Origin of the sequence: Methylophilus sp., from assembly GCF_052173275.1 — a bacterium.
GTDB lineage: Bacteria > Pseudomonadota > Gammaproteobacteria > Burkholderiales > Methylophilaceae > Methylophilus.
Genome location: NZ_JBQMUL010000002.1, coordinates 2,929,898 through 2,986,444, shown reverse-complemented (window position 1 = coordinate 2,986,444; position 56,547 = coordinate 2,929,898). Strand labels below are relative to the sequence as shown.

58 protein-coding genes, 1 tRNA gene and 1 riboswitch (2 of these 60 only partly in view) are annotated in these 56,547 nt (G+C 51.2%); of the genes, 40 read left to right on the top strand and 19 right to left on the bottom strand.

What is annotated here, in order from left to right:
- The 4 genes in view from fabZ to rnhB are tightly spaced (at most 45 nt apart) and all read left to right on the top strand, a layout consistent with a single transcriptional unit that may run on beyond the window.
- Nucleotides 1-250 carry the 3' portion of a 3-hydroxyacyl-ACP dehydratase FabZ gene (fabZ, locus tag ACTS9Y_RS15480; protein WP_442586794.1) on the top strand. The gene continues 215 nt to the left of window position 1, outside the view, so 250 of the gene's 465 nt are visible here — the last part of the coding sequence; the start codon falls outside the window, past its left edge; the stop codon is at nt 248-250.
- Nucleotides 251-295: 45 nt separating this feature from the next.
- A complete protein-coding gene (gene lpxA / locus ACTS9Y_RS15475) occupies nt 296-1,075 on the top strand; it encodes an acyl-ACP--UDP-N-acetylglucosamine O-acyltransferase (RefSeq protein ID WP_379056263.1) in 780 nt (259 codons plus the stop codon).
- A 9-nt stretch (nt 1,076-1,084) separates the two neighbouring features.
- Nucleotides 1,085-2,251, top strand: a complete 1,167-nt coding sequence (gene lpxB / locus ACTS9Y_RS15470) for a lipid-A-disaccharide synthase (RefSeq protein WP_442586793.1) — start codon at nt 1,085-1,087, stop codon at nt 2,249-2,251.
- Complete coding sequence (rnhB, locus tag ACTS9Y_RS15465) at nt 2,248-2,826, top strand: ribonuclease HII (RefSeq protein ID WP_442586792.1); 579 nt, start codon at nt 2,248-2,250, stop codon at nt 2,824-2,826. The genes lpxB and rnhB overlap by 4 nt, the downstream gene beginning before the upstream one ends.
- 65 nt (nt 2,827-2,891) lie before the next feature.
- Here the strand turns inward: rnhB and fdxA are convergent, their stop codons facing one another.
- The 7 genes from fdxA to ACTS9Y_RS15430 form a co-directional block, all read right to left on the bottom strand.
- Nucleotides 2,892-3,215, bottom strand: coding sequence for a ferredoxin FdxA (gene fdxA, locus ACTS9Y_RS15460; RefSeq protein WP_442586791.1), 324 nt, complete (start codon nt 3,213-3,215; stop codon nt 2,892-2,894).
- Between the two features lie 107 nt (nt 3,216-3,322).
- Nucleotides 3,323-4,597, bottom strand: coding sequence for a sulfate adenylyltransferase subunit CysN (cysN, locus tag ACTS9Y_RS15455; RefSeq protein ID WP_442586790.1), 1,275 nt, complete (start codon nt 4,595-4,597; stop codon nt 3,323-3,325).
- Between the two features lie 154 nt (nt 4,598-4,751).
- Complete coding sequence (gene cysD, locus ACTS9Y_RS15450) at nt 4,752-5,681, bottom strand: sulfate adenylyltransferase subunit CysD (protein ID WP_442586789.1); 930 nt, start codon at nt 5,679-5,681, stop codon at nt 4,752-4,754.
- 51 nt (nt 5,682-5,732) lie between these two features.
- Nucleotides 5,733-6,491 (bottom strand): phosphoadenylyl-sulfate reductase, encoded by a 759-nt coding sequence (locus tag ACTS9Y_RS15445; RefSeq protein ID WP_442586788.1) that lies wholly within the window; start codon nt 6,489-6,491, stop codon nt 5,733-5,735.
- Complete coding sequence (locus tag ACTS9Y_RS15440; protein WP_442586787.1) at nt 6,488-7,105, bottom strand: DUF934 domain-containing protein; 618 nt, start codon at nt 7,103-7,105, stop codon at nt 6,488-6,490. Before ACTS9Y_RS15440 ends, ACTS9Y_RS15445 begins: the two co-directional genes overlap by 4 nt.
- Nucleotides 7,102-8,775: a nitrite/sulfite reductase gene (locus ACTS9Y_RS15435; protein WP_442586786.1), complete on the bottom strand. Its 1,674-nt coding sequence runs from the start codon at nt 8,773-8,775 to the stop codon at nt 7,102-7,104. Before ACTS9Y_RS15435 ends, ACTS9Y_RS15440 begins: the two co-directional genes overlap by 4 nt.
- Nucleotides 8,776-8,815: 40 nt before the next feature.
- The gene (locus ACTS9Y_RS15430; RefSeq protein ID WP_442586785.1) at nt 8,816-9,586 is read right to left on the bottom strand and encodes a sulfite exporter TauE/SafE family protein; all 771 of its coding nucleotides are present in this window, start codon (nt 9,584-9,586) and stop codon (nt 8,816-8,818) included.
- Between the two features lie 106 nt (nt 9,587-9,692).
- On the opposite strand from ACTS9Y_RS15430, the gene ACTS9Y_RS15425 reads away from it, so the two are divergent.
- From ACTS9Y_RS15425 to ACTS9Y_RS15390, 8 genes are all read left to right on the top strand, one after another.
- Entirely contained in the window at nt 9,693-10,619 is a 927-nt protein-coding gene (locus ACTS9Y_RS15425) for a CysB family HTH-type transcriptional regulator (protein WP_442586784.1), read from the top strand.
- A 157-nt stretch (nt 10,620-10,776) separates the two neighbouring features.
- Nucleotides 10,777-11,280: a DUF302 domain-containing protein gene (locus ACTS9Y_RS15420; protein ID WP_442586972.1), complete on the top strand. Its 504-nt coding sequence runs from the start codon at nt 10,777-10,779 to the stop codon at nt 11,278-11,280.
- Between the two features lie 105 nt (nt 11,281-11,385).
- The gene (locus tag ACTS9Y_RS15415; protein ID WP_442586783.1) at nt 11,386-12,882 is read left to right on the top strand and encodes a helicase HerA-like domain-containing protein; all 1,497 of its coding nucleotides are present in this window, start codon (nt 11,386-11,388) and stop codon (nt 12,880-12,882) included.
- A 39-nt stretch (nt 12,883-12,921) separates the two neighbouring features.
- Complete coding sequence (locus tag ACTS9Y_RS15410; protein WP_442586782.1) at nt 12,922-14,571, top strand: formate--tetrahydrofolate ligase; 1,650 nt, start codon at nt 12,922-12,924, stop codon at nt 14,569-14,571.
- Between the two features lie 70 nt (nt 14,572-14,641).
- Nucleotides 14,642-14,866 carry an AbrB/MazE/SpoVT family DNA-binding domain-containing protein gene (locus ACTS9Y_RS15405; RefSeq protein WP_442586781.1) on the top strand — a complete coding sequence of 75 codons (225 nt, stop codon included), beginning with the start codon at nt 14,642-14,644 and terminating at the stop codon, nt 14,864-14,866.
- Nucleotides 14,867-14,876: 10 nt separating this feature from the next.
- On the top strand, nt 14,877-15,266 hold the full coding sequence (locus ACTS9Y_RS15400; protein ID WP_442586780.1) for a type II toxin-antitoxin system death-on-curing family toxin: 390 nt from the start codon (nt 14,877-14,879) through the stop codon (nt 15,264-15,266).
- 21 nt (nt 15,267-15,287) lie between these two features.
- Complete coding sequence (locus ACTS9Y_RS15395) at nt 15,288-15,845, top strand: IMPACT family protein (protein WP_442586779.1); 558 nt, start codon at nt 15,288-15,290, stop codon at nt 15,843-15,845.
- 29 nt (nt 15,846-15,874) lie between these two features.
- Entirely contained in the window at nt 15,875-16,879 is a 1,005-nt protein-coding gene (locus ACTS9Y_RS15390) for an AI-2E family transporter (protein ID WP_442586778.1), read from the top strand.
- Nucleotides 16,880-16,945: 66 nt separating this feature from the next.
- On the opposite strand, the gene ACTS9Y_RS15385 is transcribed toward ACTS9Y_RS15390, so the two are convergent.
- From ACTS9Y_RS15385 to ACTS9Y_RS15375, 3 genes are read right to left on the bottom strand one after another with little or no spacing between them, the layout of a single operon-like run.
- Nucleotides 16,946-17,866: a M48 family metalloprotease gene (locus ACTS9Y_RS15385; protein ID WP_442586777.1), complete on the bottom strand. Its 921-nt coding sequence runs from the start codon at nt 17,864-17,866 to the stop codon at nt 16,946-16,948.
- Nucleotides 17,863-18,357 (bottom strand): SH3 domain-containing protein, encoded by a 495-nt coding sequence (locus tag ACTS9Y_RS15380; protein WP_442586776.1) that lies wholly within the window; start codon nt 18,355-18,357, stop codon nt 17,863-17,865. The genes ACTS9Y_RS15385 and ACTS9Y_RS15380 overlap by 4 nt, the downstream gene beginning before the upstream one ends.
- Nucleotides 18,358-18,368: 11 nt before the next feature.
- Nucleotides 18,369-20,075, bottom strand: a complete 1,707-nt coding sequence (locus ACTS9Y_RS15375; RefSeq protein WP_442586775.1) for a CHASE2 domain-containing protein — start codon at nt 20,073-20,075, stop codon at nt 18,369-18,371.
- A 459-nt stretch (nt 20,076-20,534) separates the two neighbouring features.
- Between ACTS9Y_RS15375 and ACTS9Y_RS15370 the strand changes: the two genes are divergently transcribed.
- From ACTS9Y_RS15370 to ACTS9Y_RS15335, 8 genes are all read left to right on the top strand, one after another.
- Nucleotides 20,535-21,284 carry a PEP-CTERM sorting domain-containing protein gene (locus ACTS9Y_RS15370; protein WP_442586774.1) on the top strand — a complete coding sequence of 250 codons (750 nt, stop codon included), beginning with the start codon at nt 20,535-20,537 and terminating at the stop codon, nt 21,282-21,284.
- A gap of 42 nt (nt 21,285-21,326) precedes the next feature.
- Nucleotides 21,327-22,868 (top strand): alkaline phosphatase, encoded by a 1,542-nt coding sequence (locus tag ACTS9Y_RS15365; protein WP_442586773.1) that lies wholly within the window; start codon nt 21,327-21,329, stop codon nt 22,866-22,868.
- Between the two features lie 73 nt (nt 22,869-22,941).
- Nucleotides 22,942-23,691, top strand: a complete 750-nt coding sequence (locus ACTS9Y_RS15360; protein ID WP_442586772.1) for a hypothetical protein — start codon at nt 22,942-22,944, stop codon at nt 23,689-23,691.
- A 163-nt stretch (nt 23,692-23,854) separates the two neighbouring features.
- On the top strand, nt 23,855-25,231 hold the full coding sequence (gene rmuC, locus ACTS9Y_RS15355) for a DNA recombination protein RmuC (protein ID WP_442586771.1): 1,377 nt from the start codon (nt 23,855-23,857) through the stop codon (nt 25,229-25,231).
- Entirely contained in the window at nt 25,228-25,485 is a 258-nt protein-coding gene (moaD, locus tag ACTS9Y_RS15350) for a molybdopterin converting factor subunit 1 (RefSeq protein WP_442586770.1), read from the top strand. The genes rmuC and moaD overlap by 4 nt, the downstream gene beginning before the upstream one ends.
- Nucleotides 25,486-25,487: 2 nt before the next feature.
- Entirely contained in the window at nt 25,488-25,979 is a 492-nt protein-coding gene (locus ACTS9Y_RS15345) for a molybdenum cofactor biosynthesis protein MoaE (protein WP_442586769.1), read from the top strand.
- Nucleotides 25,976-28,141 carry a Lon protease family protein gene (locus ACTS9Y_RS15340; protein ID WP_442586768.1) on the top strand — a complete coding sequence of 722 codons (2,166 nt, stop codon included), beginning with the start codon at nt 25,976-25,978 and terminating at the stop codon, nt 28,139-28,141. Before ACTS9Y_RS15345 ends, ACTS9Y_RS15340 begins: the two co-directional genes overlap by 4 nt.
- 8 nt (nt 28,142-28,149) lie before the next feature.
- The gene (locus ACTS9Y_RS15335) at nt 28,150-28,587 is read left to right on the top strand and encodes an RNA-binding S4 domain-containing protein (protein WP_442586767.1); all 438 of its coding nucleotides are present in this window, start codon (nt 28,150-28,152) and stop codon (nt 28,585-28,587) included.
- An 11-nt stretch (nt 28,588-28,598) separates the two neighbouring features.
- On the opposite strand, the gene epsA is transcribed toward ACTS9Y_RS15335, so the two are convergent.
- Nucleotides 28,599-29,378, bottom strand: coding sequence for an XrtB/PEP-CTERM-associated transcriptional regulator EpsA (gene epsA, locus ACTS9Y_RS15330; RefSeq protein ID WP_442586766.1), 780 nt, complete (start codon nt 29,376-29,378; stop codon nt 28,599-28,601).
- A 269-nt stretch (nt 29,379-29,647) separates the two neighbouring features.
- Between epsA and ACTS9Y_RS15325 the strand changes: the two genes are divergently transcribed.
- The 10 genes from ACTS9Y_RS15325 (at nt 29,648) to ACTS9Y_RS15280 (ending at nt 38,105) form a co-directional block, all read left to right on the top strand.
- Complete coding sequence (locus ACTS9Y_RS15325) at nt 29,648-29,977, top strand: hypothetical protein (protein WP_442586765.1); 330 nt, start codon at nt 29,648-29,650, stop codon at nt 29,975-29,977.
- 215 nt (nt 29,978-30,192) lie between these two features.
- Nucleotides 30,193-30,576 carry a 30S ribosomal protein S6 gene (gene rpsF, locus ACTS9Y_RS15320; RefSeq protein ID WP_442586764.1) on the top strand — a complete coding sequence of 128 codons (384 nt, stop codon included), beginning with the start codon at nt 30,193-30,195 and terminating at the stop codon, nt 30,574-30,576.
- Between the two features lie 5 nt (nt 30,577-30,581).
- Entirely contained in the window at nt 30,582-30,890 is a 309-nt protein-coding gene (gene priB, locus ACTS9Y_RS15315; RefSeq protein WP_442586763.1) for a primosomal replication protein N, read from the top strand.
- A complete protein-coding gene (gene rpsR, locus ACTS9Y_RS15310; RefSeq protein WP_024929836.1) occupies nt 30,891-31,124 on the top strand; it encodes a 30S ribosomal protein S18 in 234 nt (77 codons plus the stop codon).
- Nucleotides 31,125-31,145: 21 nt separating this feature from the next.
- Complete coding sequence (gene rplI / locus ACTS9Y_RS15305; protein ID WP_442586762.1) at nt 31,146-31,595, top strand: 50S ribosomal protein L9; 450 nt, start codon at nt 31,146-31,148, stop codon at nt 31,593-31,595.
- 1,457 nt (nt 31,596-33,052) lie between these two features.
- Entirely contained in the window at nt 33,053-34,435 is a 1,383-nt protein-coding gene (gene dnaB, locus ACTS9Y_RS15300; RefSeq protein ID WP_379028969.1) for a replicative DNA helicase, read from the top strand.
- 18 nt (nt 34,436-34,453) lie between these two features.
- A complete protein-coding gene (gene alr / locus ACTS9Y_RS15295; RefSeq protein WP_442586761.1) occupies nt 34,454-35,521 on the top strand; it encodes an alanine racemase in 1,068 nt (355 codons plus the stop codon).
- A 34-nt stretch (nt 35,522-35,555) separates the two neighbouring features.
- On the top strand, nt 35,556-35,912 hold the full coding sequence (locus ACTS9Y_RS15290; protein WP_442586760.1) for a bleomycin resistance protein: 357 nt from the start codon (nt 35,556-35,558) through the stop codon (nt 35,910-35,912).
- 74 nt (nt 35,913-35,986) lie between these two features.
- Nucleotides 35,987-37,342, top strand: a complete 1,356-nt coding sequence (gene radA, locus ACTS9Y_RS15285; RefSeq protein WP_442586759.1) for a DNA repair protein RadA — start codon at nt 35,987-35,989, stop codon at nt 37,340-37,342.
- A gap of 484 nt (nt 37,343-37,826) precedes the next feature.
- Nucleotides 37,827-38,105, top strand: coding sequence for a hypothetical protein (locus ACTS9Y_RS15280; protein ID WP_442586758.1), 279 nt, complete (start codon nt 37,827-37,829; stop codon nt 38,103-38,105).
- Between the two features lie 21 nt (nt 38,106-38,126).
- Here the strand turns inward: ACTS9Y_RS15280 and hpnE are convergent, their stop codons facing one another.
- Genes hpnE through hpnC form a run of 3 tightly spaced genes read right to left on the bottom strand, consistent with a single transcriptional unit; the run spans nt 38,127 to nt 41,140 of the window.
- Nucleotides 38,127-39,428, bottom strand: coding sequence for a hydroxysqualene dehydroxylase HpnE (hpnE, locus tag ACTS9Y_RS15275; RefSeq protein ID WP_442586757.1), 1,302 nt, complete (start codon nt 39,426-39,428; stop codon nt 38,127-38,129).
- Between the two features lie 9 nt (nt 39,429-39,437).
- The gene (gene hpnD, locus ACTS9Y_RS15270; RefSeq protein ID WP_442586756.1) at nt 39,438-40,274 is read right to left on the bottom strand and encodes a presqualene diphosphate synthase HpnD; all 837 of its coding nucleotides are present in this window, start codon (nt 40,272-40,274) and stop codon (nt 39,438-39,440) included.
- Complete coding sequence (hpnC, locus tag ACTS9Y_RS15265) at nt 40,271-41,140, bottom strand: squalene synthase HpnC (protein ID WP_442586755.1); 870 nt, start codon at nt 41,138-41,140, stop codon at nt 40,271-40,273. The genes hpnD and hpnC overlap by 4 nt, the downstream gene beginning before the upstream one ends.
- 86 nt (nt 41,141-41,226) lie before the next feature.
- Here hpnC and ACTS9Y_RS15260 point away from each other — a divergent pair, with 86 nt between their 5' ends.
- From ACTS9Y_RS15260 to pnuC, 7 genes are all read left to right on the top strand, one after another.
- Nucleotides 41,227-41,982, top strand: a complete 756-nt coding sequence (locus tag ACTS9Y_RS15260) for an S-methyl-5'-thioinosine phosphorylase (protein ID WP_442586754.1) — start codon at nt 41,227-41,229, stop codon at nt 41,980-41,982.
- A gap of 30 nt (nt 41,983-42,012) precedes the next feature.
- On the top strand, nt 42,013-42,546 hold the full coding sequence (def, locus tag ACTS9Y_RS15255) for a peptide deformylase (protein WP_442586753.1): 534 nt from the start codon (nt 42,013-42,015) through the stop codon (nt 42,544-42,546).
- Between the two features lie 24 nt (nt 42,547-42,570).
- Nucleotides 42,571-42,660: transfer RNA gene (locus ACTS9Y_RS15250), tRNA-Ser, on the top strand.
- Nucleotides 42,661-42,736: 76 nt separating this feature from the next.
- Nucleotides 42,737-43,012 carry a cupin domain-containing protein gene (locus ACTS9Y_RS15245; protein ID WP_442586752.1) on the top strand — a complete coding sequence of 92 codons (276 nt, stop codon included), beginning with the start codon at nt 42,737-42,739 and terminating at the stop codon, nt 43,010-43,012.
- A 192-nt stretch (nt 43,013-43,204) separates the two neighbouring features.
- A riboswitch (TPP riboswitch) is annotated at nt 43,205-43,308 on the top strand.
- Nucleotides 43,309-43,405: 97 nt separating this feature from the next.
- On the top strand, nt 43,406-45,505 hold the full coding sequence (locus ACTS9Y_RS15240) for a TonB-dependent receptor (protein WP_442586751.1): 2,100 nt from the start codon (nt 43,406-43,408) through the stop codon (nt 45,503-45,505).
- 48 nt (nt 45,506-45,553) lie between these two features.
- Complete coding sequence (locus tag ACTS9Y_RS15235; protein ID WP_442586750.1) at nt 45,554-45,814, top strand: YkoF family thiamine/hydroxymethylpyrimidine-binding protein; 261 nt, start codon at nt 45,554-45,556, stop codon at nt 45,812-45,814.
- A gap of 36 nt (nt 45,815-45,850) precedes the next feature.
- Nucleotides 45,851-46,462, top strand: a complete 612-nt coding sequence (gene pnuC / locus ACTS9Y_RS15230) for a nicotinamide riboside transporter PnuC (protein WP_442586749.1) — start codon at nt 45,851-45,853, stop codon at nt 46,460-46,462.
- Between the two features lie 31 nt (nt 46,463-46,493).
- On the opposite strand, the gene ACTS9Y_RS15225 is transcribed toward pnuC, so the two are convergent.
- The 3 genes from ACTS9Y_RS15225 to map all read right to left on the bottom strand — a co-directional run bounded on the left by ACTS9Y_RS15225 (nt 46,494) and on the right by map (nt 50,881).
- Nucleotides 46,494-47,378, bottom strand: coding sequence for a phosphotransferase (locus ACTS9Y_RS15225; RefSeq protein ID WP_442586748.1), 885 nt, complete (start codon nt 47,376-47,378; stop codon nt 46,494-46,496).
- A gap of 116 nt (nt 47,379-47,494) precedes the next feature.
- On the bottom strand, nt 47,495-50,071 hold the full coding sequence (locus ACTS9Y_RS15220) for a [protein-PII] uridylyltransferase (protein WP_442586747.1): 2,577 nt from the start codon (nt 50,069-50,071) through the stop codon (nt 47,495-47,497).
- Between the two features lie 15 nt (nt 50,072-50,086).
- Nucleotides 50,087-50,881: a type I methionyl aminopeptidase gene (gene map, locus ACTS9Y_RS15215; RefSeq protein ID WP_442586746.1), complete on the bottom strand. Its 795-nt coding sequence runs from the start codon at nt 50,879-50,881 to the stop codon at nt 50,087-50,089.
- A 231-nt stretch (nt 50,882-51,112) separates the two neighbouring features.
- On the opposite strand from map, the gene ACTS9Y_RS15210 reads away from it, so the two are divergent.
- Nucleotides 51,113-51,949 (top strand): HDOD domain-containing protein, encoded by an 837-nt coding sequence (locus ACTS9Y_RS15210; protein WP_442586745.1) that lies wholly within the window; start codon nt 51,113-51,115, stop codon nt 51,947-51,949.
- A gap of 3 nt (nt 51,950-51,952) precedes the next feature.
- Here ACTS9Y_RS15210 and ACTS9Y_RS15205 read toward each other — a convergent pair whose 3' ends face one another.
- Nucleotides 51,953-53,788 (bottom strand): tetratricopeptide repeat protein, encoded by a 1,836-nt coding sequence (locus ACTS9Y_RS15205; RefSeq protein ID WP_442586744.1) that lies wholly within the window; start codon nt 53,786-53,788, stop codon nt 51,953-51,955.
- A gap of 133 nt (nt 53,789-53,921) precedes the next feature.
- Between ACTS9Y_RS15205 and ACTS9Y_RS15200 the strand changes: the two genes are divergently transcribed.
- Both ACTS9Y_RS15200 and ACTS9Y_RS15195 read left to right on the top strand, forming a co-directional pair.
- Complete coding sequence (locus tag ACTS9Y_RS15200; RefSeq protein ID WP_442586743.1) at nt 53,922-54,461, top strand: peroxiredoxin; 540 nt, start codon at nt 53,922-53,924, stop codon at nt 54,459-54,461.
- Nucleotides 54,462-54,472: 11 nt separating this feature from the next.
- Nucleotides 54,473-54,967: a dihydrofolate reductase gene (locus tag ACTS9Y_RS15195; protein WP_442586971.1), complete on the top strand. Its 495-nt coding sequence runs from the start codon at nt 54,473-54,475 to the stop codon at nt 54,965-54,967.
- A gap of 1,208 nt (nt 54,968-56,175) precedes the next feature.
- Here ACTS9Y_RS15195 and ACTS9Y_RS15190 read toward each other — a convergent pair.
- Nucleotides 56,176-56,547, bottom strand: partial view of an Orn/Lys/Arg decarboxylase N-terminal domain-containing protein gene (locus ACTS9Y_RS15190; protein WP_442586742.1) — the end only. 1,875 nt of this gene lie beyond the right edge of the window; the window shows 372 of its 2,247 coding nt (coding positions 1,876-2,247); the start codon falls outside the window, past its right edge; its stop codon occupies nt 56,176-56,178.

Below are 56,547 nucleotides of genomic sequence, written 5' to 3'. Positions count from 1 at the left end.
CCAGGCGGCAGCTATCCTGTCGTTCAAAACCATGAATATCAAGCCGACCAATGACTCTGTGTATTATTTTGCCGGGATCGATAATGTCCGTTTCAAGAAACCAGTGTCTCCCGGAGACCAGATCATCCTGAACGTGAGGATAGACCGTATCCTCAAAGGCATCTGGAAATACAATGCAGTCGCCAAAGTGGCTGACGAAGTGGTGGCTGAAGCCAACATGATGTGTATTCTCAAAGCGATTGAAAAATAACCTCTTATCTCCATTTTGCTGGCGGTATGCAGCACACACATAAAGATGCAAAGCCTGATCCATCCTACTGCCATCATTGACCCCAAAGCTGAACTGGATAGTTCGGTCGAAGTGGGTCCCTTCACGACTATTGGCGCCGGTGTGCGTATTGATGCCGGCACTAAAGTCGGCTCACATGTGGTGATCGAAGGCCCGACCACCATCGGTAAACACAACGAGATTTTTCAATTTTCGTCGCTGGGTGCAAAACCGCAGGACAAGAAATTCAAAGACGAACCGACTCTGCTGGAAATCGGCGACCACAATACCATCCGCGAGTTTTGTACATTTAACCGCGGCACCATCCAGGATAAAGGCACGACCAAAATCGGCGACCATAACTGGATCATGGCTTATGTGCACATCGCGCATGATTGTATCGTCGGCAACCACACCATCATGGCCAATAATTCGTCCCTGGCTGGCCACGTGACGATCTACGATTACGCCATTCTCGGTGGCTTTACCCTCGTACACCAGTTCTGCCAGATCGGTGAGCACATCATTACGGCAGTTGGCTCTGTGGTATTCAAGGATATCCCGCCTTATGTGACGGCTGCGGGTTACGATGCTCAACCGCATGGCATCAATGCCGAAGGCCTGAAACGCCGTGGTTACAGTGCAGAAGCCATCCAGCAGATCAAGCGCGCCTATAAAGTGTTGTATCGTCAGGGTCTCTCATTTGAAGAAGCCAAAGTGGCCTTGGCAGCGATGGAACAGTCTTGCCCTGAGATTGGCCTGATGACCCGTTTTCTCGCGCAAACCACGCGCGGCATTGTGCGTTAATCCAAAACTATGGCGAAGATTGCAATGGTGGCGGGCGAAGCCTCCGGTGACTTGCTGGGTTATCACCTGATCCAGGAGTTAAAGTCGCTACATCCCGATATCGAGATATTCGGTATCGCAGGGCCCAAAATGATGAGTCTTGGGGCAAAGTCGCTTTACCCGATAGAACGTCTTTCCGTGCGCGGTTATCTTGAAGTACTCAGGCATCTGTGGGGACTGCTTAAGTTACGCAAAGAATTACTCAAGCAGATACTCAAACAAAAACCTGATGTATTCATTGGCATTGATGCGCCTGATTTCAATTTCTGGCTAGAGAAAAAACTCAAAGCCAAAGGCATCGCCACCATCCATTATGTCAGCCCGTCCATCTGGGCCTGGCGTAAAAACCGCATTCATAGTATCAAGCGTGCGGTGTCGCATATCCTGGCGTTGTTCCCGTTTGAACCTGCACTGTACCAGCAGGTAGGCGTGCCTGTGACCTATATTGGTCATCCATTGGCAGATGCATTGCCTATGGAGCCGGACGTGCCGCAGATGCGTGAAAAACTTAAATTGAAGAAGAATAGTGTGGTGATTGCGCTGCTGCCAGGCAGCCGGCAGTCAGAAGTGATTTTCCATGCTGAACTGATGCTGGAAAGCGCGATTTCTTTTGAACGCCTGATGCGTGAGAATGGTAAAAGCGTACAGTTCCTGGTACCACTGGTGACGCGTGAAACGCGTGATATCTTCCAGAATGCCTGGCACCAGTTGCTGACACAAAAGCCAGACGTGCAGATTGATATGCAGATCATGTTTGGTCATGCGCACGAAGCCATGATCGCCGCCGATGCTATTGTCGTTGCTTCAGGCACCGCTACGCTGGAGGCTGCATTGCTCAAAAAGCCCATGGTCATCACGTATAAGATGTCGAATATGAGCTGGCAGTTGCTGAAACGCATGCGGCTGCAACCGTATGTGGGCTTGCCCAATGTGCTGGCTGGCGAGTTTATTGTGCCGGAGTTATTGCAAAAAGACGCTAACCCCGAGCAGATCGCCCAGACCTTGTATAACTTGCTGGCCGATAAAACCGGTTTAGCCGAGTTGCGCGAGAAATACCGTACTATCCACACCCAGCTCAAACAGAACAGCGCGCAAAAAGCCGCTGCCGTCATCAAACAGTTCCTGCCTGCCGCATGACGATCAAGCTATGCGGCATTGATGAAGCGGGCAGGGGACCATTAGCAGGTGCAGTGTATGCGGCGGCTGTAATTCTTGACCCTGAACAACCTATCGCAGGGCTGGCGGATTCCAAAAAGCTTTCTGAACCCAGGCGCGATGCCCTGGCGATTGAAATCAAGGCGCATGCACTGGCCTGGGGAATCGCCAGCGTCAGCGCGCAGGAGATTGATGAGATCAATATCCTGCAAGCCAGCATGCTGGCGATGCAGCGTGCTTATCTGGCCATGGTCACGGATTTCGGGATACATGCCACCCTGATCCAGGTCGATGGCAATCGTAGCCCGAAGTTTGATCTGCCCTGTGAGGCGATCATCAAAGGCGATAGCAAGATCGCCGAGATTTCAGCAGCGTCTATTCTCGCCAAAACTGCCAGAGATGCCTCGTTGCTGGTACTGGATGCGCTGTATCCACAGTATGGCTTTGCGCAGCACAAAGGTTACCCGACCGCCTTGCATCTTGCGCGTCTTGCCGAGCACGGGGTGACGACTGAGCATAGACTCAGTTACGGGCCTGTCAAAAGATTGTTGGCTTGATGAAAGACATCGAATAAAAAAACCGCTCAATCGAGCGGTTTTTTGATATTGCATGACCTGAATGCTTATTCAATCAGTAATTCTGTTTTGCCGGGTTTGCCGTTCATATCCTCAGCTTCAGGCAATGGGTCTTTTCTGGCCGTGATCGCAGGCCATACTTGCGAAAGACGCGCATTCAGCTCGATAAAGTGCTGCTGGTCAGCCGGGACATCATCTTCTGAGAAAATGGCTTCAGCCGGGCATTCTGCGACACACAGGGTGCAATCAATGCATTCATCCGGGTTGATGGCGAGAAAGTTTGGACCCTCAACAAAGCAGTCGACCGGGCAGACATCTACGCAGTCGGTATATTTGCACTGAATACAATTTTCGGTTACTACATATGTCATATTTTCAAATCCTTTGTGGCTTGGTTTCCAGCCAAAATATTAGGGTCAGCCAAAACGCTATTTTATTGCAAATTAGTCTAATTGACGATGTGGCGCTTTGTGTTTGATCAAACAATCATGCCAGCGCCAACGGTATTGTTACTGCTTTCGTCAATGACGATAAAGGCGCCGGTCGCACGATTTTTATCGTAGCTATCCACCATCAACGGCTGTGCCAGTTTAAAGCTGACACGGGCGATATCATTCATTTTCAGGTCTGCAGTGGCCTGTTGCTCGAGGGTATTCACATCCACTTTATATTGAATGCTACCGATCTTGGCTTTTGATTCGCGGCTGGTATGGCGTACGATGTAAGTGCGCGCCGTAGAAAGTGGTGTTTCTGACAGCCAGCATACGTGTGCTTCTATCTGTTTCACCGGCTCTATCACTTCAGCCGTTTTTACGATCATATCGCCGCGTGAAGTATCAATCTCGTCTTCTAGCAGCAGGGTGACGCTTTGTTCTGTTTGTGCGCTTTGTAATTGCTGATTGCCCAGCTGGATGGCTTTGACTTTAGACTGGTAGCCATTCGGCAACACGGTCACGGCATCACCCACGGCGATATCGCCAGACTCTACACGGCCCATAAAGCCCCTGAAATCATGCAGTTCAGGGTTGGCTGAGTCATGCGGACGGCAGACGAACTGCACCGGGAAACGGAAAGCTTCTGCCTGTTCGCTATGCGCAGCAGGCACGGCTTCCAGAGTTTCCAGCAAGGTTTCACCCTGATACCAGTTCATATTATCCAGGCGGTCTACCAGCATATCGCCATTCAAGGCAGACATAGGCAGAAACTTGATGTCGCGCGCTTGCGCCAGGCCGATTTCGCTGGCAAAGGCAATGTAATCTGCTTTGATTTTTTCATAAATGGCCTGGTCATAATTCACCAGATCCATTTTGTTCACGGCAACCACGATGTGCGGAATTCCGACCAGATGCGCCAGGTAGCTATGACGGCGGGTCTGTGTCAGCACGCCTCTGCGCGCATCGATCAGGATGATCGCCAGATTGGCCGTTGAAGCGGCAGTCACCATGTTGCGGGTATATTGCTCGTGACCAGGCGCATCGGCGATGATGTATTTACGCGTGCCGGTGCTGAAGTAACGATAAGCCACGTCAATAGTAATGCCTTGTTCGCGCTCAGCCTGCAAGCCATCGGTCAGCAATGACAGGTCTACGGCTTCCATGCCGCGTTTGCTGGAGGTGCGCTCAATATTGCTCAGCGTATCGGCCAGAATGGTTTTGGTGTCGTACAGCAAGCGGCCGATTAAAGTGCTTTTGCCATCATCCACGCTGCCGCAAGTCATAAAGCGCAGCAAAGAATCATTGTGTTGTGTTGTCATAGTGTTCACTTAATTAAAATGCTTTAGAAATTCTTGGGTAGCTTGCAGAGCAAGGCGCCCGGAGCGCAAAAACCGGAATGTACATTTTGTACATGAGGATTTTGAGCACCGCGCAATGCCGCTATGGATGCTATCCATGGATTTGCCTGCATTTTTAGAAATAACCTTCTTTTTTACGCTGCTCCATCGAAGCCTCGGAAGTCTGATCATCCAGACGGGTCGCGCCGCGCTCGGTAATGGTCGTCGTCGCAGTTTCCAGTACGATCTTGCTGACATCATCAGCATCGGAGATCACTGGCGCGGTACAAGTGATATCACCCACCGTGCGGAAACGCACCTGCATATTGATCACTTCTTCGCTGGCTTTAGGCTGATTGATCAGGCCGCCATTCGACAGGGGCACATTCACCGGGAAAATCGAACCATGACGCATGACGATATCGCGTTGATGCGCGAAGTAAATGCTCGGTAACTCCAGTTTTTCGCGCTCGATATATTGCCAGACATCCATTTCAGTCCAGTTGGAAATCGGAAAAGCACGGATGTTTTCACCTTTGTGCACGCGGGCGTTGTACAGGTTCCACAATTCCGGGCGCTGGTTTTTCGGGTCCCACTGGCCGAATTCGTCACGGAAACTCATGATGCGCTCTTTGGCGCGCGCTTTTTCTTCATCACGACGGGCACCGCCTATGCAGCAATCAAAGCCGAATTCTTCGATGGCTTCGAGCAAGGTCACAGACTGGTGTTTGTTGCGCGGTTCATCTGCTGATTTCAACACCACCGTGCCGCGTTTCATGGAATCTTCCACCGAACGCACAATCAGGCGCTCACCCAGCTCAGCCGCGCGCTGGTCGCGGAAGTTCACTACTTCGAGGTAGTTGTGGCCGGTATCAATATGCAATAGCGGGAAAGGGAAGCGGCCAGGGCGGAACGCTTTTTCTGCCAGGCGCAAAATGCATAATGAGTCTTTACCACCCGAGAACAGCAACACCGGGTTGGCGCATTGACCAGCGACTTCGCGCAAAATATGAATGGCTTCGGCTTCCAGCCAGTCGAGGTGAGACAAAGGTTGTTTTGTAGTCATTTCAATCTTCTATCAATCAGCTACAGATGCCAGGTAAGTGTGCATCTGTCGTTACTTTTTAACATGCAGTCCGCATTCTTTGTTGGTCGGGTCTTCCCACCACCAGCGGCCGGCACGAATGTCTTCGCCCATGGCCACTGCCCGGGTGCATGGCGCGCAGCCTATGCTGGGGTAAAACTGGTCGTGCAGGGCGTTGTAGGGTACGTTGTGTAAACGGATATACGCCCAGATCTCTTTTTCTGTCCAATCACTGAGGGGATTGAATTTTTCCAGCTGGTTGCCTGCGTCGTATTCGCGCGTAGGCAGGTTGCTGCGTGTGGTGGCCTGTTCGGCACGCATGCCGGTCACCCAGGCTTGCTTGCCAGTAAGCGCACGCTGTAAGGGCTCGACTTTGCGCATGCCGCAGCAGGCCTTGCGCAGATCGATGCTCTCATAAAAGGCATTGATGCCTTTGCCGCGCACATAGCTTTCAACTGCTTCGTGTCTGGGGAAAAACACCACTGGTTTGATGGCGTACGTATGCTCTACATCACCCATCAAGGTATAGGTTTCAGCAGGCAGGCGGCCGGTGTCCAGCGAAAATATCTCGATAGCCAGGTTTTCTTTAGCGATCAGATCGGTGAGCACCATATCTTCAGCGCCATAGCTGTTGGCAAAGGTGATGGCTGGAAACTCGGTGGCAGCCGCTTGCAGTAATGCCAGGGCCTGCGCGCGCTTGGCTTGCACACTGGCAACCAGTGCGTCAGTAAGTTCAGGGCTGGTGGCCGGGTTTTTGGCTGCCGGCTTGAGCATGCTGACAGCACCACTCATGTACGGTTTACTCTCCGCCACACCGGTACATCATCAACTGCACCCTGATAAGGCTGGCTGAAATCATTGAGGCTGGCCACGGCTTCTTGCGCCGAACGGTCTGCCCGGACCAGGAAGCTGTTAAAGCCTGAGCGTTTATGGAAGAACAATTGGTCACGCAAGACATCACCAACTGCACGCAACTCGTTTTTGTAACCAAAGCGAGTACGCAGCCAGTTGCCCAATGTGAAAATACGGCCATCAGCAAAGCGCTCAACAAACACGGCGATCAGCGGCAGGGTGTTGATATCAGGAAACTCTGCCTGCAAAGCTTCGGCGGTTTCATGCGTTGCCAGCACAATGCCAACGTTACCGGCGTCAAAGCGCGCTTGCAACTCAGCTTTGCGTGCCTGCCAAATCGTCAGCGGCAGCAGTATTTTGCCAGTGGCCGGTATCTGCGTGTCAGCAATCTGCTCAGGCGTGAAGGTGGCTTCGCCTGTCAGTTTAAACAGCACAACCTTGCCAGCCTGCTTACGTACGGATTCCTCACCCGGCGCTGGCGGTATCACGCGTGTCCATTCGTCCTGCACGATTTCGGCAATGCCGTCGGCATTCAAGCGGATCAAATTGCTCATGCCGTGGCTCCTTTTTTCTGGTCTGCATATACATGCGCTTTGAACGGCGCGATGCCTAAACGACGCGCAGTATCGATAAAGCGTTCATCTTCATGACGTTCACGGATATACACTTCTATCAGTTTCTGCACCACGCCAGGCATTTCGTCGGCGGAGAAAGAGGGGCCGATCACGCTGCCTATGCTGGCATCGTTACCTTGTTTACCACCAATGGTGACCTGATACCATTCGGAACCGTCTTTATCTACACCGAGTACGCCGATATGACCAACGTGGTGGTGGCCGCAGGCGTTCATGCAACCTGAGATATTCAGTTCGATATCGCCGATCTCGTACAGGTAATCAAGATCATCAAATTGCAGTTGAATCGCTTCTGCAATCGGGATGGATTTGGCGTTAGCCAGGCTGCAGAAATCACCACCAGGGCAGCAGATAATGTCGGTTAGCAACCCGATATTCGGTGTTGCCAGGCCAGCTGCACGTGCTTTTTCCCAAACGGCAAACAGGTCTGACAGTTTGACATCCGCCAGGATCAGGTTTTGCTCATGTGAAGAGCGCAGTTCGCCAAAGCTGTAAGCGTCAGCGAGATCGGCCACCACATGCATTTGTTCACTGGTGATATCACCAGGCGCTTTGCCATGCGGTTTGAGTGACAAGGTGACGGCGCGATAGCCAGATACACGGTGCGGTTGCACATTGCGTTTCACCCAGGCCGCAAATGACGGGTTGCAGGCAACTGCCGCATCGAATGAGGCATCGTGCGCGGGCAATGTTTCATAGGGCATAGGCTCGAAATGTTTAGCTACACGATCAAGCTCGGATTGGGTGATGGTCAGTGGGCCATCTTTCAAATGCGTCCATTCTTCTTCCACCTGACGTTTGAATTCTTCAATACCCAGTGCTTTTGCCAGGATTTTGATACGCGCTTTATAGGCGTTATCACGGCGACCATGCACGTTATACACGCGGATGACGGCTTCGCAGTAGGACAGGATGTGGCGCCATTCCAGGTGCTCACGGATCACCATGCCAAGGATAGGCGTACGGCCCAGGCCGCCGCCGACCCAGACTTTGATCGCCATCTCGTCGTTGCTGTCTTTGTAGAACTCGAGGCCGATATCGTGCGCTTGCACAATGGCACGGTCTTGCGTAGTACCAGATACTGCGATCTTGAATTTACGAGGTAACAGGGCGAATTCCGGGTGGAATGTGCTCCATTGGCGCATGATTTCTGCAATCGCGCGCGGATCAATGATCTCATCCGGCGCAATGCCTGCAAACTGGTCGGTGGTGATATTGCGGATGCAATTGCCAGAAGTCTGGATGGCGTGCATCTCCACCGTGGCAAGGTCAGCCAGGATATCCGGCGTATCTTCCAGTTTCGGCCAGTTTAGTTGCAAGTTCTGGCGCGTGCTGAAATGGCCGTAACCACGGTCATACTTTTTCGTGATATCTGCCAGTTTGCGCAGCTGTTTGCTGGAAAGCAGGCCGTAAGGAATCGCGATACGCAACATAGGCGCATGGCGCTGGATATACAGGCCATTCTGCAAACGTAGCGGGCGATATTCTTCATCAGACAGCTCGCCAGCAATGTAGCGGCGGGTCTGGTCGCGGTATTGCGCGACACGTTCATTAACAATTTGTTGGTCTATAGGGTCGTATTTGTACATGCTTGAATCACTTTTTCGCCATATGCGAAGAGGCAGTATTTTAATGGAAAACCAGCTTAAAGCCTACATAAATCAATATCATAGCCAGTACAATACGCACCCAGTGCTCGGCAACCCTAGAACTCATGTGGCTGCCAAGGTAGATGCCGGGGATAGAACCTATCAATAATGTACCCAGCAAGGTGTAATCAATTGTGCCCAGAGAGGCATGACCTGCACCTGCCACCAGCGTCAATGGCACCGCATGCGCGATATCACTGCCGACAATAGTGGTGATCTTTTCTTTAGGGTAGAGCATGATGAGCGCGGTTACGCCCAATGCGCCGGCACCTACTGAAGTGAGTGTCACCAGTCCACCCAATATGATTCCGAGCATGACAGTCGCCATGGGAACATAGCGCTCAGGCACCCACTCTCCATTTGAAACTAAAGAATGCAGCTTGTTGCGCAGCAATACGGCGACAGAAGTGACAATCAACGCAATGCCCAGCCAGAACTTAATGGTGGAGACGGCATTGCCAGATTGCAAGTCCATACTCTGCAACGCCCATAATGTGGCCAGGGAAGCAGGTACGCTGCCTAGCGCCAGGCGTTTGACGATACGCCAGTCAATGTTCCCCAGTTTGCCATGTGCAAAAATACCGACGGATTTGGTGATGGATGCATACAACAGGTCTGTTCCGACCGCGACTGCTGGCTTGATGTTGTAAACCAGCAGCAGGATAGGGGTCATTAACGAGCCACCACCAACGCCGGTGAGGCCCACCAAAAAGCCGACAACAAACCCTGCCAGTATGTATCCGAATTCCATGAGGAGTATCTTCTAAACTTTAGTGCGCGAAATGTACCAGATTTTTAATTATTGATTTAATAACCAGTTGTTCTATGATATAGCTTTTGGTTATATTGAGTTGGTAATGAAATTCCATCAATTACGCTATGTACATGAGGTGGTCCGGCAGCAGCTGAACATCTCTTCAGCCTCAGAAGTCCTGCATACCTCCCAGCCCGGGGTCAGCAAACAGATCCAGTTGCTGGAAGAAGAACTCGGCCTGCAGATCTTCCAGCGTAATGGCAAACGCCTGATAGGCGTGACAGAACCTGGCCGCAAGATTGTAGACTTGGCGGCACGCGTGATCCTGGATATGCAGAATATCAAACGCGTTGGCGATGAATATAGCCAGGAAGACAGCGGCGAGCTGACCATAGCAACCACGCATACGCAGGCGCGCTACCGTTTGCCCTCTGCGGTCAAACAGTTCATGGCGCAATACCCCAATGTCAAACTGGCGATACACCAGGGCAACCCGGCGCAAGTCACCGAGCATGTGGCTTCTGGTGAAGCGGATATTGGTATTGCCACCGAGAATATCAGTGATGACGAGCGTTTGTCCTGCCTGTCATGCTACGAGTGGAACCGTTGCCTGGTCGTCCCGCCGCAACATCCCTTGCTGGAAAAGAGCAGACTCACATTAAAAGACCTGGCTGATTACCCGCTCATCACTTATGACTTTGCATTCACCGGCGGTACGCTGGTCTCGAAAGTGTTTCACGATGCAGGCCTGCAACCGAATGTGGTGTTTACCGCGATTGATGCCGACGTGATTAAAACCTATGTCAACCTCGGCCTGGGCATAGGCCTGATCGCCAATATGGCTTATGACGAAACGCGTGACGCGCCGCTCAAAAGCCTGGATTGCAGCCATCTGTTCCCCAACAGTACGACATTTCTAGGCGTCAGACGCGATGCTTTTTTGCGTGACTACATGCTGAACTTTATCACCATGCTGTCGCCGCAATATGACAAACGCACCGTGCAACGGGCGTTTCACCAGGACCTTTAATTCAATACTGTTGATTCAATACTTTGATTCAACGTGTAACCACAGTCACCAATCAGCGTCCGGCTTAGTGCTGTAATAAGCCAGATATTTAGAATAAGGGATTCTTATGCGTCACTGGCTTGCTGGTATGTGTTGTTTGCTGTGGGTAATGTTACCTATGTGCTTGAACGCTGCGCCCCTGAATGATCCCGCCCGTGTGCGCGTGATTGGGCATGGTATGCCGGATGTCGATCTCGATAATGCGATTTATGAAGTGCCGGTCGCCGCCAATGTCAGCTACCAGGATCTGGTGGATAGCTTGAAATCCCTCTCTGAAGGCATGAACTTTGTCAGCCCGGCCAATTTCCCGATCGGCGAACATATGAAGTTACGCGGGCAGGATCCGCAAGGCATCAAGGAAGTCCGCACTTTCTGCAACCTGAGCATGGGCACCGAAATCATCCTCGATCACCCCGAGTTCCTGGTGTTTGCGCCTTGCCGCATCGCTATTTATGAAAAGCCGGATACCAAAGGCAAACGCCACTTGTATTTAGGGCTGGACAGGCCTACGCACGACTTAAAGAATATCAAGCAGCCTACGGCCAGGGCGCAGGCGTCTGCCCAGCAACTGGAAGATGCACTGATCAGCCTGATGGAAAAAGCCAGACGCGGCGATTTTTAAGTATTAAAACGCTTTTAAAGCACATGCTTTTTGGCTGACTGCCTTCCCCTTTTTCAGCCCTTCACCTATACTCAAACCAACCCATTATTTATCCGAGTCCTAGCCATGATAGAACCCATGCTCATCGCCAAAAACAACGAAACCGACAGCGTCATGCTGCCAAGGATGGCTAACCGCCACGGCCTGATAGCCGGTGCCACCGGTACTGGTAAAACCGTGACACTACAAAGCTTGGCCGAACAGTTCTCACGTATCGGTGTACCGGTGTTTATGGCTGATGTCAAAGGTGATTTGTCCGGCATGAGCCAGGTCGGTGGCGGCAATGCCAAAGTCGAAGCACGCGTGCAACAACTGGCGCTGACTGGCTACAGTAATAAAGCCTATCCCACCATGTTCTGGGATATGTTTGGCGAAAAGGGCCATCCGGTACGCACTACCCTGAGCGAAATGGGGCCGTTACTGCTCTCACGTATGCTCAACCTGAATGAGGTGCAAAGCGGTGTGCTGAATGCGATCTTCAAGGTGGCTGACGACAATGGCATGCTGTTGCTCGACCTTAAAGATTTACGTGCCATGGCGCAGCATTGTGCCGAAAATGCAGCGACTTACCAGACGCAATACGGCAATATTTCAACTGCCAGCGTGGGTGCGATCCAGCGGTCATTGCTGCAACTGGAAACCGAAGGTGGCGATGCCTTGTTCGGAGAGCCAGCGCTCAACCTGGAAGACATGATGCAGACCGATGCCAAAGGTTTGGGTTATATCAATATCCTGGCGGCGGATAAATTGCTGAATGCGCCACGTGTGTATGCCACGTTATTGCTGTGGCTATTATCCGAATTATTCGAAAAGTTACCTGAAGTCGGTGATCTGGAAAAACCAAAACTGGTATTCTTTTTTGATGAGGCGCATTTATTATTTAATGATGCGCCAGCCATGTTGATGCAAAAGATCGAGCAGGTGGTGCGATTGGTGCGTTCCAAAGGCGTAGGTATTTATTTTGTGTCACAAAACCCGCTGGATATCCCGGATGTGGTGCTGGGGCAGCTGGGTAACCGCGTGCAGCATGCCTTGCGCGCATTCACGCCGCGTGACCAGAAAGCGGTACAGGTCGCCGCACAAACCTTCAGGGCAAATCCCACATTGAATGTAGCAACCGTGATCACCGAGCTAGGCGTAGGCGAAGCGCTGGTCTCGTTTCTGGATGAAAAGGGCGCGCCTACACCTGTCGAACGCACTTTTATCTGCCCACCGGAAAGCCGGGTTGGCCCGGCGACCGATGCCGAGCGCAAGCAGGTGATGGCGCAATCACTGGTGGCGGGTGTGTATGACAAGCTAGTAGACAGGGAATCTGCCTACGAAATATTGAAACAGCGTGCGGAACAGGCGACGGCCGCTGCTACCCAGGAAAAAACACCGGAACAGGAATCTTCCTCCGGATTCGACCTTGGTGGCATCCTCAGTGGCAAATCGAGCCGTTCGGATTCTGTGCTGGAGTCGGCCGCTAAATCAGCGGCACGCGCGATAGGCTCGCAGCTCGGACGTGCCATTATCCGTGGCGTGCTGGGGTCGATTCTCGGGGGCAGCAAGTCTAAGCGCTAATCAACATATCAGTCAAATCAACCGGATACTGGAAAACGCATGTTAAGTGATATCGAAATTGCACAAGCAGCGACACTGCGGCCTATACACGATATCGCGCAACGACTAGGCCTTGCCGCCTCTGACCTGCATGTTTACGGCCAGCACATGGCTAAATTGACGCAGGCCACAGTCAATCGCCTGCATGCGCAACCAGCCCGTGCCAAATTGATCCTGGTCACCGCCATTAACCCTACACCCGCAGGCGAAGGCAAAACCACCACCACAGTAGGATTAACCGATGCCTTGAACCTGGCTGGCTACCAAGCATTGGCCTGTTTGCGCGAACCTTCACTGGGGCCGGTGTTCGGTATGAAAGGCGGCGCAACCGGCGGTGGTTATGCGCAGGTGGTGCCCATGGAAAACATCAACCTGCATTTCACCGGCGATTTTCACGCCATCAGCGCGGCCAATAACCTGCTCGCAGCCCTGGTGGATAACCATATTTATCATGGCAACGCGTTGCAGTTTGACCAGGTCAGCTGGCGCCGTTGTATGGATATGAATGACAGGGCGCTGCGCGGAATCACGATTAATCAGCCGACTTCTTATGACACCGGTTTTGATATCACTGTCGCCAGTGAAGTGATGGCGATTTTCTGCCTGGCGACTGATCTGGCGGATTTAACGCTGCGCCTAGGAAGGGTGCAGGTGGGTACCTCGCTGAAGGGTACGCCGATTCTGGCCAGTGATTTACAGGCCGAAGGCGCGATGACCGCTTTGTTGAAAGATGCTTTTCAGCCTAATCTGGTGCAAACGCTGGAAGGTTCACCGGCGCTGCTGCATGGCGGCCCGTTCGCCAATATCGCACATGGCTGCAACAGCCTGGTCGCCACCCAGACGGCTTTGCGCCTGGCAGATTATGTGGTGACCGAAGCTGGTTTTGGCGCAGACCTCGGTGCTGAAAAATTCATGGATATCAAATGTCGCCAATCCGGCCTGCGGCCGGATATGGCAGTGGTGGTCGCTACTGTGCGCGCACTGAAATATCACGGTGGCGTAGAGGTAGCCGATCTCAACAGCGAGAATCTGCCGGCATTGTCAGTCGGTATCGCCAACCTGAAAAAACATGTGGATAACATGCGCCAGCATTTTGGCTTGCCAGTACTGGTGGCACTTAACCACTTTACGCAAGACACAGAAGCTGAAGTTGCGCTGGTACGCTCCGCAGTTGAGTCGTGGGGTGCCAGCATGCATGTCTGCCAGCATTGGGCGCAGGGCGGGCAAGGCGCGCTGGCGTTAGCGCATGCCGTTGCGACGCTGGCGCAACAATCGGCAACGCCTGGCTTGCTTTATGAAGATCAGCTGTCGCTGGTTGAAAAACTCACAACGATTGCGCAATCGCTGTATGGCGCCGATGCCGTGATACTGAGTGACTTGGCACAGCAACAATTAGTGCAAATAGCTGAAGCGAGCCAGGGCCTGCCGGTCTGTATTGCCAAAACGCAGTATTCGCTGTCCGGTGATGCCAAGCTGCGCAACGTGCCACAAGGTCATACTCTGCATGTGCGTGAGTTGCGTCTTTCACGTGGTGCCGGGTTTGTCGTTGCCATCTGCGGTGACATCATGACCATGCCAGGCTTACCGAAACAGCCTGCCAGCGGGCGTATATCCGTAGACGATAGCGGCCGTATTCTTGGCCTTTCCTAAGGCTATTTTTCCTATGAATAGTCTGATATTATAACTTTTGTTATAACGTTAATGTTTACAGGAGCGCAGCATGCATTCTCTCAAACTGACCCAAATCGGTAATTCTGTTGGTGTGATCTTGCCCAAGGAAGTTCTCGCCAGACTCAAGCTGGAAAAAGGCGATACCGTGTACCTGACGGATGCACCAGGTGCTGTGACGATCACGCCGCATGACCCGGCTTTTGAGGCACAACTGGAAGCGGGGCGCGAGTTTATGCGCGAATACCGCGATACATTCAATGCTTTGGCCAAATGAGTAATGCAATATGGCTAGCTGGATATGGATAGATAAAAATGCATTGTTACGCTTGCACGATGAAAGCTTGAGTCTACATGGGGGAGCTGCAGGTATCCGCAATGAAGGCCTGCTTGATTCCGCGCTGGCACGCCCTTTGAATTTGGCTTTATATGAACAGCCTGATGTGGCAGCCTTGGCTGCTTCTTATGGTTGTGGTTTGGCCAAAAACCATCCATTTGTAGATGGCAATAAGCGTGCAGCATTTCTTTCGGTAGGTTTATTTTTATTCCTGAACAATTATCGATTGACTGCGACACAAGTGGACGCGACCCTGACCATACTTGCTGTGGCAGCGGGTGAAATTGATGAAACTGGTTTTGCCGCATGGATACGTCAGTATTTGGTGAAACGTACATAAGGTATCTGGAAATCTTTAGCGATGCTGACCTTCCAACACATCGGCCAGGCCGACCAAACCATTAATAAATCACGCTTTATTGCCCGTGCTGGCCGCTGTGAAAACGAGCGCGAGCTGGCATTGTTTTTACGCCAGTTTGCCAGCGAACATCAAAGTGCAGGTCACCTGGCCTATGCTTTTCGCATGAAAACGGCAGAAGGCATCGTGGCGCGCTTTTCTGATGCGGGTGAGCCTGCCGGCACTGCGGGTAAACCGATACAGCAAATGCTGGATGGGCAGAATTACGTGAATTGCTGTGTGGCGGTGATACGCTATTACGGTGGTATCAACCTTGGCACGGGCGGCCTGGTACGTGCTTATGGCGGCACCGCCAAGCTGGCGATGGAGCAGGCAGGCAGCATCCCTTTTGTTGAGATGGTGCACCTGAAGATTTCAACGACTTACAAACGTGTCGATGAACTGACCCGCGAAGTGCAGAGATTGCATGGCGAGGTGCTGGACAAGCAGTTCGACGAAGCCGTACATTTTCTGCTGAAATTGCCCATTGATGCGGCAAAACATTTACAGTCCAAATATTAGCTACTTATGATGAAAGCCCGGAGTCTGTTGTGACCCAATCGCAAAAATTCGATATTGCTACCTATGTTTTAATGGCTGTATTAATGTGGCTGGTATTGAAAGTACAGCTGCTGCCAGCGCTGCTGGCGGGCTTGCTGGTCTACGAGCTGATCCATGTCATTGCGCCATTGATCGCGCGCCGCTTGCCGGGTAAATATGCCAAGTGGCTGGCGGTGGTGTTGCTGGCAACCCTGGTGATAGGCTTATTGGTCGCCATCGGCATGAGTATTATCACCCTGATCCGCAGTGACACCGGCGGGCTGACCATGTTGTTTGACCAGCTAGCCAAAATCATTGAGGATTCACGCCAGGTATTACCCGTATGGCTCAATGACAGACTGCCGGATGATGCGATCACTTTACAGCACACCGTTATCGAATGGCTACGTGCGCACTCTGCCGACTGGCAATTGCTGGGTAAAGAGGCCGGACATCACCTGGCGCATATTCTGATCGGCATGGTGATTGGTGCCATGGTGGCTTTGCATGACGTACAGACCAAAACCAATCAGCGTCCATTCGCACAGAGCTTGTTACAGCGCATCACGCTGTTTGCGCAGGCGTTTAAAAACATCATCTTTGCCCAGATCAAAATCTCAGCAGTCAATGCCAGCCTGACAGCGGTATACCTGGCGATGATATTGCCAATGTGCGGCGTACATCTGCCGTTCACCAAAACCATGATTTTGATTACTTTCCTGGTCGGTTTGCTGCCAGTGGTCGGGAACCTGATCTCCAATACCGTGATTGTGATCGTCAGTATCAGTCATTCATTTATCGTGGCGATCGGGTCACTGCTTTTCCTGATTGTGATTCACAAGCTGGAGTACTTTTTAAATGCACGCATCGTTGGTAGCCAGATCCGCGCGCATGCCTGGGAGTTGCTGGTGGCTATGCTGCTGATGGAAGCCACGTTTGGCTTGCCAGGCATCGTGGCGGCGCCGATTTACTACGCCTATATTAAAAGTGAGTGCCGCGAGCGCGGCTGGGTTTAGGAATACAAAGAGTGTTAATCAATAAAGCCCGCAATTGCGGGCTTTATTGATGGAGAAGCTTGGGTATTACTTTAGCTTATACAAACGGTTCTCCAGGGTTTTACCGCCACTGATCTTATCTATCTGGTCACCACTCACCAGGCTGAGTTGCGCTACCCTGTCATCCGGGTGCGGATGGGTCTGGAACAGCAAGGCCACGCTGCCATCATTATTGCTCATGGTTTCCATATCCTGCAGGACTTCCGCCAGGCCGTAGGCTTCATACCCGGCGCGTGCCGCCAGCACCGTGCCCATGCTGTCGGCTTCATACTCGGCGCTTTTATCCAGATTGCGGGCGCTGATTTCAGCACCGGTAGTCACGGCACGTTGCGTGATTTTATTTTTGCTGATCTTTTCTTTTAAAAATGAAGTGCCCGCATCCATCAGTGCCTGTTTTTGCATCACCTTGAGGTGGTGCCTTTGCACGATATGTGCGATTTCATGCCCTAACACACCGGCCAGTTGCGCCTCACTGGTAAGCCGCTGATAAAGGCCTTTGGTGATCAGAACATAGCCGCCTGGCGCAGCGAACGCATTCACGTCGCTGCTATCGATGACGCCAAAGTGCCAGGGCAGGCTGGTGCGCTCGGACTGGCTGGCGACCCAGCGCCCGACTTTATTGACGTATGCCTGCAACTTGGCGTCATTGACCAGCGGCGCCGCACCGAGAATAGTCCCTGTCACATTGCGGCCAACGGCGATTTCATCTTCCTGACTGGGGTTTTTCCAGTTTATATTGGCTAATTTATCCTGGGCAGAGGCATTCTGGTTATCGGTTGTTGCTGCTGTCTGCTCAGTTTTGCTATTGCCACCAAGCTGCTCATTCACCGCGTCCTTTAATACGCCTTTCAGGTCTAAGGCGACGGCAGTACCAGCTATCATGCTGCTGCATAATGCCAGCATGACGGCCTGTTTTAATAGCGTCTTGTTTAATGATTGATGTTTCATTGCGGGTTACCTCCCTGGAAGTAAGGATATTGGCGACTGCTCAGGCCACCACCAGAGGCGAATTGCTTCGCTTCATCCGCACTCACTGTGTAGCTTTCCAGTTTTTTGGTCTCTGCTTCATTGAATTGTGCTGTTTTCAGATCCTCGGCGCTGAGTCCGCGTATGCCAGTGGTCGATACCACTTTGCCAGTGCCGCTGCGGCCAGTCGCAACGCCGACCACACCAGCCACATTATTGCCACTCGCGGTATTGCGTTTGACGGTCAATAAACGCACCCAGCCGCTCTTGCCTGCGGATTTGATCTGCAGCCATGCGCCTTTTTTACTCAAAATATCCACAGCATCGTTTTTACTCACATTGCCGACTACTTTGGCGTCGTTAAATGCATCGGCGCGCAGTTGGTCGGGTTTTAATACCACGCCGGTGTCTGCCGCAAATACGCTGCTGCAACACCAGGCAGCCAGCAGCGTGATGAGTCTTTTCTTTAGCATGTTTCTTTTTATCATCTAGGTGTCTCAACTTTCTCCGTGGTTGATAAATGGTCCTGCTCAAGCTGGATCATGGCTTGTGCAAACAGGAGCCGCCATTGCGCCGCCAGCTGGTCGGCACGGTTGACGATATTGCCCTGGTGCATGCCATAACGAATGGTCGGCTGATTTGGTAGACCCAGCTTGTTCAGTAATGAAGGTAATTGTGCTGCCAGTTGTTGCGCATCCTGGCTGGCGGCTTCGCGATAAGCGGTTTCCGGCTTGTATTGCCAGCTGACGATGACCAGGTCACCAAACAAGCCCCAGATGCCACTTTGCGTACCCAGCAGGATATCGCTCTGGTTGGGTGCGCGGCAGGCGAATTCGATCTCTTTGCGTACCAGTTTCATCACGGCATCACCCAGGGTTTCCGGGCTTTCGATCACGATAGGCATCAGCAGCACTTCCAGCGCTTCACTATTGGAGGTCAGCCCAAATGCCAGCCAGCGTTGCAAGGCGCGGTCGGTGGCCAGTGCGTAAATTTTGGCGATACCAAAATAAGCTACCGCCCAAATAATGGGTGCGGCAAGATCGAGATAGGTATGGATCAAGTTGATGGCCAGGTAGGACAATACCAGCAGGCCGATCTGGCTGCCGGTGAAGATACCGTTGAAACGGTCACGGTCTACCTTGAAATAAAACGCCAGTGTGGTCAGCCACACCAGTAACAGGCTCAGCAGAATATAAGGCAGCTTGCCGCGCCAGACTTTCAGGTAATCCTGGTGCAGGGTGTTATCCAGCGCTGTTGCCAGAATCTCCACCCCGGGGAATTGCTTATCCATGGCGGTAGGTTTGATATCAAACAGTGCCGGCGCGGTGGAGCCTATGATGACGATCTTGTCCTTGAATTCATCCTGCGGACGTTTGGGCTGTGAGCTGGCGCTATCGGTATACACGTCGCTGAAAGAAACATAGTGATAGGTAAACGGTTTGCCACGCCAGTTCAGCAGCATGTCATCCGGCGTATTGCCCGTTTCAAACTTCAGGGTGTCGGCCACCAGCAAGGGCAGGGCAGGCACAGTCCAGCCTCTGTCGTGATGGCGCATACGGTATTGGCGGACTACGCCATCATTGTCGGGGTAAACATTATGTGTACCCATGCGCTGCGTTTTCCAGGCGCCTTTGAAATAGGGCGGGATAGCGGCAAACGTCGCCTGCGGGTCTGCATCCGGGTTATGCGCTAAACCGGGGATTTGAGCGTAAGTGAGCTGGCTTTTGCTATCCTGGCTGGCATCTAGCCGTAGCAAGGGAAAAAAGCAGTTTTCACAAGCGGTAATGACATCATTGAAATAACTGTCACTATCCGGGTTATACACATCCGCATCCGAGAACACGATATCAAAGATAATCGCTTTCGGTTGCTGGCGCTGGATATTTTCCACCAGTTCGCCTATCACCTGGCGTGGCCACGGCCAGCGGCCATACTCCTTGGACATGGCTTCCAGGCTGGCTTCATTGATATCGATGATCACAATGGCAGGGTCGGCCGCCGGTTTGAATATCCGGTTTTTTACCATCAAGTCAAACGCCTTGTCGCGCATGTTCTGGCCAACATGGAACACCCCGGCATCCAGCAGGATCACCACGCTGAACAGCAGCGCCAGATAAAGGTAAAAGTTATTTTTAAGCCTGCGGGTCAGGCTGGCCAGCCAGAAACCCAACATGAGTTTTAGTTTTAGCATATCGCTCCCTTGTGATGGCGGGTGTCGCCAGGGTGGGGGTTGGAATTATTTTAATGAGTCCGGCGCACACTGACCCAAACGGGCCATTGAGCGCCATGCGTAATAGTCCTATTCTAGCAACATCACAAATGCGCAGGGCCGTTTATGAGTGTAAATCTGAAAATCGTATTTTTTGGATTGATGCTACTCATGATCATCAGCATGATGGATGCCTTTGTGTGATTGTGTCGTGTTTTCAAGTTTAAAGTCATTTATAACCCCGTCTCTACGGGGTTTTTTCTTTTCTGGTGCAGGTGCTGCCGATACCTGATTTCCAACCAGCCTATAGTCTTACCAGTCACACAACGTTCACACGAGTGCAACCTTTCTGCCACACATGTTTTTAACAATACCACAGGTAAATGCGCTGGCCTTAACGCTGGCGTACAGGTTAATCACATACAACAGGGAGAACAACACATGAAGCTAAACTCTTGGGCGATGACTGGCATGCTGATAATGGCAGCACTGTCACCTGCGACACAGGCGGCCGAACTGATTCAAAACGGTGGTTTTGAAGCGCACGGTGCAGACAATTACGATATCACCGGCTGGCAATCAGCTGAACAAGGTTTTTTTGGCAGCGTACTGGCGCAGTCCGGCACCACGACTGAAGTGACTGGCAACACCACTGTGGGTGCTTATCAGGGTAATTACTATGGCTTGCTGGATAACTACGGTTTGTCCGGTAATGCTTTATTCCAAAGCTTCAGCACCGGCGCGGTTTCTTCAGCGATTTTAAGTTTCCAGATGTTTGTGAATAACCAGAACGCCAGCAGCCATGTGGATACGGCAGGCCTGGATTACAGCGTGGACGCGACTGATAACCCGAACCAGCATGTGCGTGTGGATGTACTGAGAGCAGGCAGCGATCCGTTTTCAACCAGTAGTGCCGATGTGTTGCAAAGCCTGTACCTGGGCGGCGCGAATGGTGTGCTGAGTGCCAACAACTATATCAATTACCAGTTTGATCTCACTTCCAGCCTGGCGGCCGGTGGTAACTACGTGTTGCGTTTCGCTACTGTAGCTAACCAGAGTTCATTACAACTGGGCGTAGATAACGTCAGCATCAACGCGATCTCTGCAGTACCGGAAGCGGATTCAGCGGCTATGTTGCTGGCTGGCCTGGGTTTGATGGCCGCTGTAGTGCGCCGCCGTCACAATGCCTGAATTAAAAATACGATAAAATCTAGATAATTAAAGGAAAACATCATGGACTTTTTAAACTTGAAACGCACGGCCCTGGTTGCCATGCTGCTGGGCTCACAATTCGCACTGTCTAACGTGGCACAGGCTGAAGATGCTCAGTTCTGGCTGAATGACGGTGCTGCCAGCCTGAATGACAGCAAAAAACTGGTACCGAATGCTAAAAAAGCCAAAAATATCATCCTGTTCGTCGGCGATGGCATGGGTATCTCCACCGTGACTGGCGCACGTATTTTTGAAGGCCAGTTAAAAGGCATTGATGGCGAGCGTAACAAGCTGTCATTTGAAGAATTCCCTTACGTCGCTTTATCAAAAACCTACTCTACCAACCAGCAGACTTCTGACTCTGCACCGACCATGACCGCAATCATCTCTGGTGTAAAAACCAATGATGGCATTATCTCGCTGAACCAGTCTGTGCCAAGAAACGAAGCGAATCCAGCGGTGATTAATGCGAATAAAGTGACTACCCTGCTTGAACAAGCTGAGACAGCAGGTAAATCTACTGGCGTGGTATCCACTGCACGTATCACACACGCTACACCGGCTGCGACTTACGCGCATACTTCCAACCGTGACTGGGAAGGTAACGCAAACCTGTCCGCCGCTGCCGCTGCCAATGGTGTAAAAGACATTGCTGCACAGCTGATCGACAACTTTGGCAATGGCAAGATCGGTGATGGTATTGACGTGGTATTTGGTGGTGGCCGTAGCTACTTCCTGCCAAACACAGTGACTGATATCGAAGGCACTAAAGGCCGTCGTACCGATGGCCGTAATCTGGCGCAAGAGTATGTCAGCAAATTTGGTGGTGTGTATATTCAGGACCAGAACGCATTCAATGCATTGAACCCGGTGACGACTAATAAAGTCATTGGCCTGTTCAATCCATCCCATATGGAATTTGAGCAAGACCGTGCTAACGATATCGCCGGCGAGCCTTCCTTGGCTGACATGACCGGTAAAGCGATTGATATCCTGAAGAAAAACCAGAATGGTTATTTCCTGATGGTTGAAGGTGGCCGTATCGATCATGCCTCTCACGCAGGTAACGCTTACCGTACTTTCAAGGATGCGGTGGCATTGTCTGACGCAGTGCGTGAAGCTGCCAGCAAGGTGAATCTGAACGAAACGCTGATCATCGTAACGGCTGACCATAGCCACACATTGACGATCGGCGGTTACCCAAAACGTGGCAACCCTATCCTCGGTAAAGTGGTTGAGCCAGGCAAAACAGCGCCAACGCTGGCTGCTGATGGCAAACCTTACACGACCGTGAGTTTTGCTAACGGCCCTGGCTACCATACGAACTCTCCAGGCGAAGCTGTTTACAATGAATCGATCGCTGCTGGCCGTGTGGTTGATATGTCAGGTGTGGATACCGAAGATCCTGATTTCCACCAGGAAGCATTGGTGCCATTGAGCTCTGAAACCCACGCTGGTGAAGAAGTGGCGATTTACGCGATTGGTCCTAAATCTTACCTGGTACATGGCGTGCAAGAGCAAAGCTATATCTACCAAGTGATGAAAGATGCTTTCGGTTATTAATTGAGAGACATGATTAATTAGTCGTAATACAGGGCGGCAATCTGTCGCCCTGTACCACTTGATGGAAAGAAATATGAACAAAAATATTCAAACGGTAGGGTTGGCTGCAATGTTTATGCTGGCTGCCACGCCGGGTATGGCAGAAGAAATCGTCAATGCGCGCTTTGAAACGACACAGTGTGCAACGCCTTGCACCGAGGCTTCGGCCAAGCGCTTACAGTGGTGGTTAATGCGTGAAGATGACCAGGTGGAGATCCGCCACCTGTATCAGAATGGCCAACCAGCCCACAACAGCAGCTTGTGGATGAAAAAGCCTGCGGGGCAGTATAACTACAGTTATTTGATGCATGAAGATGGCCGCGCGATTGATTACTCAGATGTGGACCTGAAACTGCTGGCGATTAAAACCGATACCCAGGTCTGGCAGGTGAAATCACAACTGGTGGCCGATGAAGAGCTGGCAAAGCTGAAAAAAGTGCCGGCGGATCATCAAAAGCAATATGGCCAGGAGGTAGAAAAATACGTCGGTGAACTGGGTAATGGTGTACGCACAGAAGTCTTGTGGATGCCAGCGCTGAAATTACCTTATTCAGTGCAATACAAATACCCCGAGCATACCGTGACTATCCAGATGCAGGCCTTGCAAACCGGCACGCTTGCTGCCACCGATGCGGCAGTCCCGCCTAAAGCCAGCCTGACCACGCTGACTAATTACCAGCATGTGGATTATGCTGACCTCGGCGATATGGAACATAACCCTTCAGAAATGCAGTGGCTCGCCCGTGCCCAGGGTGCGCCTGGCTTGCAGGCGCACAGTCATTAAGCTTCGCCTGGCTTGCAGGCGCATAGTCATTAAGCTTCGCCTGGCTTGCAGGCGCAGAATCATTAATTATCGCCTCTCTGTAGGATGGATCAGTCGCCATTCCCTCGCAGCGTAATTTTCTGCGAGGCGATATGGCGCAACTGTCATCGGCTATAATGCCGTGATGGCACTTCAAATCATTCAATTACTCCTGTTACTGCTGATTATCGGCATGCTGGTGTGGCACTCACGCAAGCAGCAACAGGCTTCCCAACAGGCATTGACGCAATTGCTGTCGCAGCAGCTGGAAGAAAAACATCGCCTGATGATGAGCGAGATGCATCAATCGCTTAATCAGCTGGCGGATCGTTTGCAAAACCAGAATGCCGACCAGCAAGACCGTTTACGGACGCAGCTCTCTCAAGAACTGACTGCAACGCGTGACTCCATGCAGGCGTTACGTGTGACTATGCAGGAATTACAAGTCGCGCAGCGCGACCACCTCACACAAAGCAGTGAACAACTCAGTTTGAGTTTGCGAAATGGCTTGTCAGAGCAGGGCATGTTGCAACAAAACATGCTGAATACCGCATTGCAAACCACCACGCAAAGCCTGATGCAAAGTGTTGAAGCCTTAACCAAGGTGGTGGATTCGCGGCTGGAAGAAATGAGCGGTAAAGTTTCTGAACGCTTGGAAGCCGGCTTCAAGAAAACCAACGAAACTTTCGTGAGCGTCATGGCCCGTCTGGCAACCATCGATGAAGCACAAAAGAAGATTGATGGCCTCAGCGTCAATATGGTGAGTTTGCAGGAGTTGCTGGGCGATAAACGCAGCCGCGGCGCCTTTGGTGAAGTGCAGCTCGAAGGGCTGGTGCGCAATGTATTGCCGAGCAATAGTTTTGCCATGCAGCACACTTTCAGTAATGGCGCGCGCGTGGATTGCGCGTTGTTCTTACCTGAGCCTACCGGTACTGTGGCAGTCGACAGTAAATTCCCGCTGGAAAACTATCACCGTATGTATGACAGCAGCCTAGGTGAGTTGGTACAGGCGCAGGCTGGCAAACAGTTTAAGGCCGATGTCAGAAAGCATATCGACGATATCAGCCAAAAATACATCATCGCCAATGAGACCTCGGATGGTGCCGTGATGTTTATTCCTGCCGAAGCGGTGTTTGCCGAGATTCATGCCTATCACAGCGAAGTGGTGGATTATGCGATGCGAAAACACGTGTGGCTGGTATCGCCGACCACACTGATGGCGGTGCTCAACACCGCACGTGCCGTGCTCAAAGACGTGGAAATGCGCAAGCAGGTGCATATCATCAAAGACGAACTGGGCAAGCTCAGCAAAGACTTTGAACGCTTTGATACGCGTATGAAAAAACTGGCGGATAATATCCGTCAGGCACATGAAAATGCGCAGGACGTACATATCAGCAGCCAGAAGATCTCCAGACGCTTTGCCCAGATCGAGAAAGTCGAACTGGCGCAAGAGGAAGGGCTGGACACCCTGGAACTGCTGGAAGAGCTAGAAGATATAGAGAAGAGCAAGCCGTTATGAAGATCACCATTTTGTATTTCGCACGCATCAAGGAAGTGGTTAATTATTCCTCGGAAGATGTCGTATTGCCTGAAGGCGTAGAAACCATCATTGCGTTAAAGTCATGGTTATCCAATCGTGGCGCCACCTGGCAGAAGCTGTTCAGTGGCTCTGGCGTAGTACGTGCGGCCATCAACCATGAGCTGGTAGATGATATGGCGACCATGGATGATGGCGACGAAGTGGCGTTCTTCCCGCCGGTGACCGGAGGCTAAGCGTGAGCGCGCCTGCCTACCTCAACATATCTGTACAGCCGGAAGATTTTGATACCGGCCTTGAACTGCAACAATTGAGGGCAGCCACGCCACAAGCGGGCGCATTGGTCAATTTTGTCGGGCTGGTGCGGGATATGTCGGCAGATGGCAAACTGGATCAGATGGTCATTGAACACTATCCGGGTATGACAGAAGCCGCTTTGCAGCATATTGCCGAACAGGCCTGCCAGCGCTGGCCCTTGCTGGGTGTGCGTGTCATCCATCGCGTGGGTGCACTTGCCGCGCAAGCGCAAATCGTACTGGTTGCCACCACCAGCCTGCACCGGCAAGCGGCGTTTGAAGCCTGCGCATTTATTATGGATTATTTAAAAACAGAAGCCCCGTTCTGGAAAAAAGAAATTGGCGATTTTGGCGAGCGCTGGGTCGAAGCCCGTGCCTCGGATGAGCATGCCAAACAACAGTGGCAAAAGAACAATAGAAAGTCACCGCAATGATGCAAGTATTAAATCCTGATGAAATGACGGTTTCACACAAACTGTCGCCCATGTCGTTTGAATCCACGCAAGAATTGCTGGATGCCTCTGATTTAAGCCTCACCGACTATGGCTGGAAATTGCAGCCCGAAGCGCAAAAGACCTTGATGATGGGCTTATCGATACAGGAGGGCGGTTGCAATGTGCTGGTGCTGGGCACCCCTGGCTCTGGGCGTGCCAGCCTGAGCATGGCTGCCATGAAAGCAGCGGCAGTGACGGGTATCGATAGCTCGCTGACTGACCTGGTGGCGCTCTATGATTTCAGCCAGCAATCGTGTGCCAATTACATCAAACTCCCGGCCGGGCTGGGTTCGCAGTTGCGAACAGTGATGGATGCCTTTATCAAAACGCTGATGGTAGAAATGTCACAGTGGCTGGATAGCAACGGACAGGTCAATCTTTCGCAGGCAGAAGTCTGGCTGGAAGAGCGTGTAGATAGCCTGCGCGCGCAACTCAGCAGTGCCAAATTGTCACCTTTGTTTAATGTGATCAAGCCGGAAGTGTTGGCCTATCTGCAAGCCTGGCAACAGTTGGGTAGTGAACCTGACGGTAACAACGATGGCCTGGTCAATGAAGGCTTTTTGTCACGTTTCCGCGTTAATTTGCTGGTGGATCAGCGTGCCAATCTAACCGCCGCTGTGAAGCAGCCGGTGGTGGAAGAAAAAGATCCTGGTTTTGCCGCCTTGTTCGGTATGCTGGAAACCGCAGCCGGTGAAGCTGCACAATGGCCCGAGTTTCTGCGCCTGCGCGCCGGCAGTGTACATAGGGCCGATGGCGGCATGTTGTTGCTGCATCTGCGTGACCTGATGCAAGACGAAAATAACGGCGGTGCGTTACTGGAAAAACTGTACCGTTTGATGCGCAATCGCGAAGTACAGATCGAAGACTGGGCCAACCATGCCCAGCAAGGCGCAGGTGGCAATCGCCATGGCGCCTTGCCGGTGCATGTGAAGGTGATCATGATCGCCACGCGTGAAGATTATTATGATTGCCTGGAAGCGCAGCCGGATTTCTTTGACTTTTTCCCGGTCAAGGTCGAGTTTGAAGAGCGCGTCGTCGCTTCGCTGGAAAACTATGCCTGGGTAGCGGGCTATATCGCGCAAAAATGCCAGCAGCACAGCCTGCCGCATTTCAGTGGCGCCGCCGTGAATGAGCTGCTGCATTTTATGCACAGGCTGGAAGAAGATCAGGGCCGTATCAGTATCCGTTTTGCGCATCTCGATCAACTGATGCATGAAAGTGTGGCCGCGGCGGCAGATGCGCGCCTGGTCACTGACGCGCATGTGAAACAAGCGCTCTCAGCCCGTTTGTTACGCCAGCAGTTTTTTGAGACGCAAATCCGTGATTCGATTATCGATAATGAGTTATTGATCCAGGTGCATGGCGATGTCGTTGGCCAGGTTAACGGTTTGACGCATATCGAGCTCGGTGATGCCAGTTTTGGCTCGCCTATCCGTATCACGGCGCGTTGTTACCCTGGCCGCAGTGGCGTGATCAATATCGATCGCGAAGTCGAGATGAGTGGCCCCAGTCATGATAAAGGCATCTATATCTTGCAAAACTGGCTCAGCGCCAGCTTCTGGGCACTGGCACCGTTAAGCCTGAGTGCATCACTGGTGTTTGAGCAGGAGTATAACGGGGTGGAAGGCGACTCTGCTTCTTGTGCCGAGCTGTTTGCACTATTGTCGGCACTAACCGGTTTGCCTATCAAGCAGGGCATAGCCGTGACTGGCGCACTCAACCAGTTTGGCGAAGTCATGCCGATTGGCGGCGTCAATGAAAAGATTGAAGGTTATTTCCGTGTCTGCCAGGCCCTGGGTTTGAATGGCGAGCAGGGCGTGATCATCCCTAAACGCAACCAGCGCCATCTGGTGCTGGATGAAAGTGTGGTCACGGCGGTGAATAATGGCATGTTCAAGATCATTACAATAGACCATGTGCTGGAAGGCATTGCGCACCTCACCGGTAGCGAAGCCGGCGAGCAGGAAGTCGACGGCACTTACAGTGGCAATACATTGATGGCGCGCGCACAAACCGTGCTGGCCAGCTTCAGGAAAACGCTGGAACGCAACCAGGCGCATATGGCTTATGTGCAACCACAGGTAGATAGCAGCAAGCCTTAATCAACACCATGGCCAGAACGCACAATAAAAAACAGGATAAACAATCGCCCGCCGAAAAAGACGATGACGACAGTTGCCGCCTGGATAAATGGTTATGGGCCGCGCGGTTTTTTAAAACACGCAGTCTGGCAGCCGATGCTGTGGATGGCGGCAAGGTGCGTATAGACGGTGACCGCGCCAAAAATGCCAGGGAAATGAAGCCTGGCATGCGCGTGAGCATTAAAAACAAAGATATGCAGTTAGAAGTCGAAGTGCTGGCGCTCAGTAATGTACGGCGGGGTGCGCCGGAAGCCGCATTACTTTACCGGGAAACTGAAGAAAGCCTGCGTATACGCCAACAAGCCCAGGAGAGCGGCGCTGACCATTTTGCAGAGCGTGATCGCGGCGTGGGACGCCCGACCAAGCGGCAGATGCGCGATATCCAGCGCTTTACTGGTCGTGATTAAATATACGTAGCCTAGTTTGGCTTTGGGTACGGCGTCACTGTGCCAGTTTTGGCCACAGCCTGCGCACGGCACGACACATCCAGTTTCTGGAAGATACGTTTCAGGTGGTTTTTAACCGTATTGGCGCTGATATCCAGGATCATGCCTATCTCAAGGTTGGTTTTGCCGCCGCGCACCCAATGCAGGATCTCCTGCTCGCGGTCCGATAAGCCACCTTGCGCCATGCTATCCAGCAACTCTTCGTCTTTTACTATCGGTTTCAGGTGGCCGACGCGACGGATGGCCGCATCCACATGCGGCATGATCATGCCCAGAAACTGGTCCGGCACATGAAATTCGCGGGTGCGATCAAAAAACACATAGATACAATCATTTTTTCCGCGCGTATCGCGCACGCCATACACCAGCAGTGAATGCATTTTCATGAGTTGATGGGTAAAGGCATTGGGAGATTGCGCATGAATGCCGCTGGCATCGAAGCGATTGATGACATACCATTTTTCGTCATTCTCCAGCCAGCGCTTGTGCAGGTTGCACATCAGGTAATTGACAATGGCTGAATCCTGCAGCAAACACTGGGTAGTCACTTCAGGCAGCGAAGAAGACACATCAAAGTGCAACTCACCCGTGCTGAAATTGCCCCATGTCGCCAATAGGGCATCGTGCCGCATGAGCGGATGAATATCCTGTTTTAACCAGTTGAAAAAATCAACATGGCGTTGAATGGCGTATGAATTCTGGATGGCATGCAGAATTCCCTCCCAATGTGTTTGTTTTTTTTGTGCCAGCATGGAGATACCTCAAAGTTATTATGCGCAGGGCAGGCTTCACCCATACACAAGCGTGGTTTCAACTTTGTTTACGGCAGTAGTTGCTGGCTTCTTTAATTGGTGTCAATTCAAAGCATTGACAGTAAGTTGTATGCAAGTTTGATGAGGATCAAGCAGAATGCGTGTTTAAGCCTTGTCCGGCAGCTGCCTGGCAAGACTTGCGTTAAAATGAATGAATGTTTTTTTGTCGTGTCTGAACTTGATAATCGATCGGTAAGCAGGGTAAAGGTATGTTAAACAAGCTTCCTAATGGCGTACGTTATTCCAGCCACAAAGAGTGGCAGCTATTAAAAAAGCTGCCCAAATGGTGGCTGCTTGGCACAGTGGTGTTCGCAAGCCCGATTGCCTATACCTGGTGGCAACAGGGAGATCTGTTGTTGCGGAACATTGAGCGGACCTCGATGTTTCTCGGCTTGCTATTCACATTCTGGTTTTTTATCGGCGCCATGATGATAGGGCTGGTGGTCATTATCATTATGAAAGGGCCAGGTTATGTGGCCGACCCTTATTACCTGCCTAAAGAAGACAAAAGCCTGGAAAATAAAGTGAACAATGATTAGGTTAAGCTGAGTGCAATCGTTGTTGATTACCCGAGGTATCTCTCAACTTTCAAACCCTGTCTGCGCGCGTGTATGTTCAAATCCAACACTAGGTCAGCCGCATTCAAGATAAGTCCTTGATTTACACTGGACTTATAGTCTATAATCGCACGCTTTTCCAACCTTGCCACACCTGATTTCGCATTCGGGGTGGCTGATAACCGTAAGGAGATTACATGCGACACTATGAAATCGTGTTTATTGTTCACCCAGACCAGAGTGAACAAGTGCCTGCAATGATCGAGCGCTACCGTGCTCAAATCACAGGTAATGGCGGCAACATCCATCGTCTGGAAGACTGGGGCCGTCGTCAGCTTGCCTACCCAATTAATAAAGTACACAAAGCCCACTACGTGTTGATGAACATCGAAGTGAGCCAGGAAGTGCTGGAAGAGTTGGAGCACGGCTTCAAATTTAACGATGCTGTATTACGTCACCTGACTACTTCGACTAAAACAGCCGTGACTGCACCAAGCCCAATGATGAAAGAGGAAAAATCCAAAACCATCGTGGGTGATGCACCTGCAGCCGCTGCAGCTACTACTGAGGCAGCCGCTTAATCGTTGTGAATACGCTGGTGATCGCCGCAACGGTACAAACCATTGAACCGTTACGCTACACACCGGCCGGGTTGCCCTTGTTGCGTTTGCAGTTGCAACATGATTCAGAGCAGCAAGAAGCTGGCCTGAATCGCAAAGTGCAGTGTCAGTTACCCGCAGTGTTGATTGGTGAAAAAGCCAGTCTGTCATTGCAAAGCGGCGATCGCATCAAAGCCAAAGGTTTTCTGGCCCAGCGCAGTGCAAAAAGCACACAAGTGGTCATGCATATACAAGAGATACAGCTAATACAGCATACAGAATTGAAGGAGTTATAAATGGCAAGAGATATGTACAAACGCCGCCGTTACTGCCGTTTCAGTGCAGAAGGCATCAAAGAAGTTGATTACAAAGACGTAGATCTGTTGAAAGATTTCGTTTCTGAAAACTTCAAAATCATTCCAGCCCGTATGACTGGTACCAAGGCTAAATACCAACGCCAACTGACAACTGCGGTTAAACGCGCACGTTTCCTGGCGCTGATGCCTTACACAGACAAACACCCAGGTTAATCGGCGGCTTAGGAGAATAACATGCAAGTAATTTTATTAGAAAAAGTAGCAAACCTGGGTGGACTGGGTGATGTGGTTCGTGTGAAAGACGGTTACGGCCGCAACTTCCTGATCCCACAAGGCAAAGCCAAACGTGCAACAGAAGCCAACCAGGCTGAATTTGCTGCCCGTCGCGCTGACCTTGAGAAACAACAGGCTGATTTGCTGGTTGTAGCGCAAACACGTGGCGAAAAACTGGCAGGCTTTGCGTTAACTATCGCGCAAAAAGCCGGTGTTGATGGTCGTTTGTTTGGTTCTGTGACCAACCTGGACATTGCCACTGGTTTGCAAGCGCAAGGTCATGAAGTGAAAAAATCAGATGTACGTTTACCAAACGGCCCGTTGAAAAATATTGGTGAGTTTACTGTAAGCGTTGCACTGCACCATGATGTTGTTGTTGATATCACTGTGACAGTGGTTGCTGAAGCTTAATTTAAGTTTTTAGTAACACTTTAAAAAGGCTACTTCGGTAGCCTTTTTTATTTTGGGAAAGGCGCATCGCCAATCGGGTAGGCTGGGTTGTATTTCTAGCCGATGTATTCCATCAGCTACAGGAGCAGGTTTAAAAATCTTCTTCATGCTAAATGCGATGGTGAGCGTAAAAGTGCGCTCGCAAAGCATGGTATGCGCCTGCTAGACAGGAGGCTTACATACAAAGTAGATACTCCCTACAACACCTCGTTTTTCTGGCGGAGTAGTAACAGCGGTTTCTCAGAGCGTGCTGAGCTTGTGTCATGGCTGTTTTATGGGGTAGTTGACCCCCCTACAGTAGAAATACACCCCCCCCCCACTTGTCATTCTGGCGCAGGCCAGAATCCAGGCAAGGCTCATGCATAGCTTTGTTGCAATGAAGCGCAAGTGTCGCACTTGTTGTAGGCTCTAATCGGTATTTCTTTGGGCGGTTCAGCATTCGACTTTGCTGCTTTATTGAACCGTTGCTTTTCGCCCCTAGGCGAGTGACTTTTCTTTGCTTGCCCAAAGAACAAGTCACCAAAAGAAAGGGCACCCTAGCTTCCGCTTATCTCCCTGCGTTGCTCGTCAAAATAAGCGGTCGCGAAACTCGCCCTAGCGGCTTGCACACTACGCAAGCCACTGCGGAACTCAGACAGTCGCTCCCTTCCTCCTTATTTTGACTCCGCTACTCGGCGCGTCAGATAGGGGCCCGATTTAAACCACCACGATGGAATGTTAGTTAAACGTATGGCATTCAGGGCGCTTAGTGACTTTTCTAATTTATAAAGCTAGAAAGCCCAACAAACCAATTCAATTGTTTTGGTGGCTTTTATTGTTTTGTTTTCATGCTTTGTTTTTTCTCAGCTTGAGCGGGAAGCAATGTAAGAGTGCTCATTAAAGTAACCGCGTGGTGGGTTTAAATGGGCCCCTATCTGACGCGCCGAGTAGCGCAGTCAGCGTGGGAGTCTTCGGCCAGCGCCTGTTTGAGCTCCGCAACAAGCCACGGAGTGTGTGGCTTGTCAGGGCGAGTTTCGTTGGACGCCCACGTTGACGAGCAACGCAGGAAACAAGCGGAAGCTAGGGTGCATTTCTTTTGGTTACGTTTTCTTTGTGCAAGCAAAGAAAAGTAACTCGCCTAGAGGCGAAAGAAAATGCTGAAACAGAGCACAACGGAGCACTGAACCACCCAAAGAAATACCGATTAGAACTTCACAGATAATGCAGCACTCACTCTGCGCGGCCCGCCAGTTTGGGCAAGCAAAGAAACGTAACTCCCCTACAGGTGAAAAGAAATCGTACAAAAACAATAATTCTCTGATTCAAACGAAATCCTTGTATCAATCCTAAGCTAATCATCTACTAACTTTCCTTTGCCTTGACCCACAGTTAATTGCAAAACTCGAAAACGCCGATTCGCTTTTCGGTATAATCGCCAGATGGCTGACGAACAACTAGAATTTCTCAAACTCCCTCCGCACTCCATCGAAGCTGAACAATCCGTCCTCGGCGGGTTGTTGCTGGACAATGAAGCGCTGGACAAAATCGCCGATATTTTATCCGGCCAGGATTTTTACCAGCACGACCATAAGCTGATTTATGAACATATCACCAAGCTGATTGAGCGTAATCATCCGGCGGATATTGTCACCGTGGCTGAATCTCTGGAAAGTTCAGCCGAGCTCACTACCATTGGCGGCGTGGCTTATCTTGGCGCACTGGCGCAAAATACGCCGACTGCGGCAAACATACGCCGTTATGCCGAAATTGTGCGCGAACGCTTCGTCATGCGCCAGCTGGTCACCGTAGGAACGGGCATCGCTGAAAGTGCTTATTTGCCGAATGGCCGCAATGCACAGCAGTTGCTGGATGAAGCGGAAGCCAAGATTTTCCAGATTGCCGAAGGTGGCAATCGCAAGAGCCAGGGTTTTTTGGGTATGCAGGTGTTGTTGCCGCAAGTCGCTGACCGTATTGATTACCTGTATTCACGTGAGAATCACTCTGATGTGACTGGTATTCCAACTGGTTTTACTGATCTGGATTCAATGACTTCAGGTTTGCAGGGCGGCGATATGGTGATTATTGCCGGCCGTCCATCCATGGGTAAAACCGCGTTTGCGATCAATATTGCCGAAAACGTGGCTTTGAATACGAATAAAGCAGTCGCGATCTTCTCGATGGAGATGGGCGCGACGCAGCTGACCACACGTATGATTGGCTCAATTGGCCGCCTTGACCAGCACAAGATGCGTAACGGCAACCTGGAAGATGAAGACTGGGAAAAACTGACCACCGCTTTGGGAAAACTGAACGAAGCGCCGATTTACATTGATGAAGGCGCCGGGTTAAGCAGTTTTGACGTACGCGCACGTGCACGTCGTTTGCACCGCCAGACCGGCGAATTAGGATTGATCGTGATCGACTATTTGCAGTTGATGAGTTCACCGGCTGGTCGTCAGGGTGAGAACCGGGCGACAGAAATCTCTGAAATCTCACGTTCACTTAAAGCATTGGCGAAAGAGCTGGATGTGCCACTGATTGCCATCTCGCAGTTGAACCGAAGTGTGGATCAACGGCCTGACAAGCGTCCGGTGATGAGTGACTTGCGCGAATCCGGCGCGATTGAGCAGGATGCCGACTTGATCATGTTCGTATACCGTGACGAGTACTACAATCCGGACAGTGCTGAAAAAGGGACCGCTGAGATTATTATCGCCAAGCAGCGTAACGGCCCGATTGGTCGTGTACGCCTGACTTTTATGGGTGCACATACGCGCTTTATGGATTACGCGAACGCGGCGTATATGCCAGACGAATACTAGCGCAACGGGTTTTTCAACATGCGTCCTATCGTTGCTTATATCTCCGAAAAAGCATTGGCACATAACCTGGCACAAGTCAGACAGTTTGCGCCACATGCCAAGGTGCTTGCTGTGGTCAAAGCCAATGCTTATGGCCATTGCTTGCTGAATGCTGCACGTGGATTAAAAGAAACAGACGCATTTGCCGTGCTCAACATCAGCGAGGCGGTGACTTTGCGTGATGCCGGTTACCAGCATCCTATCCTGTTGCTGGAAGGCATTTTCTCTGCCGAAGAAATGACACTGGTGGATCGTTACAGACTGGATACCGTGATCTCCCATCGGGCGCAGTTGCAATGGTTGCTTGAGAGTCAGCCAAATATCCCGTTGCGGGTCTACCTGAAACTGGATAGTGGCATGCACAGGCTGGGTTTTCAGCCTGCAGATTACCAGGCGGCGCTTGACCTGTTAACCGCCAGTGCGAATGTCAGCGAAATCGTGCTGATGACCCATTTTGCCAATTCAGATCTGGTCGATGGTGTCACGCAAGCCATGCTAAAAGTAGAGCAGGTGATGGGCGCGCAGCCATACAAACGCTCGCTGGCCAATTCGGCTGCGATCATCCAGCAGCCACAGACGCATGCCGATTGGGTGCGCCCCGGCATCATGCTCTATGGCGCCACCCCGATTGCAGAGAAATCCGCTGCCTCACTTGGATTAAGCCCGGTAATGACACTGCAATCCGGCCTGATCGGCTTGCAGGAGATCGAAGCGGGTGAAAGTGTGGGCTACGGTAGCTTATTCACCGCAGACAAACCTACGCGCGTTGGCATCGTCGCTTGCGGTTATGCCGATGGTTATCCCCGGCATGCCCCCACCGGTACGCCGGTGGCGGTAAATGGCGTGCTCACGCGTACATTAGGCCGCGTCTCTATGGATATGCTGGCGGTAGATATCACCGATATAGCAGATGCCAATATCGGCAGTACCGTTGAGCTATGGGGAAGCCTGGTACCTGTAGATACAGTCGCACAAGCCAGTGGCACTATAGGCTATGAGTTGCTGTGCGCAGTCACTGCGCGCGTGCCTATGCATGTGATCGATTAAACGTTACTGACGAGTATTTCAGAGATCAATCCGCATGCGACAAACCGTTATCCCGCAATTGCGTATCACCAATGCCGAGCGCAGCCTGGCTTTTTATATCAATCGCCTGGGTTTTGCCATCGATTGGCAACATCAGTTCCAGCCCGGATTCCCGCTATTTTTTCAAATCACCCGGGCAGGGCAAACGATTTTTTTAACCGAACATCGGGGCGACTGCGAAACCGGTGGCGCTGTTTACTTTGTGGTGCCAGACGTGCGTGAACTGTATGCCGTATTTGAGAAAAATGGCGTCACTGCGACCAATCTGCCTGAAGATACGCCATGGGGCACCTGTGAATTTTTGCTGACTGACCCCGATGGTAATCGACTCAGGTTTGCGAACGATCTTTAAGCTTTATATTGCTTGGCGGCAATTCCAACCTTTTAAACTGCAGCTAACTCATCAGAACACACGGGTTTTTCAATATGGCAAAAGCTAAAACACAATATACCTGTACCGAGTGCGGTGCTTCGGAACCCAAATGGCAAGGCCAGTGCCCTAGCTGCCATGCCTGGAATACCCTGGTGGAGAGCGTGCCGGAGGTGGCTACCCAATGCCGTTTTGCCAGTTTGGCACCAACGGCGCAGTTACAAAAACTGGCCGAGGTGGAGGCGCAGGATGTCTCACGCCAGCAAACCGGCATTGCCGAGTTTGACCGCGTATTGGGCGGCGGCCTGGTGGCCGGTGGGGTAGTGCTGATCGGCGGCGACCCCGGTATCGGTAAATCGACGCTGTTGCTGCAAACAGTGTGTAAGGTGTCACAGAATCTGAAATCGTTTTACATCAGCGGTGAAGAGTCAGCGCAGCAGATCGCCATGCGGGCAAAACGGCTGGGGCTGGATGCCAGCCAGGTAGATGTGCTGGCCGAGATCAATCTGGAAAAGATCAGCCAGGTATTACAACAGCACCAGCCTGACCTGGTGATCATTGATTCCATCCAGACAGTCTATTCCGAAGCGTTGCAGTCAGCGCCCGGTTCGGTGGCGCAGGTGCGTGAATGTAGCGCGCAATTGACGCGTATCGCCAAACAGTTGGGTATCAGCATGATACTGGTCGGCCATGTCACCAAGGAAGGTTCATTGGCTGGCCCACGCGTGCTGGAGCATATTGTCGATAGCGTACTCTACTTCGAAGGCGATCAGAATTCGAGTTTTCGGCTGATCCGTGTTTTTAAAAACCGCTTCGGCGCTGTGAATGAGTTGGGCGTATTTGCCATGACTGAAAAAGGTTTGCGCGAAGTCAGTAATCCGTCGGCCTTGTTTTTGTCTCATCACGATACGCCTGTGCCAGGATCATGCATCACGGTGACTCAGGAGGGCACCCGTCCATTATTGGTTGAAATCCAGGCATTAGTCGACACCTCCCATGCCCCAAATCCCAAGCGACTGTGCGTGGGCTTAGAGCAGAACCGCCTGGCGATGTTGCTGGCAGTGTTGCATCGCCATGCCGGCGTCGCCTGTTTTGATCAGGATGTCTTTATCAATGCTGTGGGCGGTGTCAAGATCAGTGAGCCTGCAGTGGATCTGGCAGTACTATTGTCGATCGTTTCATCCTTTAAAAACAAGCCATTACTCAATAAATTAATCGTGTTTGGCGAAGTCGGATTAGCGGGAGAAGTGCGGCCAGTGCAACGCGGGCAAGAGCGTTTAAAAGAAGCGGCAAAACTGGGCTTTACCCATGCCATCATCCCCAAAGCCAATGCGCCGAAAGGCGGTGTGCCTGGGTTACATATTGATGCGATCGACCGTCTGGAACAAGCCATCGATTTGCTGCGCGCATAAAAAAATGGCAACGATGTCAGGGAGTGGCATCGTTGCCTGGAGTGGTGGTTGTTCAGAAGAGGGTGAACAGCCACAGGGAAGGGGTGCTGATATTTATTGCGTGTCTTGTGTTGAATTAGCTTTTTCTTTTGAAGTTTTTCACTGTGCCAGCCGGCATTCACGGGCAATTGCCCATCATTCAAAAAATCCTTTTTTCTCTCAACCCTAGCCTTGTGTAACGACGTGTTTATTCAGTGCTTGCAGTATAGGCAATTTGGTCAGGCGGGTCAGTTACATAGGGCAGGGTTTTGTAGCAATATGTAGCATTGCTGATACACATTGCCAGCCAGTATCTATAAGGCCGCGCAGGGGATGTCTGTTTTATTTTTTCACAAAAAGTTCATGCAACTATTCATGAAACTTGCTTGCCATAATCAGTGTGGATTACCACACGCATATGACAAGAATATGACGGTGAATAAAAAAACGGAACAGGAGCACAAAAATGAAAAAAACACTCATATTAATCCCCCTGCTGTTAAGCGCTTGCGCAAGTATGCAGCCAACACCGCAAACAACCAGTAATGGCAAGGCTGGTTACAAGCTAACCTGTAGTGAATTCAATACCACGGTGGAACAATGCAAAGTCAAAGCCAGTGAGTTGTGTTCACATGGATATGATGTTGATAAGCATATGACTTTCAGGGAAACCTACCCGGACAGCGGGGATGGGATCTATATGCCTGCGAGGAACCATGTGGTGGTTGCCTGTAAGGAATCCTGAGCGCTTGGGGTGATATAAAAGTCAGGCGTTAGCAAGCACCGCTTCGGCAGCTGCTATCCCGCTCATGACGGCACCTTCAATGGTGGCAGGGTAACGGCCTGCAACATAGTCGCCTGCCAAATGGATATGTGGTTGTGCCGTGATGGTATGTGGGCGCGCTAGATCAGGCGTACAACTAAATGTGGCACGTTTCTCGGTGATGATTTGTGTCCAGAGCGGGTGTGCGAGTTGCATACTATAACCCGCGAGTGCCTGATTTAATTCCGCAATGCATTGCTGCACCAGGCTGTCTTTATCGCTGGGCAATAACCCATGCGCACTGATCACTACCGCCAGTAATCCTGGCTGATCACAGCATATACCACGGTCAAATATCCATTGTGCTAATCCATGGCACAAGCCCATCATGGGCAATGGCAGCGTAGTTGTTGGCGGGTATTGCAGATACACCGTTGTGATTGGCTGGTAATCAAACGCCGGTATATCAATATCGCTAGCGATCGTTTTAAGCTGATGTGGACCCACTGCCAGGATGATATCGTCGAAGTGATGCAAACCATGAGCGATTTCCAGCACGCACTGCGCGCTTTCATGCCTTGCGGCGAGCACTGGCGTACGCATCAATACTTTGCCACCGAGTGCAATGATCTTTTCGAGCAGAGGGGTGATCAGGCTGCTGGATAAATCGGATTTTAAAATCAAAAAATCACTGTCAGACCGTTGCTGTTGAAAGCTGTCGCGCAGCACATTCAAAAAAACCTGGGCGCTGGCGCTTTCAATCGGGGTGTTTAATGCGGCAAGGCACAACGGCTCCCATAACATCCTGGTTGCCATTTCTGTTTGCTGGCCTTGTGTTAACAGGCTTGCCACGGTGGTGTCTTGCGTTAATGTGTATACGGATTGTTTCAACCGTAACATCCAGCGTATGGTCCGCCACTTGCTGTTTAAAGTCAGCCCACGCGCCGTGAGCAATGCCCACAATAAATGTAGCGGTGCAGGTAAGCAGGTGGGGGTGACGAGTGACATACGATCTGTGCCGTGATGCATATGCAACGCCAGCGGCAAACGCGTAAAGACCTGTGCAGGGTCCATGCCGGCTTCACGTAATAAAGTGAGCGTGGCGCGATAAGCCCCGAGACAGATATGCTGGCCATTATCCAACATGGTTTCTGCATGTGGCACGCCACGCGCACGGCCACCGGCCTGTGGTGCCGCTTCAAATAGCGTTACCTGTTGCCCCTGGCGCAACAATGTGTGCGCGGCCGATAGCCCGGCCAGCCCAGCGCCAACAATGGCGACATTGCGCGGTGTGTGCTTATGCATGCCAGTGAGCTAGCGGCGCTTTAACCATACGCCCAGGGCTAGTTTCAGTTTCCTGAAAGGCGGCAGTATGACTTTGTGGCTGAGCACCAGATTCGGGTCTTGCCGGATTTCCTGCAGTAAGGCGCGATAAATGGCCGCCATCATCAGGCCGGGCAATTGTGTGCTGGTATCTACTGCGGGCAATTGGCTCATGGCCTTGTCATAAAACATTTCCGCACGTTCAATCTGTTTAATCAGCAAGGCTTGCGTCTGCACCGATGCCTGGCTTTGCAGCAGTTGCTGTTCAGTCACGCCTGCTTTTTCCAGTTCATCGATCGGGATGTATATCCTGCCGCGTCTGGCATCTTCGCCAATATCGCGGATGATGTTCGTGAGCTGGAAAGCCATGCCCAGATCATGGGCATAAGCCAAAGTGGATTTGTCGCTATAGCCAAAAATCTGCGCCGAGAGCAGGCCAACAACGCTGGCAACGCGGTAGCAATACAATGCCAATTGTTCAAAATCGGCGTAGCGGTTGTATTGGGTATCCATTTGCATGCCGTCGATGATCTCAACGAAATGCGCTTCTTGCAGATCAAATGTTTCCACCACAGGTTTTAGCGCTTTGGTCACCGGGTGTTGCGGCACTGCATGGAACAAGCGATGTATTTCCTGTTTCCACCACTGCAATTTGGTTTGTGCGATCTGGTAATCGGTGCATTCATCGACCACATCATCCACTTCGCGGCAAAAGGCATACAGTGCCGTCATGGCTTCACGCTTATGCTTGGGTAAAAACAAAAAACTCAGGGTAAAGCTGGAACCGCTTTGTTTGGTTTTCTGCTGACAATATTGTTGCGGGGTCATTGTTTAAACAGGGCTTTCAGCAAAATAATCGGCCAATCAAAAGCATTCAGTGTGGGCCGGTGATGATAAATATCACCGCGGCAACGCTTTAATTTGTAAATGATTCGTTCGCCACCGGCAACGATCATGCGCAGCTCGAATCCGATACGGCCACGCAATTGGCGGCCCAGTGGCTTGCCCGCGAGCAGTAATTGCTCCGCGCGGGCTACATTGTACAAAAAGAATGCCTGCCAGGCGCTATCCAGGCGCTGATTTCGTAAATCCTGCTCAGTGATGCCAGCGGCCTGCATTTCGTCCTGGCATAAATAAATACGCCCGGTCTGGCCGTGTTTTTGCAGGTCGATGGCAATGTCCTGATAAAAATTGATCAGCTGTAAAGCTGTGCAAATCTGGTCCGACCATTCCCTGTGCAGCGCAGTATCCGCAGCATACAGCTGCAACATCAGTCTGCCGACCGGGTTGGCTGAGCGGCGGCAATAATCCAACAGCTCGGCAAAATCGGCATAGCGCGTTTTGACGACATCCTGCTTGAAAGCACTGATGAGATCCAGTAACGATTGCACTTCCAGCTTGTGGCTGTTGACCACTTGTTGCAGGGTTTTAAACAGCGGGCGTTCAGCCTTGATATAGGCCTGAATCAGTAATAACTCATCCTCGTAAGCTTGCAGTGCCTGCAGACGCTCGGTTTCGCTGGCATCGCCTTCGTCGGCAATATCGTCCGCTTCACGTGCAAACTGGTAGATCACGCTCACGGCATAACGCAAATGGGCGGGGAGCAGCAGTGAAGCAACCGGAAAGTTCTCATAATGGGTGTGTGCCAGGGTCACGCTGGCCGGTGTTGTCACGGGCTTGGAAAAGGCTTGCATGGCTTAAGTATGCCATAAATCCGTGATACGCTTATGCCTTGCACATTAACCTGCGGTAAAGAGAACTGAATGTTGGAGAAGATAGGATGTTAGGCATTATTGGGGGCACCGGGCTGACAGAGCTCACCAATCTGAATATTTCAAAACGCCTGATTGTGCGCACACCGTACGGCAAGCCTTCGCAACCTTTGGTATTCGGTGAGATCAATGGCAAAGAAGTCGTATTTCTCGCGCGTCACGGCGGCGGCCACACCATTCCCCCGCATGCGGTCAATTACCGCGCCAATATCTGGGCATTGCATTCGGTGGGTGTCACCGATTTATTGGCAGTGGCCACGGTGGGCGGCATCAGCAATCGCCTGATCCCGGGCGATATCGTCTTGCCGCACCAGATCCTCGATTACACCTATGGTCGCGATAACACCTATCACGACGGTGTGGAGCTGCCAGTGAGGCACATTGATTTCACTCAGCCTTATTCGCAAGCCATGCGTGAGCGTTGCCAGAAAGCCTCTGCCGATGCCGGTTGCCATCTGGTGGAGGGCGGCATCTATGCCTGCGTGCAGGGGCCGAGGCTGGAAACAGCCGCAGAAATCGACCGTTATGAGCGCGATGGCGCCACCATCGTCGGTATGACCGGCATGCCTGAAGCCGTGCTGGCGCGAGAGCTGGGCGTCGCTTATGCCGCCATTTGCCCGGTAGCCAATTTTGCGGCAGGCCGTGGCGATAGCGCGCAGGCCATCCATTTTGAGCAAGTCATGCCATTGTTGCAGCAAACCATGGATAAAGTGCGCTGCATCATTGCGCAATGTTTATCTGACCATCAATGTGCAACGGTTTAACCACTTTATAATTTTTGATGGAGCCTGATTGTGGCCATTAAACCCGTGCTGAGAATGGGCGACCCGGTACTGTATCAAGTCGCAGAAAAAGTCACCCAGTTTGATACGCCTGAACTGCATGCCCTGATCCAGGATATGCACGACACCATGACCGAAATGAATGGTGCCGGCATCGCCGCGCCACAAATCGGCGTGAGTTTGCAGGTGGTGATGTTTGGCGTTGGCAAAAACCCGCGTTACCCGGATGCCGAAGAAGTGCCTTTTACCATACTGATCAATCCTGAACTGACGCCGGTAGGTAACGAAGAAGAGGATGGTTGGGAAGGGTGCCTGTCTGTGCCCGGCATGCGCGGTGTGGTGCCACGCTTCCAGACCCTGCACTATCGCGGGTTTGACCCGCAAGGCAATGTCATTGATCGCACTGCCAGCGGCTTTCATGCACGGGTAGTACAGCATGAATGTGACCACTTATTTGGCATTCTTTACCCCATGCGTATCCGCGATATGACAAAATTTGGCTTTAATGATGTACTTTTTCCTGGAATAACGCTTCCAGATGACTGATAGTTTGCTATAATCCTGCCTTCCGGAAGAGTGGCAGAGCGGTTTAATGCTACAGTCTTGAAAACTGTCGAGGGTTCACGCCCTCCGTGAGTTCGAATCTCACCTCTTCCGCCAGTTACCAAGATGCCGCATGATTGCGGCATTTCTATTTAAAGTTTTTATCATCACTTTATATATTTAAGGAATCGTCATGACTCAAATCATCATCGACCACAATCCATCTGAAGAAAAATTGAATGACCTGGGCGTAAAAAGCTGGAACACATGGGATTGCGCACCTTCAAAATTCCCTTTGGATTTCACAATGACTGAAAAAGCCTATGTATTAGAAGGCGAATTCAAAGTGACTCCACAAGGTGGCGACACAGTAACGATCAAGGCTGGTGACTATGTTGAGTTTCCAAAAGGCCTGAAATCCCAGTGGGAAGTCGTTAAGCAATTGAAAAAACACTACAAACATTTCTAATTGATTGTTGTAGCAAGTATTCAATAAAAAAACCCTGCATCGCAGGGTTTTTTGTTTTATAGCCTTCGATGTCGCTTGAGACTTGCTGAAATCATTAAACTTTGCAAAATGGCAATGGATTTAGACGCAAATCAGCATCATTTTCTAGCCAAGTGACTGATATCAAACTACAATCTCACCCTGATTGAAAAATCAAACGCCTTGGGGTGGCTAACGCCTGAGATCTCGCGCAAGTGAGGAACCCAATGAACCTGACCCAGATAATGCTGGCGTAGGGACAGGCAGAGCATCTACAACGCAAAAGTTTTTGGTTTGTTGTCTCTCAACAAATCTACTCACGTCATTGTCACTCTCCCCCTGTCCTTTTTATGTGTCTTAATAGAAAGGATTTTCATGAAACCGATCACAAAACCGCTGTCCTTGATTGGGCTTTTACTCACCACGCACGCGTTTGGCGCAGAAGATGACGAGCCGGTAAAGCTCCCAGATGTGGTGGTAAGCGCAGATTTTCGCCCAAGTACCGCGCAGAAAACCGCTGTCAGCCTGACTGAGATAGACAAGGAAACCATAGAAGCGCGCAGCGCGCAGCATCTGGAAGAAGTGTTGAACCTGGCACCGAATGTCAATGTGTCAGCTGGGGCGTCCCGTGGGCGTTTTTTCCAGATTCGCGGCATGGGCATACTCAGTCAATATGATAATCCGGTGAATCCGTCCGTCGGTTTGATCATTGATGGCATAGATTTTAGCCGCCTGGGTGGCGCTGCGACGCTGTTTGATATTGATGCGATAGAAGTGTTACAAGGGCCACAAGGCACTAAATTCGGTCCTAATGCGATTGCAGGCGCCATTACCATGCGCAGTGCCGAGCCAACCAAAGCGTTTAAAATGCGTGCGCAAGCAGGCGTGGGTGAATATAACACACGTAACTTTGGGGTAGCGGTAGGCGGCACTATCGTTGAGGATCAGTTACTCGGTCGCGCCTCTATCTATACGCACAAATCTGATGGCTACATGCAAAACGACACCCTGGGTCGTGACGACACGCAAAAGCAGGATGAGCTAACCTTCCGCAGTAAATTCAAGTTATTCGCCACTGAGGATTTAACCCTGGATTTCACCTTGATGCATGTGAATGTGAATAACGGTTATGACGCATTCACCCTGGACAACTCCAGACGCAGCAGGTCCAACCAGCCTGGTGCAGACACGCAAAACACCAATGCTTTTGCGGTGAAAGCCAATTGGCAGGCCTCGGATGCAGTCATTATCCAGTCTGAAGCCACTTATTTAAATTCCTCATCCACCTACAGCTTTGATGGTGACTGGAGGACAGAGAATGACTTCGAGAAACACAATCGTGACCGAGATAATTACTCGTTTGAGCTACGCGCCTTATCCGATAAAGCTGGCCGCATTTTCAATGGCTCCACTGATTGGACGGTGGGTGTGTATCGGTTTGTGCAAGATGAGCACTTTAAGTCAAGCGTCGATTACAGAAGTTTCGGGCCTGACGAACTGACACAGTTAAGAGGCAAGTACAAAACAGAAAATACAGCCTTGTTTGGGCAACTGGATAGCCACTTAACCAACAAATTGACCCTGGTTTCAGGTTTGCGTGTTGAGGATTTCAAGGCCGACTATTCTGATAGTGGATTTGTGAGCTCAGTCCCTAGCAGTATGCAAAAGCGTTTGGACGAAGTACTTTTTGGTGCCAAATTAGGCTTGAATTACCAGGCGAATGCAGATCAATTACTGTATACCTCGTTAACACGCGGTTATAAACCTGGTGGCATCAACAACAAGGCCAATTTGCCGCAAAACCAGCGACAGTTTAATACCGAGTACATGTGGAACTTTGAAACAGGGCTGAAATCGAGCTGGCTGGATGGCACCTTGGTCACCATTCTGGCAGCTTTTTATGCAAAACGCCTGGATGCGCAAACACATAGTTCTGCTCAGATAGCCGGCACTGGGAATTTCATTGAGTTCTATGACAACGCCGCTCGAGCCACGCATCAAGGTGTAGAAGCAAGCCTGGATTGGTTCTTGACGGATCAATTCCGCATCATAGGTTCACTGGGGTTACTGGATGCAAAATTTGACAGCTATCAAAATCCAGACCCTACGGCCTATAGTGCGCAAGGGCGTCAAGTTGCCCATGCACCCAGATATACTTTTAACTTAGGCTCTGAGTTCTATGCGAATGATGCCTGGACCGTGCGCGCCAATGTAGAGGGTAAAGATAGCTTCTACTTTTCAGACAGCCATAAAGCCAAATCAAACGGCTATGCTGTGGTAAACGCCAGTGCTGACTACAGGTATGATAAACATTGGAAAGTCAGCGTATGGGCGAGAAACCTGTTCGATAAAGACTATGCCACACGCGGATTTTTCTTTGCTAACAACCCGGCCAATAACTTTGCTGTAGATGAAAAGTACGTTCAGTATGCCGAGCCCCGCATTGGTGGTATCACTGTTACTTACGATTATTAAAAAGAGGGCGTTCATTGCCCTTTGTGATTTCTAAAGTTTGGAGTTTATATGCGTATTTCAGTCGACATTAGTTTGTACCCCTTAACCGAAGGTTACGTAGAACCCATTCTGGCGTTCATTAACAAGCTCGAAGCCAATCCGAATCTGGTGGTGAAGCGCAATAGCCTGGCAACCCAGGTATTTGGCGACTATCGCGCAGTCATGGATTGCCTGGATGAAGAAATGGAAGCGGTGTTTACAGCGCTACCGCATAGTGTGTTTGTGATGAAATTTATTGGCACAGACAGAGCAGATGTGGTCGATGTATAACAACATAATCATTAATTTCTTTGGTGTTGCCTGACCATGAACCAAGATTATCTTCAGCCTGTCCTGACTGCATTCCAGCAAATGTCCACTTGGGAAATCGCCGCTGCCTTGATGGGCGTTGCCTATATTCTGCTGGCATCAAAAGAGTCGCAATGGTGCTGGCCGTTTGCCTTTTTCAGTACGCTGGTTTACACCGCACTGTTTTGGGAAGGTCAACTCCCCATGCAGGCGCTGCTGAATTTTTATTACATGGGCATGGCGATGTATGGCTTTTGGCTATGGCATAAACATGGCAAGCAGACAGATGCACTGGTGATCAGCCGCTGGCCTTGGAAATGGCATATTGGCTTTATTGCAGTGGGTATTGCTGTCAGTGCTGTGGTGGCTGCCTATCTGCAACAAACCGGGCAATCGCAAAGCCCCATGCTAGATGCCTATACCACGGTTTTTTCTGTGATGAACACCTGGTTGATCGCCAGGAAAGTGTTGGAGAACTGGCTATATTGGGCGGTGATTGATGGCGCTGCGACGATTTTGTATGTGCAGACCGGCTATTACGCAACTGCCGCTTTATTTGTGTTGAATACGATTCTGGCAGTGGCCGGCTTTATCAGTTGGGTGAAGCTTTACCGGCAACAAGCCACGTAAGTGTCACATCCTGGCGCAGGGCATGGCAAGTTTAAATGCGCTGCATCCATGTTGCCAGATCACGCTCACCCAGTATATTCATCAAAAACAGCAGTAGCTGGTAGCAAGGGGTATGTGCCGTATGGTCAGGCCATTCATGGGTTTGCGTGTAGCGCTGTTTAAATACAACCAGTTGCGCAGGCGTTAATACATATTCCAGCAACACCAGGTCCAGCGCACGCGGCGCAATCACAAACGCATCCAGATCTATCAGTGCCAGGTCATTGGCACCTGCATAACGGAACTGATCCCAACGCAGATCCAGCATCATGGGTACAAATTCAGCTTCCTCGATACTCTTCGCGTGCGCTAACACCTCAGCCAGTAATGCTTCGTCAATCACCGTATCGTGCTGTCTGGCCAGGAGAGCAAGGGTTTCTTGCAAACGGCTGGCCCATGCTGTTGCAGTCAATTGCGGGTCATGCAGCTTGCCCCAGCGGGTGTAAGTCGATTGATGCAGTTTCGCGATATGTTGGGCTAGCTGTATCACCCGCTGGTCGCTGATATCCTCAGATTCTACATCCTTGCCGGCCAGAAAGCGGGTGAGTATAAAGCGGTGAGCGCTTGCCGCGACAAAATCAGGCACGCTAAGTGCACCATTTTTCTGCAGAAAAGCATGCGTCAAATGGATACTAGCCAGGCTATCTGGAAAGTCCGCTGCAAACAAATGGTTTGCGCCCGACCAGAACGGAGACTTTTCTATGGTCGACTCATTACAAATTTTCAGCACCATTTCGCCGTCTGCTGTTTGGCAGTAAAAAAGCCGGTGTGTACTATCCGCAAACTTATTTGGGATAGCGACAGGCTGCGCAGCCAGTCTGGGCAAACCGGCTTGTTCTGATGGGCTGAGTTGCGGATAAGTAAACATGGTAAGCATTACATTTTAAGCCATCAGGATGTTTAAATCATCTGCGCTTCAACTTGGTATCATCGCTGGTGCGGGAATGCTTTTTTTAATCGTATCTCGCGCTTGCCGTGTTTTGTTTTTGCAGCTTAGAGCTCGCTGAAGGCTGATTTAAGGGCTGTGATTTGTGCTTCGTTTAAGGGCTCCCCCTTGCTGCTGGAGATCAGGAAACTGTCTTCTACCCGGTTGCCCAAGGTATTGATTTTGGCGTTGTGCAAAGCGACATCATGTTGAAGTAATGCGATGGCCATGCATGCCAGCAAGCCTGGCCTGTCGTTGGCAACCACATCCAGTTGTTGTAATTGTTGTTGCTGATCCTGGTGCGGGCTGGCAGGGTGAATAAATATCTGCGTGGGCAAGGGCATATGTTTCACCTGTCTGCTGACGCGGCCACGGATCGGAGTAGGCAGCGCTGCGGTGCCGGATAATTGCTCTGTCAGACCTTGCTCAATATGCTTGAGTAAGCCGTTGTAACTGATCTGGTGCGTATCCGGCTCCAGCACAATAAAGTTATCCAGCGCATAGCCATGGGCGGTGGTATAAATTCTGGCCTGTACGATGTTGTATTGCATGCTGTCAAAGAAATGACAGATACGCGCAAAAATCTCTTTCTGGTCACGGCTGTAAATCATGACCTGGATTCCATCGCCTTTGGGGCTAAGCCGCGCGCGTACGATGGCGGTTTCAGTCAATTTGTGCGGAATCAGCAAGCGGCTTTGCCAGGCGATTTCATCGCTGTCAAAGCGATTGAAATAGTTTTCACCAAATGCCTGCCACAACGGCTGCACCGAGTCTTCTTTCAGGTTGAAACTGCTCAGTTTTTGCAGGACTTCCTGTTTGCGCAGGCTTAATTGTGCTTCTGTATTCAATGATTGCTGCAGTACGCGCCGCGTTTGCAGAAACAGGCTTTCCAGCAACTTGGCTTTCCAGGCGTTCCATACATTGGGGCTGGTGCCGCGGATATCGGCAACCGTGAGCAGATACAAAGCCGTCAGGCGATATTCTGAACCGACCAGTTTTGCAAAGTTTTCAATCACATCCGGGTCGGACAAATCACTTTTCTGTGCCGTGCTGGAAAGTTTCAGGTGCGCTTCTACCAGCCAGGCGACTAGATCGGCATCGGCTTTAGGCAAGCCATGCTTCTGGCAAAAACGTTTGGCATCAATGGTGCCAAGCACGGAGTGGTCACCGCCACGGCCTTTGGCAATATCGTGAAAAATCCCTGCCAGGTAGAGTAAATGCGGCTGGCTGAACTCAGTGAATAGCTGGCTGCATAAGGGGAACTCATGGCGCAGTTCAGGTTTTGCAAACCGGCGCAGGTTACGCAGCACATTCATGGTATGTTCATCAACGGTATACACATGGAACAAGTCATGCTGCATTTGTGCGATCACGCGGCCAAACACGGGAATATAGCGCCCCAGGATGCCGTAACGGTTCATGCGGCGCAAACTGCGGTGCACGCCTTCACGTGATTGCAGGATTTGCAGAAACAAAGCCTTATTCGTCGCCTGCTGACGGAATGTATTATTGATTAATGGTTGTGCTGCCTGCAAAGCTCTGACCAGCGGTGCGCTAAACCCTGCAATCGCCGGGTGCTGCTGCAGTAACTGAAAACAGCGCAAGATGGCCTCTGGCTTGCGCTGGAACAGGTCAGGTGTTTGTGCACTGAGCAGGCCTTGCGATAACACGAAATCTTCATCAATTACGGTGGCGGGCTCTGTTTGCGGGTTGACGCGGGCGTGCATCAGTTTCAGCAGCACTTCATTTTCGATAATGATGGCTTTAGCACTGCGGTAAAACCCTTGCATCAACTGCTCGCTGGCGCGTTTCTGCAAGGTGGTCTGGTAACCCATTTGTTCCGCCAGCGTGTTCTGGAAGTCAAACACCAGCCGGTCTTCGCGCCGTTTGGCCAGCAAGTGCAGGCGAATGCGCAAATTTTGCAGCAAACGCTCATGGTTTTTAAGTTGCCGCGCCTGGCTATGGGTTAGCAGGCCGGCATGCACCAGATCCTGCCAGTCGTTGCCTAGTGCCTGGCTTTGCGCGATCCACAGAATCATATGCAAATCGCGCAGACCGCCCGGGCTTTCCTTGATGTTTGGTTCCAGGTTGTAGGCAGTATCGTGGAATTTTGCGTGGCGGATTTGCTGTTCGCGTAGCTTTTCGGCAAAAAAACGTGGTTTGTCCAATTGCGCATGCAGCGATTGCATCAGTGTTCTGAAGGTGGCTTTATGACCGGTCAGCCAACGCGCTTCGAGCAAGTTGGTCATGATGGTCACATCGAGTTGTGCTTCTGCCAGGCACTCGGTCAGCGACCGCACGCTATGGCCGATATTCAGGCCGATATCCCACAATGCCCCAATCAATGACTCGATCTCTGTTTGCAACGCGGCGGGGCAGTCTTCCGGCAGTAATATGAGCAGGTCTATATCTGAATGCGGGAACATATCGCCGCGGCCATAACCACCAACCGCAATCAGGCTGACTGTGGCTGGTAACTGGAAAGTTGACCAGATATCGCGTAATAACTGATCCAGCTGGCGGGTGTTTTGCTGCAGCAGGACTTTGGCATTCGGCTTTGCCAGGTAGGCAGCGGAGAGTTGCTGCTGTGACAGTTGGAACGACTCACGCCATTGCTTGAGTTGTTCTTTAGCTATCACTGGCATAGGCTGGCGTGGTGGTTACAGGGTTGGGCGTGGCGGAGTGCCGTCAGACACTGTCATGATTTCAAAGCCATCCTCGGTGACGACGATGGTATGCTCCCATTGGGCAGAAAGACTGCGGTCTTTGGTCACCACCGTCCAGCCATCAGACATGAACTTGATATCGCGGCGACCCGCATTGATCATAGGCTCAATGGTGAAAATCATACCGGGTTTGAGGGTGACGCCAGTGCCAGGTTTGCCATAGTGCAGCACCTGCGGTTCGCAATGGAATTTTTTGCCTATGCCATGGCCACAAAACTCACGCACCACACTGTAGCCATTTTTCTCGGCGAAGGATTGAATCGCGTAGCCGACATCGCCCAGGCTGTTGCCTGGTTTTACTTTCTCGATACCGCGCCACATGGCCTGGTAGGTGATATCGCATAAACGTTTGGCTTGCGGCGAAGGCGTGCCCACCATAAACATGCGCGAAGTGTCGCCATGATAACCATCTTTGATCACAGTGATGTCCAGGTTGACGATATCACCATTTTTCAGCTCTTTTTCACTAGGTACACCGTGGCAGATCTGCTGGTTGATCGAGGTGCAAATGGATTTTGGATAAGGCGTGTGACCATCCGGCGCGTAATTTAAAGGCGCCGGGATCGCCTGCTGCACATTGACGATGTAGTCATGGCAGAGCTGATCAAGTTTGTTGGTGGTGACCCCCGCGATGACAAAAGGCGTGATGTAATCCAGTACCTCTGATGCCAGGCGCCCGGCCACACGCATTTTTTCAATATCTTCGGGGGTATGCAGAATAATCGCCATAAATTTGTTCACACGGGACGCGGCATATTTGCCTGACCCTGAAATTAGTCACAAAAATTGCATTCTAACATAGCAGATTGGGTCTAATGCCTAAAGAAACAAGCCTTTTATGGCCTTGAGGCAATGAATTGATGATTGAAACAGGCAGTGAATTCAGTGGTTCATCTTCACATGCTGCATCACGGCATTGTTCTATACTCGGGCGGATAAAACTCAAGCAGGGGCGTTTAGATGGTGACACTTAGCGAGGCAAGGGCCAATCGGAGTATTTCTGACTGGGTAAGGTTCCTTGAAAATGCAGATATTCCTGTCTTGCGGCAAACCGCCAGGGAGCTGGCACAGTTGCGTGAACGCGAGGATGAAACCGGTGCGCGCGATATTACGCGCGTGGTGATCAATGACCCTTTGATGACGTTTAAAGTGCTTACTTTTGCCAATAACCACCGCAGCAGTCACCAACTGCAAGACCTGGTGCAGGTTGAGCAGGCGATTATCATGATGGGCACCAGTACTTTTTTTGAACAGATCCCGACCGTACCGCATGTAGAAGAGATGTTGAGCCAACATGTGGCTGCGCTGGTTGATTTAATTAAACTGGTCGTGCGTGCTCACCGTGCTGGTTATTTCGCGGCTGAGTTTGCGTCGCACCTGATGGATCTACATGCTGAAGAGTTACGCGTAGCGGCTTCTTTGCATGATTTTGCCGAAATGCTGATGTGGTGTTTTAACCCCGTGCCCATGATTGAGATCCATCAGCGCCAGCTGGCAGATGCCACCTTGCGTAGCCGCATCGTGCAGCAGGAAGTGCTGGGTTTCAGGATACTGGATTTGCAGGCTGAACTGGTGCGTGCGTTTAATTTGCCTTCGCTATTGACTGACCTGATGGATGAGCAGCGTGCGCATCTGCCGCGCGTACGCAATGTGCAGTTTGCAGTGAACTTGGCCAGGCATTCTGCCGAGGGTTGGGAAAATGCCGCTTTGCCGGACGACTATAAAGACATTGCGCAGTTGCTGCATGTGGATGTGCCTCGCGTCATGCACATCGTTGGCGTGCCTCACGCCGAATAAGTTTTACTCTGTGCGGTAGCTCTGGCTGAGTACATCGGTAATCGCCTGGTGCACTTGATCAATCAGGGTCTCCCAAGAGGTGCCAGGCGCTTGCCGGAATAGCCGCATGCCAGGGTACCATGCGCAGCTTTCAGGCTGTTGCAGCCAGCGGAAATGCGCTTGTGCCGGCAATAATAGCCATACCTGTTTACCCAGTGCCGCCGCCAGATGCGCCACTGCCGTATCTACCGAGATAATAAAATCCATCTGCATGATCAGCCCGGCGGTATCACTAAAATCCGATAGCAAGGGATGATGGCATTCCAGCATGGGAAAACGCTTGAGCATGATATGGTCCTCACGCCGGAACTCTTTCTGCAGGCTGTGCCATTCGACTTCCATTTTTAATAAAGGCGCCATCAAGTGCAGCGGGATGCTGCGCTGGCGGTCATATTTATTATTGGCATCTCCACACCAGTTCACCCCGATACGCAAGCGCCTGGCCGGGCCTAGCAATTGTTGCCAGGGTTGCTGATGACGCTCCGCAACCTGCAGATAGGGCAGGGCAGCCGGAATTGTTGAGGTCACTGTATTGAATGCCATCGGCAAGCTCAGCATCGGGCAATAAGTATCAAAATGCGGCAACGCGCGGCCATCCTGCCGGATGACCTGTATCGTCACATCATGACCCCATAACTCATTAAACAGGTTATACAAGGCATCAGGCACGGCCACTATCATCTGGTTGGGCTTGAAACGCTTGACCAGGTCAATATAGCGGCAAAACTGCACGGTATCACTGAGCGTTTGTTCAGCCAGAATTAAAATCGTTTTGCCAACCAGTGAAATATCACCTGGCCACAATAGCTGCCGATCAGGCAGAAGCGCGCCTGGCAATGCCTGCCAGCGTGATTCATACATGGGCCAGCCATCTTCGTATTCACCACGCGCCAGTTTTAACATGCTTAGTACATAGCGCGCCTGCACATGGGCAGGCGCATATTTCAATGCCGTTTCCAGGTACTGATAAGCCTCATCGGTATCGCCGTTTTCATATAAGGCCAGCCCAAGATTGCAATAAGCAGAAGCATAACCAGGGTTTAACTGTAATGCCTGCCTGAAATCGGCGATGGCTTCAGGGTATTTGCCCAACTGGCATAACACGACGCCACGGTTATTGTAGGGCAGCGGTAAATTGGGTTGATAGGCAATTGCGTGATGAAACGCACGCAACGCTTCTGCCGGCTGCCCTTGCAACTGCAAGATCAACGCACGCTGATGATGCGCTTCAGCAAAATCCGGCTGAATGTGGATGGCGGCATCCATGCAGGCCAGTGCCTCAGCAGGCGCCTGCAATTGTTGGTGTAACACCCCCAGCCGATAGTGAAAGTGTGCATGTTCAGGATGTGCGGTGGCTGCCTGTTTAAGCACCGCGACGGCCTGCTCAAACTGCTGCGCTTGCAGCATCAGATCCACGCACTCAGTAAACGCCTGGATATGCTGAGGATCCAGCTTGGTCACCGTGCGCAAGCGTAAAATCGCCTCTGACGCGCGCCCCATGTTTTTCAGTGCCCGCGCATCCAGGTAATAACTTTGCGCTTGCCGGGCATCCAGCTTGATCGCCTGTTTGTACGAGTCATGTGCCGCGGCAAACTGCTGGGTGCGCATTTGCAGATTAGCCAGCTGCAAACGTAATTGCAGCGCTTTAGGCTGCAAGCTGATGGCTTGCAGCAGATACTGCTCGGCCGCATGAAACTCATCGTTTTGCAGCATCAGGCCTGCCAGTTTCTGGTATGCCTCCCACCGTTGCGGGTCAGCGGCAATCTGCTTCAGCAGTTTGGCAATGGCTTCATTATTCATGGGGGCGGCTGCAACACTTAAGACGTTTGCGTATGACCTTAAAATGACAGATGGCGGATTAAGGTACAATAAGCAGCTTGATGCGTCAACGGCCCATCTGTCGTGTAGCCCTGTTTAGAAAGGAAAAGTACCAATGTTCGTCAAACTGATCATGTATGGATTGCTATTGTGGTTAGCTGTGTGGGGCTATCGCCAATATCAACAACCCTCTGCGCGGGTCAGCGTCGGTATGAAAGCCCCTGATTTTACCCTGCAGGATGCGCAGGGCGAAAAACGTCGCCTGACCGATTGGCAAGGCAAATGGGTAGTCCTCTATTTCTATCCTAAAGATGATACCCCTGGCTGCACCAAAGAAGCCTGCCATTTCCGCGACGATATCCAGCAGATCCACGCCCTGGGGGCCGAAGTCATTGGCGTCAGCGTCGATACCGTTGCCAGTCACGCAGGGTTTGCGCACAAACATCGCTTGCCTTTCCCGCTGCTTGCAGATACCAATGGCCAGGTCGCGGATGCCTATGGCGCCTTATTCAACCTGGTGGTATTCCAGGTGGCCAAGCGCACAACGTTTGTCATTGACCCGCAAGGCACCATTGCAGAGATTTACAGCAATGTGAACCCTGATGGTCACAGCGAGGTCATTATCAATGACCTGAAGCGACTGTCCGCTTTTTAAGAAGAATCATGATGCAAGCACTTTCCCTGATCGTCGCGCACGCAGATGACCGCGTGATAGGGCGCAACAACCAACTACCCTGGCACCTGCCGGAAGATTTAAAACGTTTCAAGCAACTCACTATGGGGCACCATATTGTAATGGGCCGTAAAACCTACGAGTCACTGGGGCGCCTATTGCCAGGCCGGACAACGGTGATCGTCACGCGTGACCTGGGTTACAAGGTCGAAGGTGCAAAGGTGGTGCATTCCATCCCTGAAGCGCTGGCCGCATGTGCGGGCGATGAGGAGCCGTTCCTTATTGGTGGCGCGGAATTGTATGTGCAAGCGTTGCCGCATGTGACACGGTTATACCTGACACGCGTGCATACCCAGGTGGAGGGAGATGCTTTTTTCCCGCAACTGAAAATGAGCGAGTGGGCGTTGGAATCGGAACAGGCGAACCTATCTGAAAAGGGGTTGCAGTATAGCGATATGGTGTATCAGCGACGCAGTGTAAAAGATTGATTGGTGCTTATTGATCAGTTGTTCTAGATAGTTCTCTAGCCGGGTGCGTGGCTAGATGTCAGAAGGCGGGTTGCAGGGGATATGTTGCGCTAAGGAGGCGGCTGGCTTGTTTGCGAGAGTGGATAATTCTTGCACCAGTCTGTCATTCCAGTGGAGCTTTTAGCAGGGTGTTTTCAGAGTCAGAGTATGCTGTACTGCTTGCTTATGTGAAATCTTCTACGTTTTTAAATGGTCGTCATTCAGGCGCGGGATGGAGCAGGGGGTTCTCAGAGCATGCTCTGAACCTGTGTAACGGCTGGTTTATGGGACAGCTATCTGCCTTGCCACACTGATACACCCGTTCGTCATTCTGGCGAAGGCCAGAATCTAGGCGAGGTCCATGCTCAGCTTTGTTGCAATAAAAAGCAAGTGTTGCCTTTGTAGATGGTTTTAATAGGTATTTCTTTGGATGGTTAATCATTCCAATTCGTTGCTCTATTTCACCATTGCCTTTCGCCTCTAGGCGAGTGACTTTTCTTTGCTTGCCCAAAGAATAAGTCACCAAAAGAAAAGGCACCCTAGCCTCCGCTTGTTTCCTGCGTTGCTCGTCAACGTGGGCGTCCAACGAAACTCGCCCTGACAAGCCACACACACCGTGGCTTGTTGCGGAACTCGAACAGCCGCTGGCCGAAACCTCCCACGCTGACTGCGCTACTCGGCGCGTCAGATAGGGGCCCGTTTAAACCCACTACGCAGTAACTTAGGTGAGGCTTCTCACATTGCGTCCCGCTCAACCTGTGAAATAAGACACAGCAATAAAACAAACAAGAAAGCCCCACAAACCAATTATTTTGTGGGGCTTTCTTGTTTTAGAAATTAAAGAGGTCTCTTAGCGCCCTGAATGCTATACATCAAAAAAAACGTTTCATCGTGGTGGGTCTAAACGGGCCCCTATCTGACGCGCCGAGTAGCGCAGTCAAAATAAGGAGGAAGGGAGCGACTGCCTGAGTTCCGCGGTGGCTTGCGTAGTGTGCAAGCCGCTAGGGCGAGTTTCGCGACCGCTTATTTTGGCGAGCAACACAGGAAATAAGCGGAAGCTAGGGTGCATTTCTTTTGGTTACGTTTTCTTTGTGCAAGCAAAGAAAAGTAACTCGCCTAGAGGCGAAAAGCAGCGGTACTTCAAGTCAAAAAACGCCAACTAACTAACCCTCTAACAAGTCAGCAAACGTTTAATCATCCTGCTTAACACAATCAACAAAATACTCCGCTTTACCATTCACCAGTTGCTTCACCAAGCCATGGTTATCTGTCTCAAACCCCGGGAATTTCTCATTAAACTCACGTGCGAACTTCAGGTAATTCACAATGACCTTGTTAAAGCGTTCACCTGGGATCAGCAATGGAATGCCAGGTGGGTAGGGCGTTAACAATACCGCAGTGACGCGCTCTTCCAGGTCATCAATCGCCACACGCTCGATCTTGCGGTGCGCCATTTTTGCGAAAGCATCGGTTGGTTTCATAGCAGGCACCATGTCTGACAAATACATTTCAGTGGTCAGGCGGGCAACGTCGTTGGCTTTGTAGACTTCATGGATTTGTGT

Bases quoted from the DNA above. Each gene is read 5' to 3' on its own strand.
- ACTS9Y_RS15405 (WP_442586781.1), top strand. From the start codon at position 14,642: ATGCATTCTCTCAAACTGACCCAAATCGGTAATTCTGTTGGTGTGATC.
- ACTS9Y_RS15375 (WP_442586775.1), bottom strand. From the start codon at position 20,075: ATGCTAAAACTAAAACTCATGTTGGGTTTCTGGCTGGCCAGCCTGACC.
- ACTS9Y_RS15200 (WP_442586743.1), top strand. From the start codon at position 53,922: ATGTTCGTCAAACTGATCATGTATGGATTGCTATTGTGGTTAGCTGTG.
- ACTS9Y_RS15440 (WP_442586787.1), bottom strand. From the start codon at position 7,105: ATGAGCAATTTGATCCGCTTGAATGCCGACGGCATTGCCGAAATCGTG.
- ACTS9Y_RS15340 (WP_442586768.1), top strand. From the start codon at position 25,976: ATGATGCAAGTATTAAATCCTGATGAAATGACGGTTTCACACAAACTG.
- ACTS9Y_RS15410 (WP_442586782.1), top strand. From the start codon at position 12,922: ATGTTAAGTGATATCGAAATTGCACAAGCAGCGACACTGCGGCCTATA.
- ACTS9Y_RS15205 (WP_442586744.1), bottom strand. From the start codon at position 53,788: ATGAATAATGAAGCCATTGCCAAACTGCTGAAGCAGATTGCCGCTGAC.
- ACTS9Y_RS15360 (WP_442586772.1), top strand. From the start codon at position 22,942: ATGAACAAAAATATTCAAACGGTAGGGTTGGCTGCAATGTTTATGCTG.
- moaD (WP_442586770.1), top strand. From the start codon at position 25,228: ATGAAGATCACCATTTTGTATTTCGCACGCATCAAGGAAGTGGTTAAT.
- radA (WP_442586759.1), top strand. From the start codon at position 35,987: ATGGCAAAAGCTAAAACACAATATACCTGTACCGAGTGCGGTGCTTCG.
- ACTS9Y_RS15260 (WP_442586754.1), top strand. From the start codon at position 41,227: ATGTTAGGCATTATTGGGGGCACCGGGCTGACAGAGCTCACCAATCTG.
- rmuC (WP_442586771.1), top strand. From the start codon at position 23,855: ATGGCACTTCAAATCATTCAATTACTCCTGTTACTGCTGATTATCGGC.
- ACTS9Y_RS15395 (WP_442586779.1), top strand. From the start codon at position 15,288: ATGCTGACCTTCCAACACATCGGCCAGGCCGACCAAACCATTAATAAA.
- epsA (WP_442586766.1), bottom strand. From the start codon at position 29,378: ATGCTGGCACAAAAAAAACAAACACATTGGGAGGGAATTCTGCATGCC.
- ACTS9Y_RS15210 (WP_442586745.1), top strand. From the start codon at position 51,113: ATGGTGACACTTAGCGAGGCAAGGGCCAATCGGAGTATTTCTGACTGG.
- ACTS9Y_RS15225 (WP_442586748.1), bottom strand. From the start codon at position 47,378: ATGCTTACCATGTTTACTTATCCGCAACTCAGCCCATCAGAACAAGCC.
- ACTS9Y_RS15415 (WP_442586783.1), top strand. From the start codon at position 11,386: ATGATAGAACCCATGCTCATCGCCAAAAACAACGAAACCGACAGCGTC.
- ACTS9Y_RS15400 (WP_442586780.1), top strand. From the start codon at position 14,877: ATGGCTAGCTGGATATGGATAGATAAAAATGCATTGTTACGCTTGCAC.
- lpxA (WP_379056263.1), top strand. From the start codon at position 296: ATGCAAAGCCTGATCCATCCTACTGCCATCATTGACCCCAAAGCTGAA.
- ACTS9Y_RS15195 (WP_442586971.1), top strand. From the start codon at position 54,473: ATGCAAGCACTTTCCCTGATCGTCGCGCACGCAGATGACCGCGTGATA.
- ACTS9Y_RS15235 (WP_442586750.1), top strand. From the start codon at position 45,554: ATGCGTATTTCAGTCGACATTAGTTTGTACCCCTTAACCGAAGGTTAC.
- rplI (WP_442586762.1), top strand. From the start codon at position 31,146: ATGCAAGTAATTTTATTAGAAAAAGTAGCAAACCTGGGTGGACTGGGT.
- cysD (WP_442586789.1), bottom strand. From the start codon at position 5,681: ATGACTACAAAACAACCTTTGTCTCACCTCGACTGGCTGGAAGCCGAA.
- hpnE (WP_442586757.1), bottom strand. From the start codon at position 39,428: ATGCATAAGCACACACCGCGCAATGTCGCCATTGTTGGCGCTGGGCTG.
- fdxA (WP_442586791.1), bottom strand. From the start codon at position 3,215: ATGACATATGTAGTAACCGAAAATTGTATTCAGTGCAAATATACCGAC.
- ACTS9Y_RS15325 (WP_442586765.1), top strand. From the start codon at position 29,648: ATGTTAAACAAGCTTCCTAATGGCGTACGTTATTCCAGCCACAAAGAG.
- ACTS9Y_RS15370 (WP_442586774.1), top strand. From the start codon at position 20,535: ATGAAGCTAAACTCTTGGGCGATGACTGGCATGCTGATAATGGCAGCA.
- hpnD (WP_442586756.1), bottom strand. From the start codon at position 40,274: ATGACCCCGCAACAATATTGTCAGCAGAAAACCAAACAAAGCGGTTCC.
- ACTS9Y_RS15445 (WP_442586788.1), bottom strand. From the start codon at position 6,491: ATGAGTGGTGCTGTCAGCATGCTCAAGCCGGCAGCCAAAAACCCGGCC.
- ACTS9Y_RS15435 (WP_442586786.1), bottom strand. From the start codon at position 8,775: ATGTACAAATACGACCCTATAGACCAACAAATTGTTAATGAACGTGTC.
- dnaB (WP_379028969.1), top strand. From the start codon at position 33,053: ATGGCTGACGAACAACTAGAATTTCTCAAACTCCCTCCGCACTCCATC.
- map (WP_442586746.1), bottom strand. From the start codon at position 50,881: ATGGCGATTATTCTGCATACCCCCGAAGATATTGAAAAAATGCGTGTG.
- alr (WP_442586761.1), top strand. From the start codon at position 34,454: ATGCGTCCTATCGTTGCTTATATCTCCGAAAAAGCATTGGCACATAAC.
- ACTS9Y_RS15335 (WP_442586767.1), top strand. From the start codon at position 28,150: ATGGCCAGAACGCACAATAAAAAACAGGATAAACAATCGCCCGCCGAA.
- ACTS9Y_RS15240 (WP_442586751.1), top strand. From the start codon at position 43,406: ATGAAACCGATCACAAAACCGCTGTCCTTGATTGGGCTTTTACTCACC.
- pnuC (WP_442586749.1), top strand. From the start codon at position 45,851: ATGAACCAAGATTATCTTCAGCCTGTCCTGACTGCATTCCAGCAAATG.
- rnhB (WP_442586792.1), top strand. From the start codon at position 2,248: ATGACGATCAAGCTATGCGGCATTGATGAAGCGGGCAGGGGACCATTA.
- rpsF (WP_442586764.1), top strand. From the start codon at position 30,193: ATGCGACACTATGAAATCGTGTTTATTGTTCACCCAGACCAGAGTGAA.
- ACTS9Y_RS15365 (WP_442586773.1), top strand. From the start codon at position 21,327: ATGGACTTTTTAAACTTGAAACGCACGGCCCTGGTTGCCATGCTGCTG.
- ACTS9Y_RS15380 (WP_442586776.1), bottom strand. From the start codon at position 18,357: ATGCTAAAGAAAAGACTCATCACGCTGCTGGCTGCCTGGTGTTGCAGC.
- ACTS9Y_RS15220 (WP_442586747.1), bottom strand. From the start codon at position 50,071: ATGCCAGTGATAGCTAAAGAACAACTCAAGCAATGGCGTGAGTCGTTC.
- rpsR (WP_024929836.1), top strand. From the start codon at position 30,891: ATGGCAAGAGATATGTACAAACGCCGCCGTTACTGCCGTTTCAGTGCA.
- ACTS9Y_RS15290 (WP_442586760.1), top strand. From the start codon at position 35,556: ATGCGACAAACCGTTATCCCGCAATTGCGTATCACCAATGCCGAGCGC.
- ACTS9Y_RS15430 (WP_442586785.1), bottom strand. From the start codon at position 9,586: ATGGAATTCGGATACATACTGGCAGGGTTTGTTGTCGGCTTTTTGGTG.
- ACTS9Y_RS15245 (WP_442586752.1), top strand. From the start codon at position 42,737: ATGACTCAAATCATCATCGACCACAATCCATCTGAAGAAAAATTGAAT.
- hpnC (WP_442586755.1), bottom strand. From the start codon at position 41,140: ATGCAAGCCTTTTCCAAGCCCGTGACAACACCGGCCAGCGTGACCCTG.
- cysN (WP_442586790.1), bottom strand. From the start codon at position 4,597: ATGACAACACAACACAATGATTCTTTGCTGCGCTTTATGACTTGCGGC.
- ACTS9Y_RS15385 (WP_442586777.1), bottom strand. From the start codon at position 17,866: ATGAAACATCAATCATTAAACAAGACGCTATTAAAACAGGCCGTCATG.
- ACTS9Y_RS15425 (WP_442586784.1), top strand. From the start codon at position 9,693: ATGAAATTCCATCAATTACGCTATGTACATGAGGTGGTCCGGCAGCAG.
- lpxB (WP_442586793.1), top strand. From the start codon at position 1,085: ATGGCGAAGATTGCAATGGTGGCGGGCGAAGCCTCCGGTGACTTGCTG.
- ACTS9Y_RS15420 (WP_442586972.1), top strand. From the start codon at position 10,777: ATGTGCTTGAACGCTGCGCCCCTGAATGATCCCGCCCGTGTGCGCGTG.
- ACTS9Y_RS15280 (WP_442586758.1), top strand. From the start codon at position 37,827: ATGAAAAAAACACTCATATTAATCCCCCTGCTGTTAAGCGCTTGCGCA.